Below are 52,969 nucleotides of genomic sequence, written 5' to 3' on the forward strand. Positions count from 1 at the left end.
GGTGCATCAAGCCGCCCTGCTGCTATGCGAGCGCGTCCAAATGCTGCGCGTTCAGCTTGAACTGACATTGGGCGAGTATCAGGAATTACTTACCCAGCAGATGCGCCAGCAGTACGACAAGGCCGCGAAGGATGCCGGCAAGAAGGCCCGCGCGCTGATCTTCAGCGGCATGTTGACATTGCCCGGTCCGGCGCAGAACCAGGTATTCAAAGCCACGTTTTGGATTGCGGACACAGCGGAAGGGCTAAAAGAGAAATTGACCGCGGTTTCCGAAGCCGGTGCGAACGCCATGGAAGCCGGCTGGCGCAGCGTGCTGGTAAGCGCGGGCGGACTGGAACCGAAGGCGCAGGCGATTGCCGGGCAGCTGCGCACCACGGCAGCCGATGCAAAGCTCCGAGCACATGGGGCCTTCGTGGGTATGCGCGGGATGGCGAACCTGGACGTGGCGTTGTCCATGGGCGCATTGTTCTTCCAGCAGGATGGGCTGAAAAGCAGCCTGCAAGAGCTGGAACGCGTAACGGGTGACCAATACCCGGAAGCCGTCGGGGGCGTTGCGGCAAGCGCGATGGGCACCATGGGTGTGGCCATTGAGGCGACGGGCGTGGGAATACGAAGCGTGGTGCAGGCGATGAAAAGGGCCTCTATCGCCGAAACGCGCGCTACGAACGCGTTGATGCTGGGCAAGGGCATGATTCGCTTTGGCGGCGTGACGAGTGCCCTATCGGGCGTCGTGGAAGGGTTGCAGTTCGGTTCTGCCGCTCTACGAGCGGGGCGATCCGGCGATGTCGTCGCACGCAACCGTTACTTCTTTGCCAGTGGGCTCGCCATACTTTCCGGATGGGTCGCAGCGTACGCAGCACTCGCCGGGGCGTCATCGCTTCTTGGTCCGTTGGGATGGGCGATTGTCTTGGGTCTGCTCGCCTACGCCGCTTCGGCAAATGCAAAAAGAAATAGATCCACTTCCCTCGAACAATGGGCACGCCGTTGCTATTTTGGCAACCATGACGAAAACCCGGCCGTATGGTGGAACGCTGCGAGAACCGGCGTTTCCGTTCCAGCCTACTCTGATCCACAGATTGAAATCGACAAAGGCGTGCTGGCAAACGTAGACAAAGATACTGCAATCGGCGCTCTAAACGCGGCTTTGCTGGGACTGGAAACGAGCTTTGGATTTCATCTCAAGCCAAGGCTGTCGACCGCGCTGGTGATCGGTAGCGGAATGCACTGGGGAACGACGCTTGAATACAGCATCACCCTACCTGTCTGGTCCGCAGAACGGTCTGGATATGCCATGTCGATGGCATTGAAAAGGCACACCCCTGAACAAGTCGTTATTGCAGAGCAGCACAGGGCTTCACCACTTGGAGAAGTATCACCTGTCCCCAAGCGACCGGGATACCACGTCGACGAGGCCGCCACACACCGCCCCACCGCGACGCTGCCGCTGATTGCCGGGACAATCCTACTAGACCTGGACGATGCAGACATTGAATCCGCGACGCTCAAAATCAGGTACTGGCCGGACACAGCCGATGCCAGCCTCTACGGCGAAATCACGGCCAGAGCGCAGCGCTAACGGCAAATGAATGCCCAACAAAGAAACGTCATTTCTCGCCGGAGTCGGTATTGCTAAAAAAAAACGGGATTCGTGGTGCAAACAGGCCCGCTCTTGCCCCCGCGCATCGCGGATGGGTCCATGATTTGCCCGGGCCTGATGAAGACTCATCAACACCGATCCGCGACTATGAAATTCCCGCCATTAATTCGATGGACACCACTTGCCTTGAGTTAAGCCGCAAGACGCACAAAATGCGGGGGCTGCTGTTGGCCTTGGCCCCACTGGGTATCACGTGGCTGGCCTTCTCGATATACATCCTGGCGACGTCAAAAACGATGTTTCCGCTGGAAGTCGCGGTAGGCGCCATCGCGATGCTGTGGTGGACCGTCACCATGATCCGGGTTGATATTTCCATTCCCCGTGACGAGCCCATCCGCTTCAATCGGCTGCGCCGCAAAATATACGTATACCGGTTCCATTACATCTGGTGGAACCCTTTCGCCCGCTGGTACGTCACCACAAACGCGTATCACTGGACCGACCTGCGCGCCGAAGTCTGGCGGCAACGTGGAGCCACCGGCCAAGGCGGCCTGATCATTACGTGGGGCGTGTCGATCGCGGTCGTCAAGCCGGGCACTAACCAGGTGATTGATCGGTTTCCGTTAAGCGTTGGCCAGGACGAAGGCAGTTCGTGGGATTATGTCCGCGCCTATATGCGGCACGGACCCGGCGCCCTGCCCGCTGTCGAAACATTCAACGACCCGAACAAAGTGCCGCCGTGCAATCTGGCCCTGCGCTTGGCGCCAAGAGTGCAATGGCCGGCCGACATGGACGCGGAATCTCGGACCTGAAAGCGGACGTGCCGCCGCCAGCCCTAACCCCCCACCCTTCCCCCGCAATGCCGGCACACCCTTGCGTCGCGAAGAATGCGCCCCGCGCAGCGCGGGCAATCGACATGCGTTGGCGCAACCGGTACACGCGCACGGGGTGAGCGGTCCGGCAGCGTCAGCAGAAAAGCACCCGCCAGCGGCGGGCTGATCAGGACGGCCAGCACCGTCCAGCCGATGCCGCGACGGCCACGGCCGGCGGCCATGACGCCCACCACCACCGCCAGCACGACCCAAAGAAGAATAAGCAGGAACATATCGCGATGTTAAACCGCGCTTAACGAGAGTAATCTGCTGCCAGGGAGACATCCCGATGTGAGTGGTCAGAAGTTCGTCAGGAACCTTGCAGCGCGTTGGCAAACGCGTCCGCAAACCCGTATGCAACCTAAAAAGGAAGCGCAAATGAACAAGATCTCTTCAACATGGCGTCGGACTACGCTGGCGGCGGTTACGTTGGGCGTGGCAAGCGTGCTGTTCGCAGGGTGCACGACGAATGGCCCCAAGGCGACCCCCACCTCCGCCGAAAAACGGCAGGAACTCAATACCGCCGCCAACGCCACACTGACCCAGCTGTACGCAGCGTCCCCGCAGTCCAAGCAGTTGGTACAGCGCGCCCGTGGCGTGCTGGTGTTTCCCGCCGTGCTCAGCGCCAGCTTCATCGTGGGTGCGGAACATGGCTCGGGCGTGCTGCGCGTGAATGGCCAGGACACCAACTACTACAGCATCACGGGGGGGTCGATCGGCTTTCAGGCGGGCGCGCAGTCCAAGGCCATGGTGCTGCTTTTCATGACGGATGACGCCTTGGCCAAGTTCCGCGCCAGTAGTGGCTGGACGATCGGGGCGGACGCCACCGTTGCCGTCGCGAAGCTGGCCGCCAACGGGGCGCTTGATTCGTACACCGCCCAGCAGCCCATCGTCGGCTTTGTGCTGAACAATGGCGGCCTGATGGCGGGTATGTCTATCGACGGCAGCAAGATATCGCCGTTGACGCTGTAATTGCATGACTGGCCGCCTGCCGCTGTGTTGAACGGCATGGGCGGCCAGGGTTCACTCATCTGCTGCCCTGCGATGGCGCGGCGCCTGGCTTACGCGCCCGCCGCCATCGCCTTTCCCCCTTTTCAGGCCAACATCGGCTCCATGTCGGGATCGCCTTTCTTCATGGCGTGGCGATACGCGTCGCGCGCGCCGATGCGCTGAAGGTACGCCAGGATGTTCGGATACGGCGACAAGTCGTAGGGATAGAACAGCCGCATCGTCGTCAGCGAAAACACCGCGACAATGTCGGCCGCCGTCAGCACATTACCCGCCAGGTAATGCGTGTTGCCCAATTGCTTGTCGACCAGCGCCAGCGCCTGCTGGCGGCGCGCGTCGGCAAACTGCGCCACGGGTTTGTCGGCGGGCACCTCGGCGCGGGCCAGCACCATGTTGCGCATCAGCGCCGGTTGCAGCGAGCCGTTGGCGAAGTGGAACCAATACAGGTAGTCGGCATAGGCGGGGTCGCTGGGTGGCACGCTCAGTTGGCCATCGCCATACCGGGCCAGGATGTATTCGACGATAGCCGTGGATTCGGCCAGCACGGTGTCGCCGTCGGTGATGATCGGGGCGGTGCCCAGCGGGTGCAGGGCCTTGTATTCCGGCGGCGCCAGACGCGTGTTGGCATCCCGGTCGTAGACCTTCAGGCTGTACGGGATGGCAAGTTCTTCGCACAGCCAGACAATACGTTCGGACTGCGATTTACCCAGATGGTGCACGGTCAGCATGAAAGTCCTTTAGAAAGGGGTAGCGCCGGGAAAGCAACGTTGCCACTCTACGCCGCTTTGCCCACATCGGCATCGCCGCCGTCCACGCGCCGAACCCGCTCCAAAACCCCGCGCGGCACCGGTTCGCTACACCTTTCGCGCAGCTTGTTAACGGATAGATACATAACGCGCAAGGTCAGCAATTACCAGATGCAATCAGCGTGCTAATTTAGGCGCCCGTAACCGCCCACGTCCGTGGCGGCCGTCCAAAGGCCCCTACTTTTCATGAACATGCATAAGACGCCTGCTCGCGATATGAACCCCGTCAAGCGCAATCAACGCCTATCCCGCATCCTGCCGCTGGCGTTCGGCCTGGCCCTGGCTGCGGCGTCGCCGATGATCGCGGCGCAAAGCGACCCTGTGCGCGCCCATTCGCCGGCGCAGCAAAACGGTGCGGCGGCCCAGCCCCAGACACAGATCCAGACCCCGGCGCGGGCACCGGCGCCCACGCAGCAAAACAGCGCGACGGCCCTGGCGCCGGTCACCAAGACGGACATACGCAACCAGGCCGCCTACGAGCGCCTGATGAACAATAGCGGCGTCACCGTGCAGTGGCTGTGGTCGGCCGATCGGGGCCAGCTCAGCGCCAAGGACGTCAATGACGTCGTGCGCATCGACGGCACGCAGGCCAACTTCGAAGGCACCCTGAAGATCAACGGCGAGATCGTGTCCATCGACAGCGACCGCTTTGTCTTTCGCGGCACCATCCTGATTCTGGACGCGCCCGAGAAAGGCCGCCGCTGCGAACGCACGGGCGACTATGAATTCCGCGCCACCGGCAAGCGCAAGTACTGGCGCTTGCAGCAGATGGAAAGCTGCGGCCGCCTGACCGATTACGTCGATATCTACTATTGACGCGATTGACGCGATTGACGCGACGGGCTATTGACGCTTCAGCGTGCCCCGACATTCCGGCATCTGCCGCCCCCGGCACCGCACACCAACGAGGTTTCGCATGATCGATGAACACGACAAGCAGCATCTGGCGCGTTGCGTGGCGCTGGCGCGGCAGGCGCTGGAATCGGGCGACGAGCCCTTTGGCTCGGTGCTGGTGTCCGCCCAAGGCGAAGTGCTGTTTGAAGACCACAACCACGTTGCGGGCGGCGACCACACGCAGCATCCCGAGTTCGAGATTGCGCGCTGGGCGGCCAACAACGTGCCGCCTGCCGAACGCGCCTCCTGCACCGTCTACACGTCGGGCGAACATTGCCCGATGTGTTCCGCCGCGCATGGCTGGGTGGGGCTGGGCCGCATCGTCTATGCCAGTTCGTCGCAGCAGTATCGGCAATGGATGCAGGAATCGGGCGTGGCGCCGTCGCGTGTGAAACCCTTGGCCATTCAGGACGTTATTGACGGCGTGGCCGTCGATGGCCCGGTGGCCGAATTCGCAGAACAGGTCAGGCAGCTGCATCAAGAAAAGCTGCGCCGCCGCGCGTAGTAGCGCGGCACCCTGCACTGCGTAGCGGGCACAAGCACACCCGCCCCACACCGAAACCGAAGGAATCCCGCATGCCCTCTAACAGCGTCAAATGGATCGTCAGCATTGTGTTGGGGCTGCTTATCGGCAAGGTCAGCTATGGCGTGCTGCTTCCGCTTTTGCTGGCCGGCTTGCCCGATCCTGACGCGGCGGACGGCGACACAATGATGTACGTCGGCACCGCGGTCTGGCTGCTGATCACCGTGGTGGCCGCGGTATTGCTGGCCCGCATTGCCGACCTGCGCCGCCTGATTGGCTGGGGTTTCGTGGTGCTGGGCGTGGCGTTGATGCTGACCATCCCCGCTACGATGTTGACCATGGATTTCAGTGCGCACCAGGCAGCCACGGCGGGCGCGCAAGCGGCCAACGACGCCAACACCGCGCTGTTTTTCTGGGCCCTGATATTCGGGCTGCCCTATGTCGGCGGCGGCCTGGCGCTGACCATCCTGGGCGCGGTGCTGATCCGCAAAAGCCGCGAGCCCGCCGCGCCCGCCACCCCCACCATTTAACTATCCGGCCAAGCTGCCGTTGTTAAAGACAGCGGCCCCGAAGCGCCATGCCCTCCGCGCGGCCGCGCCGGGTTCGCCGTTCCCTGAACCCACCTTGCCGTAGCGAATGACCCCATCCAACGACACGATCGACACCCTGCTCGCGCGCCGCGCGCAACTGCGCGAATGGCTTGACGCCGGCCAATACGACGACCTGGACGCCCTATTGGAAGCGGCCGCCTTGCGCTGGCTGGACAGCGACGGAGAAAGCCATGGGTATCGGTGGATGCTGGACGTCATCAGCGATCCGCAACGTGCGCCTGCCGACAACCTGGCCCGCGTGCGCGCCTGGCGCGATGCGCGCCCGGCGTCGTATCACGCCCACCTGGCCTACGGCAACCAATGGGAAAGCATTGCTGGCCTCATACGCAGCAGCAACATTGCCGACTACGTAAACGATGCCCAGTGGGCCGGCGCGATGATGGCCCGCGACCACGCCGTGGCGGCATTCCTGCACGCCATGGCCTTGCACGAACGCCCCGTGGTAGCCGTGCAGCGCACCATGCGCGTGTGCGCGTACCTGGACGAGCCCGACTGGCTGGCCGACTTGCTGGAACATGGCGTGGCCGCGTCGCACGACGGCTTGCAGGCAAGCTGGGCGCCCGACGTCTGGGAGCAGGCGCTGCGCCTGCTGGACGAACGCAGCGGCATGGGGCTGGCCGAACTACCGGCCTCGCGGCCCGACGGCCTGCCCCCGCGCACGCCCCAGGACAAGGACGACCCCAAGACCTATTGGCTGCGCACGTCGCTGGCGCTGCGCCCGAACGACCTGAGCGCGCTGATCAGCTACCTGTACTTCCTGTACCCGCGATGGAACGGCAGCCATGCCGACATGCAGGCTTTCATCGACGGCCCGGTCTGCGCCGGGCTGACCGACGCACAGCGCGAAGAGCTGCGGTTTTACAAAGAGCTGGATTATCTGGGCTACCCCGCCTTCTACCCGGAAGTGGACGACGACGAACGCAACGGGGCGTTTTGCGACGCCTTCGAGCAATGGCTGACGCTGGATGTGTCCGCCGAATTGCAATGCCGCGCGCTGTGCCACTACGCCAACTTCCAGACAGCGCGCGCCCGCCGTGAAGACGACGACGGCGACGTGCACTGGAACGCCGGGCTGTTGCAGCACGCCTACGCGTTGTTGACGCGCGCATGCGCCGTGGCGCCCGCCAACATCGATCTGGCGGACGACGCTTATCCCGGCGTGCTGTTCACCTTGCAGGCCTGCGTGTGGTTTCAGGGCATGCCGGACGCACAGCGCCTGTTCCCGCTGGTTCTGACGCGCGGCGCGCACTGGGGCGACGATGTGGAAGCCGTCTTGCTGGCAGCGGTGGGCAGCAAGTTTGGCCTGTTCGGCTTGCAGGTGGACGAGCTGGACACCCAGGCCTTGCTTGAACGCGGCTTTGCTCTGGACGGCAAGGACCGCTCTTTCAACCTGGCGCAGCTGGGCCGCAACCTGTGGGGCGACGTGTCGCCCGAGGCCGCGCTGTTCCTGTGGCAGGAAGGCGCCCGGCGCCAGCGCGCCGACGCGCTGATGTCGCTTAGCGAGCTGTATGCCGGCAAGATCGACGCCAACTATCCGGGCATCGACAAGGCCGCCGCAAGAAATTTCCTGACGCAGGCCGCCGAAGCGGGCGACCTGATTGCGCGCAACAACCTGGCCTACGCCGCCATCGACGAAGGCCGCGACATTGCGGCGCATGAATACCAGACGTACCGCGGCTGGCTGGAAAACAATTGGCGCGTGGCCGACCGGGGCTCGCGCATGGAAGCCATGGCGGCGCGCAACCTGAGCTGGCTGATGCTGATGCACAGCGGGTCGGAAGAAGACCAGCGCGCCGCGCTGGACAGCGTGCTGCCCTGGCTGTGGAACCAGGACCACGACGGCGACCGCGAAACCGCCGCCCGCAGCTACGCCATCGCCTTCATGGAAGGCCGTGGCTGCGAGGCCAACGCCTATCTGGCCCACGTATGGATTGCCCGCGCGCTGGCCTTGTCGCCCGATAACGAATACCTGCAACGCCTTAGCGCCGAGATCAACGACGCCAGCGGCTGGTTTGGCGCATGGCGCTTGCGCCGCCGCCTGGCGCGCGACCGCGCCGACATGGACGAACGCGCCCGCGAACTGACGTTTGCGGGCGATGACGGCGAGGGTGACGGTGGAAGCGGCAGCGCTGCCAACGCCGGCTAGGCGACGGGTGCGACGGTCAGCGATGGGCGCATCGTCTTACGTCCGGGTTGCTTGAGGTTGCTTGAGGTCGCTTCAGGTCGCTTCAGGTCGCTTCGGACCGATTCAGCTCGCCTCAGACCGCTTCCCTCGGCTCAGCCCGCCTGCGCACGCGCCACGTCCCACTGGCGCATCAGCTGCGTGATGGCGGCGTCGAACACCGCGTGGCGCACGCCGTCGCGCGCCGCGATGGACACGCCCAACAGAAAGCTGTTGAACACCGTGGCCAGCGCCTTGGCATCCGTGGCGGGGTCCAGCTCGCCGCTGGCGATGCCGCGTTCCACGCAGCGGATAAAACCCGCATACGTGCGCTGGCGCGACTGCGTCAACGGCTGCGTCACGGCGGTGTGCTGGGGGGCGGGCGCACTCATGACGCCCAGTGCCACCATGCACCCTTTGGGATGGTGGCGTTCGCACTGCATTTTGGTCGAGCGGCGCAACGCCAGCTCAATGGCCTGTGCCGGAGGCAGGGCGTCGTCCCACAGGCTCTCCGTGACGCGCGCGTACGTGTCCAGGTAGCGCTGAACGGCCTCTTGGTACAGCGCCTCTTTCGAGCCGAACGCCGCATAGAAGCTGGGCGCGGAAATGCCGCCGCCGATGCCCGCTTTCAGCTGGCTCAGCGACGTTGATTCATAGCCTTGTTCCCAAAATAAATGCAGCGCCTGATCCACCGCCTGTTCGCGGTCGAACGCGCGTGGCCTGCCCATTTGCGCCATGCCGGTGCCTCCGTTGAAATCAGCGACTCGAAATTCGCGACATCAATACTAATCGATACAAAAGTCGTTGACAACGCGAAAGCCCCGCCTCTACATTTATATCAATCGGTACACATGTACCGTCGAATTCGGAAACACCGTCGCCCTGACGGCCCACCAGAACAATCACCGCCCGGGCATCTCCCGAGCACCGCAACAGCCTGCCTGCCCGGGCAAGAAAAGGATTTTGTGTGACATCCCCTACCCTTACCCCCGCGCCGACCGCGCCCGACCGCCTGCCCGTCGCGGGGCTGCTGGCGCTGGCCATGACCGGCTTTATCTGCATCGTCACCGAAACCCTGCCCGCCGGGCTGCTGCCCCAGGTCAGTGCCGGGCTGGGCGTAAGCCAGGCATGGGCCGGGCAGATGGTGACCGCCTACGCATTGGGATCATTGCTGGCCGCCATCCCGCTGACGATCGCCACGCGCGGCTGGCGCCGCCGCACCGTGCTGCTGATGACCATCATCGGCTTCCTGGTCTTCAACTCCGCCACCGCGCTGTCGACGAATTATTGGCTGACGCTGGTCGCACGGTTCTTCGCCGGCGTGGCGGCCGGGCTGGCATGGAGCCTGATCGCAGGCTATGCGCGGCGCATGGTGGCGCCGTGGCAACAGGGGCGCGCACTGGCGTTGGCGATGGTGGGCACGCCCGTAGCGCTGTCGCTCGGGGTACCGCTGGGCACCTTGTTGGGGGCCACGGTGGGTTGGCGCATGGCGTTCTGGATCATGTCCGCGTTGACCTTGGTGCTGATTGCCTGGGTGCTGGCCAAGGTGCCCGACTACCCGGGCCAGTCGTCGCACGAACGCATGCCGCTGCGCCGCGTGTTCCTGACGCCGGGCGTGCGCCCGGTGTTGGCCGTGGTGATCGCATGGATGCTGGCGCACAACATCCTCTATACCTACATCGCGCCGTTTGTGGCGCCGGCCGGGCTGGGCAAGCGCGTGGACCTGGTGTTGCTGGTGTTCGGCACGGCCGCCCTGGCGGGCATCTGGGTGACCGGCAAACTGGTGGACCGCCATTTGCGCGCCACCGTGTTGGCCAGCCTGGGCGCGTTCGGCGTGACCGCGCTGGTGTTTGGCGTGGCGCCCGTTACCCCCGCTATTGTTTACCTGGGCGTGGCGGTGTGGGGCGTAAGCTTCGGCGGCGCCGCCACCCTGTTGCAAACCGCGCTGGCCGACGCGGCGGGCAACGGCGCCGATGTGGCGCTGTCCATGAACGTGGTGGCCTGGAACGGGGCAATCGCCTCGGCCGGCGTGGTGGGCGGCATGCTGCTTGGGGCCTGGGGCGTTGCCGCGTTCCCCTGGGTGCTGCTGGCCTTGGTCGGCGTCGCCTTCCTGATTGCGTGGGGCGCGCACGCCCATGCGTTCCGGCCCGGATTACGCACGTCCGGCGCGCTGGTGGCGGGCCATTAGCATCGCCGCGTACCTCACCGTGTTCCCCGCCGTATTCCCCACCCTGTGCCGCGCCGTGTCGATTGCAGTTTGATACGTTTGTTCACCCGGCGGGCGGGCCCACCTCGGGGCGTACCAGTACAATTCCCGCCACTTCTTGCTTCTGGTCCGCGCTTCGGCCGCCCTTTCCCCATGTCCAACCTTATCGTCCACGGCGGCACGCCCCTGCGCGGCCGCGTCATTCCCTCGGCCAACAAGAATGCGGTGCTGCCAATTCTGTGCGCCACGTTGTTGACCGACCAGCCGCTGACCCTGCATGGCGTGCCGGACATTACCGATGTGCGCAAGATCCTGGACATCTTCCGCACCTTGGGCAGCGAGGTACAGCTGGATGAAGCCACGCGCACGCTGGCGCTGCATCATCGGCACACCGCGTTCGACGCCACCGCGCACCGCCTGCCCGAAGAGATGCGCTCGTCGATCATGCTGGTGCCGCCGTTGCTGGCGCGCTTCGGTGTGGCGCGGCTGGAAGACAACGTCAAGGGGTGCACGCTGGGCGTGCGCGAAATCGATCCGCACGTGGACATTTTTCGTTCGTTCGGCGGGCAGGTGGAACGCGCCAGCGGGTCGTTGCTGGTGCGCAGCAGCGGACCGTTGACGGCCACGCATCACTGGCTGGACTACGCGTCGGTCACCACCACCGAAAACTTCGTGCTGTGCGCGGCCGCCGCGCAAGGCGAATCCACGCTGACCAACGCCGCGTCCGAGCCGCACGTGCAGGAGTTCTGCCGCTTCATGGTGATGATGGGCGCGGACATCGACGGCATCGGCACGTCGCGCCTGACCGTGCGCGGTGGCGCAACACTGGGCGGCGGCGAGTTCACCTTTGAAGAAGATTTCCACGAGATCACCACGTTCCTCGCGCTCGGTGCGATTACCGGCGGCGATGTCGTGGTGCGCAACCGCACGCCGGGCAACTTCCCGCTGATCGACCGCACCTTCGCCAAGTTCGGCGTCACGATCGAGCACAAGGACGGCTGGTCGCGCGCGCTGCGCACCGGCCCGCTCAAGGTGCAAACGCCCTTCACCAGCAACGTGCTGACCAAGGTGGAAGCCGCGCCGTGGCCATACTTTCCGGTGGACCTGCTGCCCATCTTCATCGCGTTGGGCGTGTGCGCCGAAGGCAACGCCATGTTCTGGAACAAGGTCTATGACGGCGCGCTGGGCTGGACGGGCGAGCTGTCCAAATTCGGCGCGCACGTGTTTTCTTCGGACCCGCACCGCGTGGTGACGTTCGGCGGCATGCCGCTGACGCCGGCCGTGGTGGAAAGCCCCTACATCATCCGCGTGGCGATCGCGCTGTTCATGGTCGCCAGCAGCATCAAGGGGCGTTCCGAAATCCGCAACGCGACGCCGATTCGCCGCGCGCATCCGCAGTTCGTGGAAAACCTGCGCAGCCTGGGCGTGCAGGTGGAATGGGCTACCGAGGAATAGTGGCCCCGGCTCCCATGGCTCACAAGCCGTCGGCCGGCGTACCCGCTGCCCGGTTCAAGAATTCCAGCACCGCCAGGTAAGACCCCTCGTTGCCCGCCGCATTCGCGGCTGGCGACCCCCCCGCGTCCAGCAGGAGGCCCGACATTGCGTGCGGCTTGCTGATCAGCGTGGCCGGCAGGTACGGGTAGTGCACGTGATGCCCCGCCCCCATGCACACGTGGTGGAACGTGGGCAGCCCATGCGCCTGGCGCTGGCGCATCACCATTTCGGAATACGCGGTGCTGGGCCAGAAGCCGTCATCGGACGCGCTGATCAGCATGACCGGGCCGGGGTAGTTCTCGACCGGAATGCGAGCGCGCTCGACCGCCGCCGCATCGCGCGTGGCGCTTAGAAAGGCGTGGGTTTGCCGATACGGCGGCTCGGACGCGTAGGCTGCTTCCCAATCGGCACTGGCGTTGTTCTGCCACAGATGCGGTAGCGGCTCGCCGTTTTTCGTCCACACCTGCGCATCGCGGCCCGTGCCGGGCGAGCCCGCGCTGACCACGCCGTGCATGACGGGCGACGGCACGTAGGCGGCCACCGCGCTGACCAAATCGGGATAGTGCGAGGCCACCAGCAGCGAGGTCTCGCCGCCCCGGCTGATGCCCGACAGTGCCACGAAGCCGTCGCGCGGCGCCAGCTCGGCATGCGCCCAACGCAGCGCGTGTTCAAAATACTCCAGCGGCATGTCGTTCAGGTACTTCGGACGGCCGTCGTAGTTGAAGATGGCCAGCGCCAGGCACTGGAAACCGCGCGCGGCAAACAACGCGGCGCGCGGCGCGTTGACGCCGCCCGACGAGCCGTTCATGTAGATGACCAGCGGATGCGGCCCCGGCCCCGCCGGCGTATACAGTTCGCCCGAAACGGTCATGCCGCCCACCTGTTCGCGCACCGCGCGATGCGTGACGCCCTCTTCCAGAAAATCCTGCACCAGTTGCGCCGACGCGTGCTGCGTCCCGTCGGTGGCGTCGATCTGGATCACCAGCGGCTCGGTGCGATCCGGCGGAAACACCACGCGGCTCATGTCTTCGCACACCATGGACCACACCAGGCCCATGGCGGACGGCTCGGCGTAGCTGCCGGACACGGGGCTGTCGCGCCCCAGGTCCAGGCTGCCGTCGTGGCCCGCCACGAACACGGCTTGCGAGCGCCACGGCGCGCCGCACATCTGCATGCTGGCCCGGACGGTGATGAAGGCATAGGCCGGAAAGCCTTCGATGCGGATGTCGCGGGCGACGTCGATCAGGGCGATTTCGGGGGTGACGGTAATGCGGGCTTGGTCGGTCACGGTGCGTCCTTACGCTTTCAGATCGGTCTTGGGCACGCCGTTGGCCTTGATGACCTCGGCCCACATGGCGGATTCGTCGGCAATGACCTTGTCCAGGTCCGCCGACGACGTGAACTCAACGGCCACGCCCTGCTCGGCGAATTGCTGGATCAGGCCGGGGTCGCGCGTGCCTTCGCGCACGGCGTTCTCAAGCACCTTCACCACGTCCGCCGGCATGGCGGCGGGGCCGGAAATCATCATGCGCGTGTACAGCTCGAAGCCATCCACGCCCGCCTCTTTCATGGTGGGCACATCGGGCAGGCTGGACAGGCGCTTGTCGGCGGTCACGGCCAGCACCTTCAGCTTGCCCGACTTGATGTTGGCCAAGGCCGACGTGGGAAAGTCGAACGTGCTTTGCACCGTGCCGGCCATCAGGTCCAGCAACGCGGGTCCGCTGCCCTTGTACGGCACGTCTTGAAACTGCGTGCCGGTCTTGGACTGGAAATGCAGCAACGCCAGGTGGTTGATAACGCCTCGCCCGGCGTGGGCGCAGGTGATGTCGCCGGGCTTTTTCTTGGCCAGCGCAATGAATTCCTGCACCGAATTCACGCCCAGGTCGGGGTGCACGATCAACAGCATGGGCGATTTGCCCATTGACCCCAGCTGCTTGAAGTCCGACTGCTGGTACGGCAGGTTGTTGTACAGCAAGGGGTTCAGGATCATGCCGTTGGTGCCGGCAAAGCCCAGCGTGTAGCCGTCGGGTTCGGCGCGCGCCACGGCCACGGTGGCGATGATGGCCTGGCCGCCCGGCCGGTTTTCCACCACCACGTTCTGCTTCAGGGTTTTACCCATGCGCTCGGCCAGCGCGCGGGCCGCAATGTCGGTCAGGCCGCCGGGCGCAAAGCCCACCAGCAGGCGCACGGGGCGCGCCGGAAATGCGGTCTGCGCCCACGCAAGGCGCGAGGTGAGCGACATCAGGGGCAGCGCGGCAAGCGCGGCCAGGGCATGGCGGCGGGACACATTCATACGACTCTCCAGCGGGGGCAAGGGCAAAGACAAGGCAATGCGGCACCGTCCGCGCGTGCCATGACAAGACGCCGCGTGGCCGGACACAGGAAATGGGGAAAGACGCACAGGCCGCACGCCGAACAGCGGCGGTCACAATGACGGTATCTTGTATGCAATACCTTTGGACCGCCATTTAGGGATATCCCCAAAAGAAAAATGCCGGCATCGCTGCCGGCATTCTGGTCCGCTACTTGAAGTCCGCCCCCGGATCGTCACCGCCATAGGTGCTGGTGCCGTAGGACGTATCGACCTCGATCTTCACCTTGCTGGAATCCACCTGCGCCTCGTCGCTCTTGTAGTGCATGACCAGGCCGGGAAACGCCATCACCGCCGCCACCATCGCCAGCTGAATCACGATGAACGGGATGGAACCGCGATAGATCTGGCCCGTGGTGACGGGTTCGATCATCCTGCCCGTGACCTTGTCCTTGTACCGGTCCTTGGGCGCCACCGATCTCAGGTAGAACAGCGCAAACCCAAACGGCGGGTGCATGAACGAGGTCTGCATGTTGACCGCCAGCAGCACGCCGAACCAGATCAGGTCGATGCCCAGCTTGTCGGCCACCGGCCCCAGCAACGGCACGATGATGAAGGCCAGTTCGAAGAAGTCCAGGAAGAAGGCCAGCACGAAGGTCAGCACGCTGACGGCAATCAAGAAGCCCAGCTCGCCGCCCGGCAGGCTGATCAGCAGGTGTTCCACCCACAAGTCGCCGTTGACGCCCCGGAAGGTCAGGCCGAACACCGTCGAGCCCACCAGGATGAACACCACGAAGGTGGACAGCTTGGTGGTGGTGTCCATGGCCTGCTTCATCAGGTTCAGCGTCAGGCGGCCACGGATCAGCGCCATGATGATGGCGCCCACCGCGCCCATGGCGCCGCCTTCGGTCGGCGTCGCCACGCCGATGAAGATGGTGCCCAGCACCAGGAAGATCAGGAACAGCGGCGGGATCATCACGAAGGTGACCCGTTCGGCCAGTGCCGACAGCAGGCCGATCTTGAAGACCTTGTTGACGCCGGCAATGATGAAGGCGGTCAGCCCCCAGATCAGCAGCGACAGCACGATCTGCTCGTCCACCGGCGCCGTATCGGCTTCGATGTATTGGCCGACAAAGTATGCGGACAGCGCCGAGATCACCATCAGCACCAGCAGCGAACGACCGCCGCGCGTGCCGTTGGCTTCGTGAAACGACCGTGCTTCTTCAGGCAGCGCGGGTGCCGAATCGGGCTTCAGGTACGACTTGATGATGACGAACAACACGTAGGTGCCGGCCAACATGAAGCCGGGCACGATGGCGCCACGGTACATATCGCCGATCGAACGGCCCAGCTGGTCGGCCAGGATGATCAGCACCAGGGACGGCGGGATGATCTGCGACAGCGTGCCCGACGCGGCGATGATGCCGCTGGCCAGCCTGCGGTCGTAGCCATAGCGCAGCATGATCGGCAGCGAGATCAGGCCCATCGAGATGACCGAGGCCGACACCACGCCGGTGGTGGCGGCCAGCATCGCGCCCACGAACACCACCGCGATGGCCAGGCCGCCGCGCACGGTGCCGAACAGCTGGCCGATGGTTTCCAGCAGGTCCTCGGCCATGCCTGATCGTTCAAGCACCAGCCCCATCAAGGTAAAGAATGGCACCGCCAGCAAGGTGTCGTTGGAGATGATGCCGAAGATGCGTTGCGGCAAGGCCTGGAACAACGCCGCGTTCAAAAGGCCCAGTTCAATGCCGATCAACGCAAAAAGAATGCCGTTGGCCGCCAGCGCGAAGGCCACGGGAAAGCCCATCAGCAAGAACACCACCAAGGTGGCGAACATGATGGGAGCCATGTTTGCAGTCAAGAATTCCATGGTCAGCGTCCGTCCTGTCCGTGTTGATCGCGGGCGCCGCCGGGCGGCTTCCCACCTTGCGCCGCCAACGCGCGTTCTTCACGCACGCGCGCTTCTTCGGCGATTTCCAGCGCCAGGGCTTCCTCGGCGGAAATCTCGGTGGCGCGCGCGCCGGGGTCCGGGCACTTGCCCATCAGGAAGCCCACGCACTTGATCAAGTGCGACAGGCCCGCCAACACCAGCAAGGCAAAGCCAATAGGAATCAGCAGCTTGACCGGCCAGCGCACCAGGCCGCCGGTATTGGACGACTGTTCATTCGTCACGAACGAATCCATGAACACCGGCCAGGACAGGTAGGTGATGAGCAGGCAGGCGGGCATCAGGAAGAAGATGACGCCGAAGATGTCGATGTAGATCTGCTTGCGCCGCGACAGGCGCGAGGACAGCACGTCCACGCGCACGTGTTCGTTGCGCAGCAGCGTGTACCCGGCGGCCAACAGAAAGATGGCGCCGAACAGGTACCACTGCATTTCAAGCCAGGCGTTGGAGCTGATCTGAAAGACCTTGCGCACGACGGCGTTGCCGGCGCTGACCAGGACGACGACCAGCGTCAACCACGTCACGCACCGGCCGACCACCGTGTTGATCGCATCGATCAAACGGGATAGGGCTAAGAGGGCATTCATGTTGGATATCCGGACCGGCGCGGGACTTACGCGCGGTCAATGTGCAACTTGAGGAGAGACAGACAGGACAGAGGCGAAAAAACAGCGGCAAAAATCCAGCAGGCGCGCGGGGATGCGGCACATCCCCGCGCGCCTTGGGCACTGGCCGGGGCTTACTTGCCGCGGTTGATCGTGCCCATGTAGCTGTCATAGCTGCCTTCGGCAACACGGAACCAGGGCAGTTCGTTGTCGCGGAAGTTCTTCATGCTTTCGTAGACCTTCTTGAACACCGGATTCTTGGCGCTCATTTCGTCGTACAGCTTGACCGATTCCGCAAAGCACGCGTCCATGACGGGCTTGGGGAACGATTGCAGCTTGGCGCCCTGGGCGATCAGGCGGCGCAGCGCGGCGGGGTTCTCGGCGTCGTACTTGGCGATCATGTCGTTGGTCGCCGCGGCCGATGCCTGCGCCAGGATGGCCTGGTAGTGCTTGGGCAGCTTGTTGTAGGCGTCCTGGTTGACGTACAGCGACACTTGCAGCGTGCCTTCCCACCAGCCCGGGTAGTAGTAGTGCGGGGCCACCTTGTTGAAGCCCAGCTTTTCATCGTCGTAGGGGCCGATCCATTCGGCCGCGTCGATGGTGCCCTTTTCCAGCGCCGGGTAGATGTCGCCGCCGGCGATCTGCTGCGGCACCACGCCCAGGCGCGACAGCACCGCGCCCGCGAACGCGCTGACGCGGAACTTCAGGCCCTTCAGGTCGTCCACCGTCTTGATTTCCTTGCGGAACCAGCCGCCCATCTGCGTGCCGGTATAGCCGCAGGGGAAGTTGACGATGTTGTAGGTCTTGAAGACGTCGCGCAGCAGCGACAGGCCGTCGCCGTGGCGCATCCACGAATTCATCTGGCGGGTGTTCAGGCCGAACGGCACGGCGGCGTCAAAGCTCAGGACCGGGTCCTTGCCGTAGTAGTAGTACGAGGCGCTGTGGCCGCATTCGATCGTGCCGTTTTGCACGCCGTCCAGCACTTGCAGCGCCGGAACGATTTCACCGGCCGGGAACACGCGGATGGAAAACTTGCCGCCCGTGGCTTCCGACACGTACTTGGCGACGCTTTCGCCGCCCGAGAAAATGGCGTCGGCACTGCGGGGGAAGCTGGAGGCCAGGCGCCAGTTCAGCGTGGGGGCTTCCTGCGCGATGGCGGGCACCGCCAGGGTGGCGCCGCCGGCAGCGGCTCCCAAGGTGGCTTTCTTCAAAAACGAACGGCGTTGCATGCAAGTCTCCCAACTTGGATAAAGTTCTTTTCCGGGTCCTGGGGCGAATTGGTGGAGCCCCGTGGGCGCGATCCCATGGGTAACAAATGGTCGCGCTTTTGATTTTGGGTGCGATGCTATGGGAAAAATAAACGCCGTACGTAGCGGGAAAACCCTTGCCGTAAGTTTCGTGAAATTTTTGTGCGTCACGGCACTGGTATGACCAGCCCCGCTTTCAGGGCCGCGTCATTGCCTTCTGCACGGGTATGGGGACCGGATCAGATGGCGCGATGCCGGATTCGACCGGCAAATAAAAACGCCGGTTTATATAACCAAAAAATATTTAGCGCGCGGCGCATTCCGACGCCCTGCCCTGGCCCTTGCCCTTGCTCTTGCGCTGCCCCTCAAGCCCCTAGCGCTTGCCAGCTTCAGGGTAGGTGCGCGGGTCCGGCCCTTGTTCGGGCCACTGCTGCGGCACGCGGCGCAGCAATGGCGGGTCGTAGCCCAGCTCGCGCACCTTGTCGACCAGGCGCGCATAGTCGGCATCCGGCAAGGTGGGCGTGCGCGCCATGATCCAGACGTAGTCGCGCTTGCTGCGGCCGATGATCGTCTGCTGATAGGCGTCGTCCACATAGGCAATGACGTATTCCGCCTGGATCGGCCAGATGAACTGCATGCCCCACACCGCGTTGCCGGTGCCCGGTTGCACCGTGCCTTCGGGCCGCATCGTTTTCACCTTGGCGTCAAAGCCGCCGTGGCGATAGCGGAACGTGGTCTGAATGCCCCCGTCGGGCAGCAAGGCGTAGGTTTCCACCGCGTTGAACGACGCGCGCTCGGGCCAGGTCGGAATGCCGGCGATGACGTACCAATCGCCCATGAAGCGCGGGATGTCCACCTGCGCCACGGGCGGCATGGGCGTGGGGCTGCCGCAGCCCGTCAAGGCGGCAAGCAACGCCAAGCCGGCAACGCGTAAGGTCTTGCGCATGGACAGTGCCCTCCTTCAGTCTGGCCGCGCAAAGCGGTAGTGGGCCACCATCCAGGCCTGCCCGTTCTGATAGCCGAACAACTCGGCGCACGCCATCCAGAACATGCGCCAGCGGTTGAACCACAGGCGGGCCAGCGGCGCGCCGTAGGCCTTTTCCAGCACCGTCAGCACCTGGGCGCGATGGGCGTCCTGGTTGGCCAGCCAGTGGTTCGCGGTGCGTTGGTAGTGGCTGCCGTCAACCAGCCAGCGCGCTTCGATGCGCAGGTCGCCCTGAAACCACAGCAAGGTATCGGCCGACGGCATGAGGCCGCCCGTGAAGAAATGCCGGCCCATCCAGTTCTCGTCGCCCTCGGTCTCGAAGGGGTACATCAGGCTGCGGTGCGCAAACAGGTGCACAAACAGCTTGCCGCCCGGACGCAGCCATGACCCGATCCGCGCCAGCAGCGCCTGGTAATTGCGCATGTGCTCGAACATTTCCACGGACACGCAGCGGTCGAAGGTCTGCGGATGCAGTTGCAGCGTGTTGACGTCGCAGGTGATGACCTCGACGTTGTCCAGCCCGCGCGCGCGGCATTGCGCCTGGATGTGCTGGCGCTGCGAGGCGGAGTTCGACACGGCGGTGATGCGCGCCGTCGGATAGCGTTCGGCCATCCACAGGGTCAACGAGCCCCAGCCGCAACCCAGTTCCAGAATGCGCTGGCCGTCCGCCAGTTCGGCGCGCACGCCATAAAGCTCCAGCATGGCGGCTTCGGCCTGGTCCAGCGTTTCCCGCCCCGTGGCGTAATAGCAGCCGGAATACTTCAATTGACGGCCCAGGCACAACGTGAAGAATTCCGCGGGCAGTTCGTAGTGCTGGGCGTTGGCGTCGTCGGTGTGTATGGCCACGGGGCTGGCGCGCAGTTCATCGATCAGATGTTGGTAGCGCCGCGCCTGGGCGGCGGGGCCACCGGCGCTTTCGTCGCGCAGGCGTTGTGCGCACAGGCGCCGGATGCCCAGGCGCAAAAGCGCGTCGGGCACCAGGCCGCGTTCAGCCAGCCCCAGCAGCCCGGGCGCGGCCCGGTCGGAAGCCAGGCGCGATTCAGTCAACGTGGCAGCGTTCATGATTAGTCCTTTGGCGTCGGGGTGCGGTGATGCGGTGATCCGGCGCAATCGCGCTTCGGAAACCACGGAAACAGCATCGGCGTGGTGCGTTGATACTGGCGATAGTCTTCGCCCCGGCTGCGCAGCGCTTGCGCCTCGGTGTAGGGAATGCCGCTGATCCAGCGCAGGAAGATGAACATGGCAATGGGGCCCACCCACGCCAGCCAGGCCAAGCCGCTGCCCGCCGCCAGCGCCACGTAGCTGAACCAGTGCAACCATTCGAAGAAATAATTGGGATGCCGCGATACGCGCCACAGGCCGGCACGGCAGGTGCGACCACGGTTGGCGGGGTCGGCCCGAAAGGCGTCCAATTGCCGGTCGGCCACGGTTTCGCCCGCCACCGACACCGCCCACACCAGCACGCCCAGCCAGGCCCAAGGCGTCATGCCGGGCACGGGGTTGGCGGCCACGGCAATGAACGGCAAGGACATGAAGACGACCAGCCCCGCCTGCGCCAGGAAGAACAGCGCGAACTTGCCCTGGCTGCCGTTCCAGTGCGCGCGCAGGGCACGGTAGCGGCCGTCTTCTTCGCCGTGGCGCACGCGCTTCCAGATGTGCAGCGCCAGCCGTCCCGCCCAGACGCCGCCCAACACGGCCAGCAGCACACGCGGGGTGGCCGCGCCCGGGCCGGTCCAGGCCAGCAGGACGGCGGCCACGGCCATGCCGGATGCCCACATCGCGTCGACGATGCCCGCGTTGTGATGGCGCCGCTGCCACAGCCAGCCGCCGGCCATCAGCAACGCGGCCACGGCGGCCACCATCAGGGCTTGCATGATGGGCGTCATGTCGGGCGTCATGTCGGGCGTCATGTCGGGCGTCATGGCGCCGCCCACCGCGCCGCTGCCGGCGTGGCCCCGGGCCGCGCCAACAACAGATGCGACACGCCGATGGCGCGTTCGCGAAAGCCGCCTTCGCAGTAGGCCAGGTAAAACTCCCACAGGCGGATGAAGCGGTCGTCAAAGCCCTGCCCGCGCACCGCGTCCAGGTTCGCCATGAAGCGCTCGCGCCACGCTGCCAGCGTGCGCGCGTAAGACAGGCCAAAGTCCTCCAGATGCACCAGGCTCAGGTCGCTGGCGCGCGTCTTGGCTTGCAGCATCGCCTGGATCGACGGCATGAAGCTGCCGGGAAAGATATGCCGCTTGATGTAGTCCACCGCCTTGAGCGCCTGCGCATAACGATGGTCTTCGATGGTGATGGCCTGGATCAGCGCCATCCCATCGGGCTTGAGCAGCTGGCCCACCTTGCCGAAATACGTGGGCAGGTAGTCGGCCCCGATCGCCTCGATCATTTCTATGGACACGAGCTTGTCGAACTGGCCGTGCAGGTCGCGATAGTCTTGCAGCAGCACGTCCACGCGGTATTGCAGGCCGGCGCGGCGGATGCGTTCGGTGGCCAGCGCGTGCTGCTCGCGCGAAATCGTCGTGGTGGTAACGCGGCAGCCGTAGTGGCGCGCCGCGTGCAGCGCAAAACCGCCCCACCCCGTGCCGATCTCGACCACATGCTGGCCGGGTTGCAGGTCCAGCTTGCGGCAGATCACATCCAGCTTGCGGGTGGACGCCTGCTCCAGCGTGTCGTCCTCGCCTGCCCACATGGCGGACGAATACATCATGTCTTGCGACAGGAACAGGCCGAAAAAATCGTTGCCCAGATCGTAGTGGGCGGCAATGTTGCGGCGGCTGCCGGCGCGCGTGTTGCGGCGGCACGCGTGCAAGGCCCGCATCGCCACGCCGCCCAAGCGCGCCACGCCACGCTCCATGCCGTCAAGCAGGTCGCGGTTGCGCACCAGCAGCCGGATCAGGCCGGTCAGATCGTCGCAGTGCCAATGGCCGTCGCCATAGGATTCGCCCCCGCCCACGCTGCCGTTGGCGGCGATGGCGCGGTAGAAGGCCGGATCGCGCACCCGCAGGCGCAACAGCCGGGCCGCTGTAGCGCCCTGTCCGCCCAGTTCAACGCTGCCCATTGCGTCGTCAATCACCAACCGTCCGCCTTGCAATTGCGCCAGTTGTCCCAGCAAGCGCCGACGCAACAGGCGCTCGGTCAGCGACAGGGGCTGCGCGGCCTGGGGCGCGCAAGCCTTGTCCAGCGCCAGGCGTTCGGAGTCAGAGGGAGATCTCATCGGTCTTCTCCTGGTTCGGAGGGTTAAGCGCAGGGGTTTCGGTGGGCGTCGGAATTCCCGGCTGCGCGTCTGGATGCCGTATATACGTACGCCCGGATGCATTGGATTCATCGGGGAAAACCCGTAGCACCGGGCCGATATGCGACCCATGCGCTACTTGAACGCGCTATGGGTCGGCCCGCAGCGGCCCGCCCGACGCATCCAAGACAAAACCCGCCAAGTCGTCCAGAACCGGCGCCCGCCAGCGCAAGGGACGCGCCAGCGCGCCGGCCAGCAGTGCGTGCCCCAGGCCGTCGTAACGCACCAACGTCACGGGCACATGGGCGGCCTGCAAGGCGGCGGCCAGGCCTTCGGTGTTGCGATGCGGGTCGACCGTGGTGTCCGCCATGCCGGCCATCAGCAAGGTGGGCGGCGCGTGGGCCGTGACGTGGGTAATCGGCTGGGAGTCGGGCGGCGTGCCCGGAAAATGGAAGACCGGCTTCAGGCTGGCCGCCACGATCGGCAGGAAGTCATAGGGGCCGGCCATGCCGATCCACCCGCGCAGCATCGACGGTGAGGCGCCCTGACGCTGTAGCCAGCGCGGGTCCAGCGCGATCATGGCGGCGTTGTAGCCCCCCGCGCTGTGGCCCGCCACGAAGACGCGCGCGGGGTCGCCGCCGTAGTCGGCCACGTGACGCAGCGTCCACGCGACGGCGCGCGCGCAATCGTCCAGGAAGTCGGGATAGGCGGCGTCGGGGTATAGGCGGTAATCGGCAATCACGGCCAGGATGCCGCGCGAGGCCAGCGCGTCGCCTACGAATTTGTAGTCGGCGCGCGAGCCATTGCGCCAACTGCCGCCATAGAAGAAAACCACCACGGGCGGGCTGCGCACCCCGGGTGGCGCGTAGATATCGACGCGCTGGCGCGGGTCGTCGCCATAGGCCACATCGGTGACGATGCGGCTGGCGTTGTCGGGCACCGCCCCGTTAAGCACCGTCAGCGGCGAGCAGGCCGCCAAGCCCAGGATCAGCAAGCCGGCCAGCAGCATCGCCAGCAAAGACGCCACGGGCACGCTACGCATCGCCGCGCGCCCGCGCGATCAGTGAAAAGTGTGGCACCGCCGTCTCCTGTCGCATCGTGGGAAGGGTCTACCCGGCGGGGGGCAGCCCGCGGGGTGTCATCCCATATACGAAGCAAACGGCGAAATGGATGCCTAGGGCCGGGTCATCAGTTTTTTCCAGCCTTCCAGGCCCAGCTTTTTCATCGTGTCGATGTTCTTTTCATAGATGTCCGAGGCGTCCGGAAACGACTCCACCGCGCGGTCGATGCTGTCTTCCCGCAGCAAGTGCAGGATTGGGTACGGCGCGCGGTTGGTGTAGTTCTCGATGTCGTCCGGCTGCGTGTCGGCAAACTGGAATTGCGGGTGGAACGTGGCCACCTGCAATTCCCCCAACAGCCGCATGCGCTTGAGCAGGCGGTCGGACAGGTCCTCGAAATCGTTGAAATCCAGGAAGTCGTCCAGCGCGTCGGGAATGATCAACAAGGTGGTGTCGATCTTCTCGGGGTCGGTCTCGGCCAGCAGGGCAAGCTCGTCCTGCAAGTCGGTCAGCACCCCTTCGGCGTCGGTGGCGTCGCTGACGGCAAAGCGGATCTGGTCCTTGACCTGAACCGCCTTGGCGAACGGGCAAAGGTTCAGGCCGATCACGGCCTGATTCAGCCAGTGGCGGGTTTCAGCCACCACGTTGGCATAAGCGTCGGAAGTCGAAATCATGCCGGCATGGCCGCCATGGTTTGCGCAACGGCGGCCGTCAGCTTCTTGCCATAGGGCACGTGCAGGAATTCATTGGGGCCGTGCGCGTTCGACTTGGGACCCAACACGCCGCACACCATGAACTGCGCTTTCGGAAAGCCCTTTTGCAGGATGCTCATCAGCGGAATCGTGCCGCCCTGGCCGATATAGCCGCAAGGCTGGCCGTAGTACTGCTGGGACGCTGCGTCCAGCGCCTGCGTCAGCCAGGGCACGGAAGCCGGTGCGTTCCAGCCGGTGGCGGCGCCTTCGTTGGCCTTGAAGATGACCTTGGCGTTGTAGGGGGCGTCGGCTTCCAGCAGTTCCTTGATTTCCTGCGAGGCGGCCACGGCGTCGATCAGCGGCGGCAGGCGCAGCGACAGCTTGAATGCGGTGCGCGGACGCAGCACGTTGCCGGCGCTGGACAGCGGCGGCAGGCCTTCGGCGCCGGTCACCGACAAGGTCGGGCGCCACGTGCGGTTCAGCAGCGCTTGTTCGGGCTCGGTCGTCATCGGCAGCACAAAGCCGCCCTCGGCGCCGCAGCTCCAGGGGAAACGGCGCCACACTTCGTCGCCCAGAATGCGCGCGGTGGCGGCCACTTGTTCAACGCGTTCGGCGGGAATTTCGCAATGCAGGCTTTGCGGCAGCAGGCGGCCGGTGGCGCTGTCTTCCAGGCGGTCCAGCAGATGGCGCAGGATGCGAAACGACGACGGCACCACGCCGCTGGAATCGCCCGAATGCACGCCTTCGTCCAGCACCTGCACTTCCAGCGTGCCCGACACCATGCCGCGCAGCGAGGTCGTCATCCAGAGCTGGTCGTAGTTGCCCGCGCCCGAATCCAGGCACACCACCAGGGCGACGTTGCCCAGGCGGTCGCGCAGCGCGTCCACGTACGGCAGCAAGTCGTAGCTGCCCGATTCTTCACAGGTTTCCACGATGCCCACGCAGCGCGGGCGCGGGATGCCCTGCTTGTCCAGCGCCATGATGGCGGTCAGCGAGGCGTACACGGCATAGCCGTCGTCCGCGCCGCCACGGCCATAGAGCTTGCCGTCTTCATACTTGGGGGTCCACGGGCCCAGGCCCGCGCGCCAGCCCGAAAATTCCGGCTGCTTGTCCAGGTGGCCGTACAGCAGCACGGTGTCGCCGTTGTCGCTACGCGTGGCGGGCGCGTCAAAGAAGATGACGGGCGTGCGGCCAGGCAGGCGCACCACTTCCAGCTTCAGGCCGGACACCTTTTGCGCTTCGACCCAGGCGGCGGCATCGCGCACCACGCGTTCGATGAACGCGTTCTTTTCCCAGTCGGCGTCAAACGCCGGGCTCTTGGCCGGGATGGCGATGTAGTCGGTCAGCGCGGGGATGATTTCGTTGTCCCACTTGTCGTCGACAAACGCCTGGAGGGCGTCGGGATCAAGGGTGGGCGGCAGGGCGTCGTCGGGGATACGGGCGTTCATGGCGCGGAATCCTGTAGGGTGCGTGGGGGGCGGGATTGGGGTAATCCGGTATTTTATGCCCGTGGCCGCCATCGCGGGGCGCGGGCGCGGCGTCGGCGGCGTCGGCTCGCCGTCATTTATGGCAGCCCCCAGTCGGCGTCGCCCCACGCAAGTGCGTCATCGAGCCGCGTACGCTTCGATACGCCCCCACACATCGCGCGCCAGGGGTTTGGCGTTGTCTACCGATTGATAAATTCGGATTTCCATATGGATGTCATTGCGGGCGCTGTCGGCGCGCACCAGGGTGCCTGCGCGCAGATCCGATTCGATCAATGTGTGCGGCAGCCAGGCCAGCCCGAACCCTTGGCGCGCCATGGCGTGTAGCGCGTCGGCCAGGTCCGACTCGTACATCGTCTGCAACTGCCCGATCAGGCACAAGCCGCGCAGCCGATCGTCCAGGATGCGCCCCAGCGACATGCTGTCGGCATAGGCCAAAAAAGGCACGGGCGGATCGGACGGCAGCTTGGGCACGGCGTAGCGCGGATGCCGCCCGCCCGCCGCCACCGGCGCGCTGACAGCCACCAGCTTGTCGGCGCCCACGCGGCGCCACCGGTAGCCGGGGTTGTCGATCTTTGCGTACAGCGGCTCGTGCGCGTGGCACAGCAGAAAGTCCACTTCGCCATCGGCCAGCATGTCCACGCCGTAGTTCAGCGTGGTGGTGACCACCTTGAGCTGAAACGGCGCCATGCCCTGCTGCACGCGCGCCATCACGCCGGGCAGCACCGAATGCGCCAGCGTCTTGCCCGACGCGATGGTGATTTTCCGATTGCGCTCCTGCTCGGGCTTTTGCAGGGCCTGGCGCGTGTCGCGCAGGATATCCAGCACATCGATCGCCGCCGCCAGCATGCTGCGCCCGGCCGCGTTCAGCGTCGACACCTGATGGCCGCGTTCCACCAGCGGCACGCCCGCCCATTCCTCCAGCGCCTTGATGCGGCGCCCGAACGCCGGGTGCGTCACGCTGCGCGCCTCGGCCGCCTGGAACAAATTGCGCGACTTCGACAGCGCGACGAAGTCCTCCAGCCATTTCGTGTCCATCGGTATTGCTCCGTCCCAGCCCTGGTTCATCTGTGCCGATTCGGCACAGGCATTGCGCATTTTGCACAAGACAGAAACATCTGGCAACTAACATCCCGGCATCGACTTCTGGAAAACCCTGATGCCCGACTCCCCCGTGTTGCTCAAGTCCATCCGCAGCCATTTCGTGGGCGGTGCCGAGGCCGTGGCCGGCGGCGTGCCCATGCAGCAAATGCAGGTCGTTGACAACGCGCCCCGCCTGATCGACATGAACGGCGGCTACCCCGTCGGGCAGTTGTACGTGCAGGAATACCGGCTGGCACAACCGCGCCACCCCTACCCCGTGCTGCTTTGGCACGGCGGCGGCATGACGGGCGCGCAATGGGAAAGCACGCCGGACGGACGCCAGGGCTGGCTGTGGCGGCTGCTGCAATCGGGCTATGACGTTTTCGTATCCGACGCGCCCGAACGGGGCCGCGCGTCCTGGGCCATGTACCCGCAGGTGTACGACAGCGCGCCCATCTTTCGCTCCAAGGAAGAGGCGTGGCGCCTGTTTCGCATCGGCTCGGAAGCCGGCTATGCACCGGCCGGCCAGCCGCGCCGCGCCTATCCCGCGCAGCAATTCCCGGTAGAGGCCTTCGACACGTTCGCCAAGCAGTTCGTGCCGCGCTGGCTGACGCATGGCGAGATGGCGCTGGACGCCTACCGCGCCCTGCTCGACCTTACCGGCCCGTGCATCGTGGTCGGACACAGCCAGGGCGGCGGCTACGCCACGCTGTTGGCCCAGGAATACGCCAGCACGGTACGCGCCGTGGTGGCGCTGGAACCCACTGGCACGCCCGCCGCCGCCGCCCCCGGCCTGCCCCCGCAATTGCTGGTGTGGGGCGACCACTTTGGCGCCGACGACACCTGGCAGCGCTACCGCGCGCAAACCGATGCGTACTGGGCGGCGCTGCGCGCGGCCGGCCAGCGCGCCGACGTGCTGGACCTGCCCGCCACCGGCATCGCCGGCAATTCCCATTTCTGCATGCTGGACCGCAATAGCGACCAGATCGCCGAATTGATCGTCGATTGGCTCGCCCGCAGCCTCGACTAACCTTCGCCTGGAGACACTGATGACTTTCAAGAAAACCACCATCGCGCTGGCACTGCTGACCGGCGCCACGCTGGCCGCCGGCGCCGCGTCTGCCCAGCAAGCCGCCTACCCCGCCAAGCCTGTGCGCCTGATCGTGCCGTTTGCACCGGGCGGCACCGCCGACATCATCGGCCGCGTGTTCGCCGCGCAGCTGGGCACCGAGCTGGGCGCCACCGTGGTCGTTGAAAACAAGGCCGGCGCGGGCGGTTCGATCGGCACGCGCTTCGTGGCGGACTCCGCGCCCGACGGCTACATCCTGCTGCTGGCTTCGTCCAGCACGCACGGCACCAACCCGGCCGTGTACAAGTCGCTGACGTATGACCCCGTGCAGGACTTCACCGCCATCACGCAGCTGGTGACGGTGCCGGGCGTGCTGAGCGTGACCAAGGACTTTCCCGCCACCGACCTGAACGCGCTGATCGCCGCGTCCAAGGCCAACCCCGACAAGTTCACCTACGCCTCGTCCGGCGCGGGCGGGCTGGGCAACCTGGCCATGGAACTGATGAAGTCGATGACGGGCGCCAAGCTGATGCACATCGCCTACCGTGGCGCGGGCCCGGCGTTCACCGACGTGATCAGCGGCCAGGTGTCGATGATCTGGGAACCGGTGCCGGCGTCGCTGCCGTACATCAAGGGCGGCCAGATCCGGCCCATCGCCATCGCGGCCGACGTGCGTTCGCCCGAACTGCCCGACACGCCCACCTTCAAGGAAGCCGGCCTGCCGCGCTACGAAGCCAATGCCTGGAACGGTTTGCTGGCGCCCAAGGGGTTGCCGGATGACGTGAAGAAGGCGCTGCACGACGCGTCGGTCAAGGCCCTGAACACGCCGGAAGTGAAGGCCAAGCTGGCCAGCCTGGGCGGCACGGTGGTGGCTGGTTCGTCGGACGCATTCCAGCAAGTGATCGCCAGCGACGTGAAGAAGTGGAAGAACGTCGCCGCCGACGCCAATATTCAGCTGGACCAGTAAGACGGAAATGAGAAAAGCGCCCCGAGGGGCGCTTTTCTTTTTGGCCGACGGCGGTGTCGCGATCGGCCCAGGGCAGGCTGGGAAAGGCTGGGTTGAGGCTCCCCGGTCGGGGGCCCGGCTAAGACACCCCGGCTCAGGCGCCCAGCAGCGCCGGTTCGCCATTGCGGCCCAAGGCAGCGGCGTCGGCATCGATCACCTGTCCGCCGGCTTGCAGCTTGAACACCGCCACCGCTTCACGCAGGCGTTGCGCCTGGGCTTCCAGTGATGCGGCGGATGCGGCCGCCTGCTCGACCAGCGCGGCGTTTTGCTGCGTCACGCTGTCCATCTGCGACACCGCCTGGTTCACCTGCTGAATGCCTTGCGACTGCTCTTCCGACGCGCTGGAGATTTCGTTGATGATGTCCGTCACGCGGCGCACCGACGTCACGATCTCCTGCATGGTGGCGCCCGCGGCTTCCACCTGGTCCGAACCGATCGACACCTTTTGCACCGACTCGTCGATCAAGCCCTTGATTTCCTTGGCCGCCTGGCCGCTGCGCTGCGCCAAGGCGCGCACTTCGCTGGCCACCACCGCAAAGCCCTTGCCCTGCTCGCCCGCGCGCGCCGCTTCCACCGCCGCGTTCAGCGCCAGGATGTTGGTCTGGAAGGCGATGCCGTCGATCACGCCCACGATATCGGCGATGCGCTTGGAACTATCCGCAATGCCGCGCATCGTGCCCACCACGTCGCCCACGGCCTTGCCGCCGCGCGTGGCCACTTCCGAGGCCGCCGACGCCAATTGCGAAGCGCTGCGCGAGCTGTCGGCGTTGTTCTTCACCGTGGATGACAGCTCGTCCATGCTGGCGGCCGTTTCTTCCAGCGACGCGGCCTGCTGCTCGGTGCGGGACGACAGGTCGATGTTGCCCGCCGCGATCTCGCGCGAGCCGGTGTGGATTTCTTCCACGCCCAGGCGCACGGCCGACACGGTGCGCGACAAGCTGTCCTGCATGCGCTTGACGGCGGCATACAGCACGCCGATTTCGTTATTGCCACGCTGCTCGATGCGGTTGCTGAGATCGCCGCCGGCAATGCGGTCAAACAAGCGGCCGGCCTCGTGCAGCGGACGGAACACCGAACGCGCAAAGATCGCGTACAGGCTGACCACCAACACCGCCACCACCACCAACAAACAGATCAGCACGACGATCGCGCCATTGATGCGCGTGGACGCCTCGCGCGCCACACGCTGGCCCACGTCGTCGGCGTAATCCACGTACTTCTGGATGGCCTGCGTGAACAGGATGCCCAGCGGCGTGACCTTTTCCAGGTTCAGGCGGCTGGCGTCCTGCGGCTTGCCCGCGCGAATGGCCGCCACCATCGGCGCAATGGCGTCGCGCACATAGACGTCGTAGGCGGCCAGCGCGCCGTCGAACAACGGCTTACCCACTTCCGTAGTTTCTGGAAGCTTGCGCGCGGCGTCGATCAAATCAGACGCCTTCTTGGTATAGCCATCCAGGCGCTGCATGCTGGCCATGTTGTCGATGGACTTGCCTTCCAGCAGCGCGCTCTGCGCGGCCAGCAGCACCAGGCGGGCGCGCAGCAGTTCAGCGCCCGCGCCATCCACCGCGTTGGCGCGGACCAGGTTGGTGTCCAGCAGCACTTCGATCGAGGTGCGGTTGGAGGTCAATTGTTGATAGACGGCCACGCCGGTCAATAGGAAAAGCGCGAAAAAGACGCCCAAGGCGGTCGTCAGGATTGCGCGAATACTTAGGTTCTTGAACATGAAAAGCCACTCCGGGTTGCATTACGCTCTACGGGTTTACGGCAGGTTGCAACGAAAAGTTAAATATCTCATTACGTTACAAAAGATTGTCAGCGGGCGATGCCTCGCAAGCCCCAATCGGCCCGCAAGCCGCGCCAGTGTTGAATCCGCATGCGCTGGACACGGCTGCGGCGCCCTGCTCTTGCTTGCTACCTTGACAGCTAATGAACTACGGTCGGTCAGCACTTTGGATGAGTAGCCGGGGACCTTTCAGCAAGCTCGACTGAGCAATAGGGGGGCATCAACATGAAGTTGCAGCAGGTATTCGATTTTCTTGCCGTCACGCAACATGGCAGCGTGCACGCGGCAGCCCGCGCCACCGGACAAACCCAACCGGCAATGACCAAGTCCCTGCGGCGTCTTGAACGCACGCTGGGCTTGTCGTTATTCGACCGGCACGCCAAGGGGATGCGGCCCAACGACTACGGCAAGCGCTTCTTGCCGCACGCGCAATACCTGGTTCACGAAACCAAGCGCGCCCGCGACACCATGGCGCAGATGCGGGGCGAACGGCTGGGTACCGTTCAATACGGCATTTCGGCGGCGGCCTCGGTGCTGCTGGCGCCCACGGCGATTCAGCGCTTTCGGCAGCGCTACCCCGAGGTTGAACTGCACTGCCGCAGCGGCCTTTACCATTCCCTGATGCCGCTGCTGCGCGATGGGCAACTGGATTTCGCCATCTGCCCCGTCAACACGGACCAAGCCGACCCGAACCTGACCGCGCGCGCCTTGCTGACCTGCCCCTTGGTGGTCGCGGCGCGCCGCAACCACCCTTTGCGGCAAGCCCAGGCGTTGCAGGAACTGCGCGACGTGGTGTTCGCGGTGGCGGGGCCGCCCGGCCAGCCCGGCGCGTCGGTGTACGACGTGTTCTTGCAGGCCGGCCTGGGCACGCCGCGCGTGGACATGCACACGGACGGGGTGATCGACACGGCGGCGCTGGTGGCCAACAGCGACCGCATGGCGTTGCTGCCGACCACGTTGATCGCCACCGGGATGCTGCGCGAACAACTGGACATCGTGCCCATCACCGACCCGCTGCCCGACTACGTGATCGGGCTGCTGCAACGCACATCGCAGCCGTTGACGCCCGCGGCGGAAGAGCTGGCCAGCCAGTTCGAACGCGAGGCGGGAACGCTGCGGGCGGCTGCCAGTTAAGCGTCACAGCGGACGCAGTGACAACAAAAAGGACGGGCCGTGGCCCGTCCTTTTTGTCATACGGCGGCGGCATTGCCGCCCCGGGGCTTACTTCAGCCAGACGCGCGCATTGCGGAAGATGCGCATCCACGGGCTGTACGTGCCACCCTGGTCGGCGCTGCCCCATTTCTCGGGCGCCCACGACATCATGACGTTGCGGGTCACGCGTTCCGGGTGCGGCATCATCACCGTGAAGCGGCCATCGGCGGTGGTGACGGAAGTCAGGCCGCCCGGGCTGCCGTTCGGGTTGAACGGGTAGGCTTCGGTGGCCAGTCCACGGTTGTCGATGTAGCGCGCGGCGGTCAGCACGCGGCCGGCATCGCCCTGCTGGGAAAAGTCGGCAAAGCCTTCGCCGTGCGCAACCGCGACCGGGATGCGGGCGCCTTCCATGCCGGCAAAGAAGATGGACGGCGACTTGGCCAGTTCCACCATCGACAGGCGTGCTTCGTACTTTTCCGACTGGTTGCGCGTGAAGCGCGGCCAGTGCTCGGCGCCCGGAATCATCGGAGCCAACGCCGCCATCATCTGGCAGCCGTTGCACACGCCCAGCGCAAACGTATCCGGACGCGCGAAGTACGCGGCGAACTGATCCGACAACTGGCTGTTGAAGCGGATGGTGCGCGCCCAGCCTTCGCCGGCGCCCAGCACGTCGCCGTAGCTGAAACCGCCTACGGCCACCAGGCCCTGCATCTGCGCCAGGTCCACGCGGCCGGCCAAGAGGTCGGTCATGTGGACGTCGATGGCTTCGAAGCCCGAGGTATCGAACGCCCAGGCCATTTCCACCTGGCTGTTGCAACCCTGCTCGCGCAGGATGGCCACGCGCGGACGCTTGCCGGTGTTGATGAACGGCGCGGCAATGTCTTCTTGCGGGTCGAACGACACGTTCGGGCTCATGCCCGGGTCGGTCGTATCGTTCCAGACGTCCAGTTCGGCTTGCGCGCAAGCCGGGTTGTCGCGGCGGGCCATGATGCGGTAGGACACTTCGCTCCAGGCGCGGCCGAGTTCAGCGCGCGGCTGGCCCCAGACCTTCTTGCCGTCGCGGTAGAACTCGACTTCGTCGGCGCCGTTCAGGCCGCCAATGACGTGCGAGTGAGCCGACAGGCCCGCGCCGCGCAGCACTTGCATGACCGCGTCGCGTTGCGCGGCGGGCACCTGGATGACGGCGCCGGCTTCTTCCGAGAACAGCGCCTTCAGCGTCAGTTCTTCGCGCTGCACCTTCACCTGGTCCGAGCGGATCTTGTAGTCGCCCCAGTCCGCCGATTGCGGATCGAACGTCAGCATGTCCAGGTTCACGGAAATACCGGTGCGGCCGGCGAAGGCCATTTCGGTCAACGTGGCGAACAGGCCGCCGTCGGAACGGTCGTGGTAGGCCAGGATGGTGCCGGCTTCGGCCAGCGTGCGGATGGTGATGAAGAACGCGCGCAGGTCTTGCGGCGCGTCGATGTCCGGCACGGTTTCGCCGATCTGGTTGTACGTCTGCGCCAGGATCGAGCCCCCCATGCGGTGACGGCCACGGCCCAGGTCGATCAGGATCAGCACGCTGTCGCCGGCGTCGGTACGCAGTTGCGGGGTCAGGCTGGCGCGCACGTCGGCCACCGGCGCAAACGCCGTCACCACCAAGGACACCGGCGCGACCACCTGGCGCTGCTCGCCGTCCTGTTCCCAGGACGTTTTCATGGACAGCGAATCCTTGCCCACGGGGATGGACAGGCCGGTGGCCTGGCACAGTTCGCTGACGGCGGACACGGTGTCATACAGCGCGGCGTCCTGGCCATCGACGCCGCAAGCGGCCATCCAGTTGGCGGACAGCTTGATGTCTTCCAGGCGCGCCACGTCGGCGGCAGCCAGGTTGGTCAACGCTTCGGCCACGGCCATGCGGCCGGACGCCGGGGCGTCCAGCATGGCGATGGGGGTACGTTCACCCATCGACATGGCTTCGCCACGGAAACCTTCGTAGTCGGCCAAGGTAACCGCGCAGTCAGCCACCGGCACTTGCCACGGGCCGACCATCTGGTCGCGGCTGGACAGCCCGCCCACGGTGCGGTCGCCGATGGTGATCAGGAAGGACTTGTTGGCAACGGTGGGGTGACGCAGCACGCGGTAGGCGGCTTCGGTCAGGTCGATGCCGGCCAAATCCAGCGGCGCGGACACGCCCGGCAGGCGGCGCACGTCGCGCGTCATGCGCGGCGGCTTGCCCAGGATGACGTCGATCGGCACGTCCACGGGGCGCACTTCGGCCTCGCCTTGCGGGCGGATCGTGTCCAGGCCGGGCAGGCCCTCGCCGTCCACCACGCGCAGCTGGCGTTCTTCAGTGGCCACGCCCACCACCGCATACGGGCAACGCTCGCGGCGGGCGATGGCGTCAAAGCGTTCCAGGTCTTTCGGCAGAATCGACAGGACGTAGCGTTCCTGCGATTCGTTGCTCCAGACTTCAGCGGGCGACAAGCCCGACTCTTCCAGCGGCACGCGCTTCAAGTCGAAGATGGCGCCACGGCCGGCGTCGTTGACCAATTCCGGGAAGGCATTGGACAAGCCGCCCGCGCCCACGTCGTGGATGGCGATGATGGGGTTGTTCTCGGCCTGCTGCCAGCAGCGGTCGATGACTTCTTGCGCGCGGCGTTCGATTTCCGGATTGCCGCGCTGGACGGAATCGAAGTCCAGTTCGGCGGAATTGCTGCCCATGCTGATGCTGGAGGCGGCGCCGCCGCCCATGCCGATACGGAAGCCCGGGCCGCCCAGTTGAATCAGCAGCGCGCCAGGGGGAATCACGTCTTTGTGGGTCAGGCCGGCGTCGATGCTGCCCAGGCCGCCCGCGATCATGATGGGCTTGTGATAGCCCCAGCGCGTGCCGCCTGCCGTCTGCTCGAACGAACGGAAGTAGCCCAAGAGGTTGGGACGGCCGAATTCGTTGTTGAACGCCGCGCCGCCGATGGGGCCGTCGATCATGATGGACAAGGGCGAGGCGATGCGCTCGGGCAGGCCGTGGTGGTCGGCTTCCCAGGGTTGCAGCGCGTCGTCGAAACGCAGGTGCGACACGGTAAAACCGGTCAGGCCGGCCTTGGGCTTGGAGCCCCTACCGGTGGCGCCTTCGTCGCGGATTTCGCCGCCCGCGCCGGTGGATGCGCCCGGGAACGGGGCAATCGCGGTCGGGTGGTTGTGCGTTTCCACCTTCATCAAGGTGTGCACGGTGGTGTCGCGGCGGATGTACCTGGCGCCGTCAGCGCCCTGCCCCGTGACGCCGGGCACGCCGGCCTGGAAGCGCTGCGCGGGGCCGCCTTCCATGATGGCGGCGTTGTCCGAATACGCCACGACCGTGCCTTCCGGCTGCGCCTTGTGCGTGGCGCGAATCATGCCGAACAGCGTGTTCGGTTGCGATTGGCCGTCGATGACCCATTCGGCGTTGAAGATCTTGTGGCGGCAGTGTTCGCTGTTGGCCTGCGCGAACATCATCAGTTCCACGTCGGTGGGGTCGCGCCCCAGGTCGGTGAAGGACTTGGCCAGGTATTCGATTTCGTCTTCTGACAGGGCCAGGCCCAAGGACACGTTGGCTTCGGCCAGCGCCTTGACGCCATCTGCCTGCACGCCAACCGTGCGCATCGGCTTGCCGGCCAGCGTCTGGAACAGCGCCTGGCCGTCGAAGTTGGCGTCGACCACGGTTTCGGTCATGCGGTCGTGCAGGCAGTCGGCCGCGCGCGCCAGCATGGCGTCGTCAAACGACTTGGTGCCAAGCAGGCCACGTTCGGGGGTGATGACATAGCGCACGCCGCGCTCGATGCGGTGCACCGACGACAGGCCGCAATTGTGGGCGATGTCGGTGGCCTTGCTGGCCCACGGGGAAATGGTGCCCAGGCGCGGAATGACCAGCAGCGACAGGCTCTTGGCCGGGGCGTCGGCTGTGCTGGGGGTGCCGTAATCCAGCAGTTGGGTCAGGTGTTGCTGCTGTTCGGCCGTCAAGGCGGCGTCGGTGCTGACGAAGTGCTCGTAGCGAGCGGAGATGTCGGCCACCGGCAGGCCGGCTTCCTTCAATTGCGCCAACAGGCGATCGCGACGAAAGGAGGACAGGACGGAGGAACCAGGCAGATGCTGAACTAGGGACACGATGCGGGCGCCGTATAAGGATGGGTGCAAAAAGTGATTTTACCTGTTTAGGGGGTTTTCCCGGAGCTGTTGTTCAAGAAGCTTGCCAAGCCGCCATTTCGGCCGATGTTACAAAAGAATTCCGGCGCCGCCGCATAAAAATGGTGCACGGCAATATCGCGGTAAAGCCTTGGTGTCATCGCGCCCTGTCGCTGGCGACACGCGCCGCGCGGCACGGAAGGCACGGCCGACTCTGACGCAACGCAGCATGTTGTTGCCGCCCCGCACCACGGGAAAACACGAAGACCGGCGCCTGCGGGCCGACGGTAGGATGCAGCGACCCCATGACTAGAACGCGCCAAGCGCCCTGCCGTCGCCGCACCCATGTCCCGCCCTGAAGCCCCCGCCGAACCCGTCGAAGCGATCATCCCCGTTGAATCCGAACCCGCCGTCAAGGTGCCGCTTGCCATCGAAGACTGGCTGGCCGTCATCCTGCTGGGGACGCTGGCGCTGATCACCTTCGCCAACGTGCTGGTGCGCTACTTCACCGACCAGTCATTCGCCTGGACCGAAGAAATCTCGGTGTTCCTGTTGATCGTGCTGACCATGGCGGGCGGCAGCGTGGCGTTCGTGCGCAACCACCACATCCGCATCGAAATCCTGGCGGACAGCGGCTCGCCCCGCCGCCAGCGCATCCTGGCCTTGATCTCCAACGGCTGCGTGCTGGCCTTTTTCGTGCTGCTGACCGTGCTGTCGGTCAAGCTGGTGTCCGACGAATTCATCTACGAAGAAACGTCGCCGGCCATTGGCGTGCCTACCTGGTGGTATTCGATCTGGCTGCCCGTGATGGCCGCGGCGATCTCGCTGCGCACGCTGGGCACCATCCGCCGCATCGCCCGGGGCGCCGACACGAAATGATCGCCACCCTGCTCTTCGTTGTCTTCATTGTGCTGATGCTGATCGGCGTGCCCGTGGGCGTGGCGCTGGGCATCGGCGGCACCGTCGCCATCGTGCTGTCCAACCTGGACACGCCCTGGTATGGCCTGCTGACCGTGCCGCAGAACTTCTACGCAGGGCTGGCCAAGTACCCGCTGCTGGCCATCCCCATGTTCGTGCTGGTGGGTTCCATCTTTGACCGTTCGGGCGTGGCCAAGCGGCTGGTGGACTTTGCGATTGCCATCGTGGGCCGGGGCCCGGGCATGCTGCCGCTGGTGTCGATTGCGGTGGCCATGTTCCTGGGCGGCATTTCGGGTTCGGGCCCGGCATGCGCGGCGGCGGTGGGCGCGGTGATGATTGCGGCCATGTCGCGCGCCGGCTACCCGGGTTCGTTCTCGGCGGCCGTCGTTGCAGCCGGCGCCGCCACCGACATCCTGATTCCGCCGTCCGTCGCCTTCATCATCTATTCCGTGCTGGTGCCCGGCGCGTCGGTGCCGGCGCTGTTCGCAGCGGGCATGATCCCCGGCATCCTGGCCGGTTTCGCGCTGATCATTCCGGCCGTCTGGCTGTCGCGCAAATACAAGATGGGCGCGCTGGAGGCGCACTTGCCGCGCCCGCCCTTCTGGGCAAGCCTGCGCGAAGCGTCATGGGGCCTGGCCGCGCCGGTGCTGATTTTGGGCGGCATGCGCCTGGGCTGGTTCACGCCCACCGAGGCGGCGGTCGTGGCGGTGTTCTACGGCTTGTTCGTGGGCGGCTTCATCCACCGCACCATCAAGCTGCGCGACCTGTACACCATCTTGCGCGAGGCGGCCGAGCTGTCCGCCGTGATCATGCTGGTGGTGACGCTGGCGGGCATCTTCGCCTGGGCCTTGTCCACGCTTAGCGTGATTGACCCGATCACCAACGCCATCGTCAATTCCGGCCTGGGCGAATGGGGCGTGCTGTCGCTGCTGATTCTGCTGCTGATGACGGTGGGCATGTTCCTGGACGGCATTTCGATCTTCCTGATCTTCGTGCCGTTGCTGATGCCCATTGCCAATGCCTACGGCTGGGACCCGGTGTGGTTCGGCGTGATCCTGACCTTGAAGGTGGCGCTGGGCCAGTTCACCCCACCCCTCGCCGTGAACCTGATGGTGTCGTGCCGCATTGCGCGCGTGCCGATGGAATCCACGGTGCGCTGGGTGGTGTGGCTATTGGGCGCCATGTTCCTGGTGCTGGTGGCGGTGCTGGTGTTTCCGCAGCTGGCGCTGTGGTTGCCGAAAAAGCTGGGCTATTGAAAGAGCAGGTTGCAGCACAACCATCAACGACCGACAACAAACAACCGACAACAACAACAGACACACTCAGAGAGAGGAGACACCCCATGAAATTCCGCAACCTGATCGGCGCCGCGCTGTGCGCCGCCGCCGTGGTCGGCATGACGCCGGCGCACGCGCAGAACTACAAGCCCGAATACAAGCTGTCCATCGTGGTGGGCACGACCTTCCCGTGGGGCCAGGGCGCCGAGATCTGGTCCAAGCTGGTGCGCGAACGCACCGATGGCCGCATCAACATCAAGGTGTACCCGGGCACGTCGCTGGTGCAGGGCGACCAGACGCGCGAATTCACCGCCATCCGCCAGGGCGTGATCGACATGGCCGTGGGGTCCACCATCAACTGGTCGCCGCAGGTCAAGCAGCTGAACCTGTTCTCGCTGCCCTTCCTGATGCCCGACTACGCCGCCATCGACGCGCTGGTGCAAGGCGACGTGGGCCGCGAAATGTTCAAGCTGATTGAAAAGGCCGGCGTCGTGCCGCTGGCCTGGGGCGAAAACGGTTACCGCCAGCTCAGCAATTCCAAGCGCGACATCAAAAAGCCCGATGACATGAAGGGCATGAAGCTGCGCGTGGTGGGATCGCCCCTGTACATCGACACGTTCACCGCGCTGGGCGCCAACCCCACGCAGATGAGCTGGGCCGATGCGCAACCGGCGCTGGCCAGCGGCGCGGTTGACGGGCAGGAAAATCCGCTGTCGATCTACACGGGTTCCAAGCTGTACACGGTGGGCCAGAAATACCTGACGCTGTGGAACTACGTGGCGGATCCGCTGATCTTCGTGGTGAACCGCGAAGTGTGGAATTCGTGGTCGGAAAAGGATCGCGACATCGTGCGCCAAGCCGCGCTGGATGCCGGCAAGCAGCAGATCGTGATTGCGCGCAAGGGCGTCACGCCCGAAGACCCGTCGCTGCTGAAGGAAATTGAAGGCCACGGCGTGACCGTGACATCCTTGTCCAAGGCCGAACACGACGCCTTCGCCAAGGTCACGCAACCCGTGTATGACAAGTGGAAGAAGCAGATCGGCGAAGACCTGGTCAACATGGCCGAAAAGTCCATCGCCGCGCGCAAGAAGTAAGGCCGGCTCGGTGAACGCCAACGCCAACGCCAACGCCAACGCCGACACCGACACCTACGCATCGATTTAAGCAGCAAGCCCCAGGGGAACGACGGCGCAAGCCGCCAAACCGAGGCAGGGACGTCAGAGCCCTCCCAACCAAACAGGCGCCAGTCAAAAGCTGGCGCCTGTTTCCTTTTTGGGCGGCGGGCAATGTTCCGGTTTGCGCGCGGACCCTGTTGCCCTTTTGCCCTTTTCCGGCTTTTGCCTTTTTCGGCCCGTCGCGCCTACGGGTAGCGCACTTCCAGAATATCCAGCTCTTCGATGCCACCCGGCGTGCGCAACACCACCGTGTCCCCTTCCCTGGCCTTGATCAGCGCGCGCGCCACCGGCGAAATCCAGCTGATCTTGCCGGCCAGCGGCTCGGCCTCGTCCACGCCCACAATGGTGACGGTGTGGTCTTCGCCGGCCTTGTCGCTATACAGCACCGTGGCGCCGAAAAAGACCTGGTCGCGGTTGGGCTGCAAGGCCGGGTCCACCACTTCGGCGATGTCCAGCCGCTTGGTCAAAAAGCGCATGCGGCGGTCGATTTCCCGCAGGCGTTTCTTGCCGTAGAGGTAGTCGCCGTTTTCCGAGCGGTCGCCGTTGGACGCCGCCCACGACACCACTTGCACCACCGACGGACGCTCGACGTTCATCAGGTGCGTCAGTTCGGCGCGCAGGCGTTCGTAGCCCTCGGGGGTCATGTAGTTCTTGGTGCCCACGGGCAAAGCCTGGGCTTGCGGCAGGTCGTCGTCGTCCTCGTTGTCGGACTCTTTAACAAAGGCTTTATTCATGGCGATGCTCAAGCACTGGCGCCGTGACGGCGCAATCACATTAGTCGGGGCTGGCAGGCGGGGCGGCGCGGGCCGCCCGCGTCAGAACCAATCGTGCCAGACCGGCTTCAGGTCGGACGGCAGCGACGGCAGGCGGCCAAGGTCGATCCGGCTTTCCTTGGGGCTGTGAAAGTCAGACCCGCGCGATGCCAGGAAGCCGTAGCGGCGCGCGACCTCGGCATACTGGCGCGCTTCTTCGACGGTGTGGCTGCCGGTGGTGACTTCGATGCCCTCGCCGCCCAATTGCAGGAATTCGTCGAACAGCGCGGCGAATTGCAGCGGCGTGTACTTATAGCGGCCCGGGTGCGCGATGACCGCGCGTCCGCCCGCGCCGCGGATCCAGCCCACGGCTTCGGCCAGCGTGGCCCATTGCATGGGCACATGGCCGGGGCGGTCGTCGCCCAGGTGTTTGGTGAAGACGGTTTGCACGTCGGGGCAGTAGCCCGCTTCGACCAGGTAGCGCGCAAAGTGCGTGCGGCTGATCAGTTCGGGGTTGCCGGCAAACGGCAGCGCGCCTTCGTAGGCGCCCGGCATGCCCATGTCGGCCAGCCGGTCGCCGATGCGCTTGGCGCGTTCGGCGCGGCCCGAGCGGGTCTGGCGCAGGCCGGCCACCAAGTCGGCGTTGTTCGGGTCGAACTGCAAGCCCACGATGTGCACCGTCAAGCCCGCCCACGTGACCGAAATTTCAACGCCGGTGGAAAACCGCATGCCCAGGTCCTGGGCCGCGCTGGCCGCTTCGGCCAGCCCGCCTACCTCGTCGTGATCCGTCAATGCCCAGACGTCGACGCCGTTGGCGTGCGCGCGCTGCGCCACGTCGCGAGGCGCCAGCGCGCCGTCGGACACAGTGGAATGGCAATGCAGATCGATGTTCAGGGTGGGCGATGTCATCGGGCTATTGTAGAGAAGGCCCGCCGCGCTGAATAGCGCCGTGCCGTCCCCGTAATCGCACGGCGGACATTCAAGCCAACAGGAACGCCGCCACGGGTTCCACCTGGCTATCCGCGATCAGGGTGGGCGCGTGCCCCACGCCCGGCACTTGCAGCGCCTGCGCGCGCGGATTGCGTTTCAGCATTTCGTCAACCGTGGCGCGGGTCAGCAGATCGGACTTTTCGCCCCGCACGATCAGGATCGGGCACGGCGTGGCGTCATACGAGCGCCACAGGATCTGTTCGCCGGCGGCCAATTCGTCCGGCGTTTGCGCGGCCAGCGCCTGGGCCAGCGCCAGGTCGTAGTGCTTGACCCATTTGCCATCGAACTCCGGGTAAAGGAACCGGGCCAGCTCGGTCCATTGCGCGTCGGTGTGCGGGCCGAAGGTTTCGGAATTGGCGCGCATCGTAGCCACCGCCTCTTCAAACGTGGCGAATTCGCCCGGCTGACCGACGTATTGGCCGATGCGCGACAAGGCGCCCGTTTCCAGGCGCGGGCCCACGTCGTTCAATACCAGCTTGTCCAGCTGGATGCCCTGACCGGGCGGCAGCATGCCCGCGTGCGGCCGCATCGCCTGCATGGCGCCGGCGAATACCGCGGCGCCCGACAGCGCCAGCCCGATCAAGCCGCCCATCGACGTGCCCACCCAGGCCAGCCGGGCCGGAGCCAGCCGCGCAAGCAGCGTGACCAAGTCGGACACGTACTGCGGCACGGTGTAGAACGCGGGGTTGGCCAGCCAGTCCGACCGGCCACGGCCCACCACGTCGGGGCACACGACGCGGTAGCGCGACGCCAGGCGGCGGGCCAGCACGTCGAAATCCCGGCCGCTACGCGTCAGGCCGTGCACGCAGAGCAGCACCTGGTCATTGGCCGGGTCGCCCCACTCCCAATACGCCATCCGGTGCAAGCCCGCCGGGCTGGCGCAGGTGACGAATTCCAAACGGGGTTGCAGGCTGGCGTCCACCATGTAAAGGCTCCACGTATCGAACGGATCGGCGCGCGCCGAAACGGCGGTTCACCAAGGCGGACTAGTGTAATCGCGCCAGCCGGACAAACGCACGACAGTTGCGCGGCCGCCCACTCTGAATTCGCCCGCGTGCCGCAGGCTGGACACTGCGCCCGCGCCTCGCTACGATCACCCCATTCTCACTGGCGCCCCCGGTTTGCACGGCAGGTAAATTGCCGTTGGCTATCAAGCCGATCCATTCATTAAATTGGAATCGGCCGTTCGTTGGGGCCAGAGTTATGAGCTTCAGGCATTGCCAGATCAGTCATCCCAAAATTGATATGGAGTCCGTATGCAGCAAAGCAGTCCTGTCTCTCCGCTGACCGCCGACCATTCTTCACCCGACGTCAGCCCCCCGCCCCCCGAACCGCCAAAAGTGCTTCAAGACGTGTTGTCTCGCGCCGACGTGCAGATCAACGGCACGCGCCCGTGGGACATCCAGGTACATGACAAACATATGTACGAACGCGTCTTCGCCAGCTGGTCGCTGGGGCTGGGCGAATCCTATATGGACGGCGAATGGGACTGCGAACGGCTCGACGAGCTGTTCACCCGACTGCTGCGCGCCGACATGGGCTCGGCCGCGCTAGGGGTCGCGCGCATCAAGCTGATTGCCGAACACCTGCGGCACAAGCTGTTCAACCTGCAATCGAAGCATCGCGCCTTTGAAGTGGGCGAACAGCATTACGACGCCGGCAACGACGTGTTCGAAGCCATGCTGGACAGTCGCATGATCTATTCCTGCGCCTACTGGGAAAACGCCCAGACGCTGGAAGAAGCGCAGTTGGCCAAGCTGGACATGATCTGCCGCAAGCTGCAACTCAAGCCCGGTGAAACGCTGCTGGATATCGGCTGCGGCTGGGGCGGGCTGGCCAAGTTCGCGGCTGAAAACTACGGCGTGTCGGTCACCGGCGTGACGGTATCGAAAGAGCAGCTGGCGCTGGCGCAGGATCGCGTCAAGGGCCTGCCGGTGCAACTGCTGCTGCAAGACTACCGCGACCTGCAAGGCAACTTCGACAAGGTCGTGTCGGTGGGCATGTTCGAACATGTGGGGCCGAAGAACTACGACACGTACTTCAGCAACGTGCAGCGTTTGATGTCGCCGGACGGCATCTTTCTGCTGCACACCATCGGCATCGCGGCCACCAGCCAAAGCACCGACCCGTGGATCGACCGCTATGTGTTCCCGAACGGCAAGCTGCCGTCCGCGCGCGAAATCGCCGGCGCCGTCGAACACCGCTTCATCATCGAAGACTGGCATAACTTCGGCACCGACTACGACCGCACGCTGATGGCCTGGTGGGACCGCTTTGAACGCGCCTGGCCGTCGCTGCAAGCGCGTTACGGCACGCGCTTCTACCGCATGTGGAAATACTATTTGATGTGTTGCGCCGGGTTCTTCCGGTCACGCGAAGGACAGCTGTGGCAAGTCATCCTGACGCACCCGCAGCGCCAGGACGTGTACCGCTCGCTGCGCTGACGCGGCGCCATTCGCCCACCTAACGCCGCATGTCGGCGTCCTCGCGGATCATGTCGGCGGCGCGCTCCGCGATCATGATGGTGGGCGAATTGGTGTTGCCCGACGTGATAAGCGGCATCACCGACGCGTCGGCGATGCGCAACCCCTCCAGCCCGAACACGCGCAGGCGCGCATCCACCACCGCGCCGCTGTCCACGCTCTTGCCCATCGCGCACGTGCCCACCGGGTGAAAGATCGTGGTGCCGATTTTGCCGGCGGCCTCGCGCAGTTGCGCGTCCGTCTGGTAGTCCGGCCCCGGCAACCATTCCTCTGGGCGATAGCGTTGCAACGCCGGCGCGGCGGCAATGCGGCGGACCAATCGGATGGAATCGGCCGCCACCTGGATGTCGGCCTCGGTGCTGAGGTAATTGGCGGCAATGACCGGCGCCGCACCAGCGGGCGTGCCCGCCGCGCCCTGCGCATGCACGCTGCCGCGCGACGTCGGCCGCAGGTTGCACACGCTGGCCGTGAAGGCGTCGAAGGCGTGCAGCGGTTCGCCAAACGCGCCCAGCGACAAGGGCTGCACATGAAACTCTACATTCGCGCGCGCCTGGCCCGGGTCGGACTTGGCAAAGGCCCCCAGCTGCGACGGCGCCATGCTCATCGGGCCGCTACGGCGCAGCAGGTATTCCAGCCCGATGCCCGCCTTGCCCAACCAAGATCCCGCGATCCGGTTCAGCGTCTTGACGCCATTGACCTTCAGGATCACGCGCAATTGCAGATGGTCTTGCAGGTTTTCGCCCACGCCCGGCAAGGCATGGCGCAGCGCGATGCCGCTTTCGCGCAAGCGCGCGGGTTCGCCGATGCCAGACTGTTCAAGCAGATGCGGCGTGTTGACCGCGCCAGCCGCCATCACCACCTCGCGTCGCACGCGCACGGTGACAAGGCGCGGCTCGCCCTTGCCCTGCCCTTTGCCCTGCCCCTGGCTTTGAACGCGCACCTGCACGCCCACGCAGCGCTTGCCTTCAAACACCAGCTGCTCGGCCTGCGCCCCCGTCATCACATGCAGGTTGGGCCGCTTTCGAATCGGGCGCAAAAACGCCTTGGCCGTATTCCAGCGCCAGCCGCTGCGCTGGTTCACTTCAAAATAGCCGCTGCCGAAGTTGTCGCCCCGGTTGAAGTCCTGCACGCGAGGGATGCCTTCCTGTTCGGCCGCTTGCGCAAAGGCTTCCAGGATGTCCCACCGCAAGCGCTGCGCCTCGACCCGCCATTCGCCCCCGGCGCCGTGAAATTCGTTGGCGCCCCGGTGGTGGTCTTCGCTGCGCTTGAACACCGGCAGCACCTGGTCCCAGCCCCAGGCCGGGTCGCCCGACAGCGCGGCCCAGTCTTCATAGTCTTCACGCTGGCCGCGCATGTAGATCATGCCGTTGATGGACGAACACCCGCCCAGCACCCGGCCGCGCGGGTAGATCAGGGAGCGGCCGCCCAGCCCCGGTTCTTTCACGGTGCGGTACATCCAGTCGGTGCGCGGGTTGCCGATGCAATACAGATAGCCCACCGGGATATGGATCCAGTGGTAGTTGTCGCGGCCGCCTGCCTCCAGCAGCAGCACCCGGATACCGGGGTCCTGGCTGAGCCGGTTGGCCAGCACGCAGCCGGCCGAGCCCGCGCCCACGATGACGAAGTCGTATGTCTCCATAAGCTCTTCTTATCTGCTTGGCGGGGTTTACACCTGCCGCCACATTGAGCCGACCCGGCTTCGGCGTTGCCACGCACGCCGGGCATCTGGCGTGACTCTGGCGCAGCAGGCCGCCGCTGTCCAATGAAATGTTGAAAATCCGTTTATAAGCATCTTTAATAATGCTCACCCCATTTCGGACGGCGCCATGGACCTCAAGCATCTACGCACCTTTGCCGCCGTGGCGCGCGAAGGCAACCTGACCCGCGCGGCCGAACACCTGCACCTGACGCAACCGGCGTTAAGCCTGCAACTGAAGAACTTTCAGGATTCGCTGGACCTGACGCTGTTTGCACGCAGCGCCCAGGGCTTGGCGCCCAATGCCGACGGACGCGCGCTGCTGCCCGCCGCGCTGCGCGTGCTGGACGCCATGGAAGACTTCCAGCGCGCCATCAGCGCCTTGCGCGACACCGTGCAGGGCGAACTGCGCATGGGCACGATCCTGGACCCGGAGTTCCTGCGGCTGGGGGCCACGCTGCAACACCTGATGGAGCACTATCCGAAAATCCGCCCCACGCTGCGCCACGGCATGTCCGGGTCGGTCGGCCGCCAGGTGCGGGCGGGCGAGCTGGATGTGGGGTTCTTCCTGGGTCCGGCCGGGGCCACGGGCGGCCCACCGCTGCTGGACGTGTTGCCGCTGGCCACGTTCACGTACTACGTGGTGGCGCCCAAGGGATGGGGCGCGCAGGTGGCCGGGCGTGGATGGCAGGACATTGCCGCGCTGCCATGGATCTGGACGCCGCCGGATTCCGTGCACCATCGGCTGCTGGCCGCCCGGTTCGATGCGCTGGGCGTCACGCCGAACGCGGTGGCGCAGGTGGATCAGGAAGCCTCGATGCTGGACTTGGTGCGGTCGGGCGTGGGGCTGTCGCTGGTGCGCGATTCCATCGCGCTGCGTGAGTCCCAGGCGAACGGGCTGCTGTTGCTGCCCGGGCTGGCTATCCAGGCGGAACTGTCGTTTATCACGCAAGCCACCCGCCGCGCCGATCCTCTGGTCGCGGCGGCCTTCACGGCAGTCAGGGCCGCGTTCGGGTAGTCGGCAGCAAAGTAGCTGCCCAGCCAACGCCGGCCGCAAGTCCCGCCGCAAGTCCCGCCGCAAGTCCCGCCGCAACTCCCGCCGCAACTCCCGGCCGCACCCCGGCCGCCGGCCGTCCACGCTAGCGCAGCCGGCCCGGTGCCATCAGGGACGGCGCAACGCCCTCGTCCACCAGCCACGTTGGCAGCGGCTGTTGGGCCAGCAACGCCGCCGCCATCGCCGACACGCCTGCCGCCGATTGAATGCCGTAGCCGCCTTGCGCCGCCAGCCAGAAAAACCCGGGCTGGGCCACGTCATAGCCCACCACCATGTCGCCGTCCGGCACGAACGAACGCAGCCCGGCCCACACGTGGGACGGCCGCCGGATGGTCAGCGTGGTGGCGGATTCGATGTGATAGATGCCGGTGGCCACGTCCAGTTCTTCGGCCACCACATCGTGCGGGGCAACCGGGTCCGCGTTGGCGGGCGAGCCCAGCAACTGACCCGCGTCCGGCTTGAAGTAGAAGCTTTCGTCGATGCCGACCACGGCAGGCCAGGCGCTGCAATCCACGCCGTCCGGCGGCGCAAAAATGAAGGCGCTGCGCCGGCAGGGCTGCAAGCCCACGGGCGCCACGCCGCAGCGCCCGGCCAGGTCGTCGGCCCACGCGCCCGCCGCGTTGACCACCACGCCTGCGTGCAGTGTGGCGCCGTCCGTCAACCGCAACGTCCACACGCCGTCGTCCGACAATTGGCCGGATTCCACCTCGGCATTGCAATGCACGACCGCCCCCTGCCGCCGCGCTGCCGCCAGAAAGCCCTGGTGCAACGCATGCACGTCCAGGTCGCGCGCGTCTGCTTCAAACAAGGCGCCGCCCGCCACCGCTTCGGGGCGGATACACGGCACGCGTGCCATGGCCTGGGCGGCGTCCAGCAATTGGACGTTGCCCGCCTGTGCCGTCGCCGCCTCATAGCCTTGCATCAGCTGGTCGCGCTGCTCGGCACTGGCGATATACAGGCACCCGCGTTCCTGCAGCAAAGGGTGTTCGGTGAAACCGGCCGGCGGGTTCTCATAGAAAGCGCGGCTGGCGCGCGTCAGCGCCTGGATCTGCGCCGTGCCATAGGTTTCCATGAACATCGCGGCCGAGCGGCCGGTGGAGTGGTAGCCAGGCTGCGACTCGCGTTCCAGCAAGATGACCCGCGTCTGTCCCGGTTTTTCGGCGGTCAGGCGATACGCCAACGACGCGCCAGCAATGCCCGCGCCTACAATCACCACGTCAAATTGCTGCGCTTTCGATGCGTGTTCCACTTGCAGTCCCAACGTACGTGTGAACGTACGAGCCAGATATTTCTCGGATTTGAGAATTCTCGGATATGACAAAATATCCGTCAACGAAAAAAACCGGCCAGCCTAGCGCTTGCCCCTGACGCCTAGGGAAAGCACCGACATGCCCATCATCCGACCGCCCGCCTCTACGCCCCCCGCCGCCTCGCCCGCCAGCAACATCCTGGCCGACCGGACCAGCCTGGGCGTCCGATTGCGGGGCCTGCGCCGGGCGCGCTCAATGACATTAAAGGAACTGTCGGCCTTGACCGGCGTGGCGCTGTCCACGCTATCGAAGATGGAACTGGGCCAGGTGTCGATCAGCTACGCCAAGTTCGCCGCCGTGGCGCGTGCGCTTGACGTTGATATTGCCCACCTGTTCGGCTCCGTCACCCCCGCGGAAAGCGGCCGCCCTGCCCCGGCCGCCCTGCGCTGCACCCTGGCCGAATCGCCCGGCTACATGACCGGCGCCTACGACTACAAACTGTTAGCCGGCCAGTATCCCCAGCGCAGCATGACGCCCATGTACGGCCGCATCCTGGCGCGCGACGCGTCGGAATTCGATGACTACATGCGCCACGCCGGCCAGGAATTCCTGGTGGTGCTGGAAGGCGAAATCGAAATTCGCTTTGAAAACGGGGAATCGCTGGTGCTGGTCAAGCACGAGACGGCCTATTTCGACAGCGGCGTGGGGCACATCTATTTAACGCGCAGCGCCCGGCCAGCCGAGATCATGGTGGTGATGACGGGCGGCAACTGACGGGCACGCGGCTTGCTGCTTGCGATGCGTCACTGTTCGCAGGCAGAGCTTCATGACCGCACCCAAGCCCGATGTGCGCACCGGCCAATATTCCGGACCACTTTCGCGCGACACCTTCAGGCTGCGCTTCATGCGCCGCTTCTATGACCCCGTCTTCCAGGCCGAACAAGCCGCGCTGGACCGGCTGGAAGCCATTGCGTGGGACGCCTACCAGGGCGGCCGCAAAGCGCCCATCACCGTCAAGGCCGGCGCGGCCTACGCCGATCCCGACTACGACTTGTCGGTGGAATGGAAAGACGCCCACGACCGCCTGGCGCAAGCCGCACAGAAGCAGCGCCGCCCGGATACGCCGTCGCGCGTGCTGGTCGTGGTGGGCGCATCGCGCAACGACGGCACCTGTCCGGGCGAGGTATCCAAAACGTGGCGTCTGGCGCAGATCGTGTGCGCCGAGCTGGAAGCCGCCCACGTCCAGGCCGACCTGCTGGACTTAAGCCGGCTCACGTCCGAATACCAATATCAGATCCATCCGTGCAAAGGCTGCGTGTCCACCGCCATGCCGCTTTGCCACTGGCCGTGCAGCTGCTATCCCAACCATTCGCTAGGCCAGGACAACGACGCCATGAACGACATCTACGAGCAGTGGGTGGCGGCGCACGGCGTGATCCTGCTGGCGCCCACCTATTGGTATCAGTCGCCCAGCCCGCTCAAGCTGATGATCGACCGGCTGGTGTGCGCCGACGGCGGCAACCCGGACCCGACCACCACGTCCGGCAAGGACGCGGCCAAGGCCAAGGCCATTGAACTGGACGGCTGGCCCTATCCGAAACACCTGGCGGGCCGGGCTTACGGCCTAGTGGTGCACGGCGACGTGGCCGGTATCGAGGGCCAACGGCGCGCGCTGAGCGATTGGCTGGACTGGATGGGCCTGATTGATGCCGGGTCGATGGCCCGGCTGGAGCGGTACATCGGCTACTACAAGCCCTACGCCACCAGCCACGCCGACCTGGACCTGGACACGGCGGTGCAGGAAGAGGTGCGCAACGTTGCGCGCGCCGTGGCGAACTGCCTGCCGCGCCTGCGCGCCGGTGAATTGACCGCGCCCGATGCGGGGCTGCACGACCCGCGGCCCAAGTAGCCGGGACGGTAGCTTTGTAGATGCAATGCAATCAGACGATGAGGATTAGCAGGTGATGCTCATGAAGAACGATGTGGAAGCGAAGAAGACGGCGCAACAGCACGGCGACAAGCCGGGCGATAAGCAAAACGACAAGCCGGGCGACACGCCGGCCGACAAGCAAGGCAAGCAGCCGCAACCCGTGCCGAAGTCGAATGCCTTCACAAAATTCTTCGACCATTTTGCCGCGCGCGTCACGCATTGGGCGGGCTCGCCCATCGCGTTCGGCTCTGCCTTGTGCGCCGTGATCGTGTGGGCCGTCACCGGCCCCTTCTTCGGTTATTCGGAAACCTGGCAGCTGGTCATCAACACCGGCACCACCATCGTCACGTTCCTGATGGTGTTCTTGATTCAGCAAAGTCAGAACAAGGACGGCCGGGCGCTGCACCTGAAGCTGGACGAACTGCTGATCGCCTTGAAAGGCGCGGACGAACAACTGGTGGACGCCGAACAACTGGACGAAGACAAACTGCTGGCGCTGGCCGCGGCGTGCACGGCACGCGCTCGCGCCAAGGCACGCAGCGACCGCTCCAAGGGGACCAAGTCACGCCGATCGAAGTCGGTCAGGGGCAGCAAGACCACCGTCCGTAGCAGCCTGCGGGTACGACGCGGCGCGTTCCGCGCGGGCAAAGGCGCCCACCCCTGACGGCAACCCTGCCGCGCCGCGCCAAAGCAGTGCGCGGCGCACAACAACTTGCACCGCTTTGACGCACCGCGCGGCCCGCCTGGAGGCCGCGTGTGTCGCCTGATGTCCCCACGCTTTCCGCCCTTTTCCCTATGACGCCGCGCGCAATCCCGCCCCGCGCGGCCGTCCTTTTCCAACCTGGCATGGTCTTTGCTTAAGTGTTCATGCAGGCCCCAACAGGCCCGCGGCACAATTTAAGCAGTACCGGCAAAGGCGCCCCGACCGACAGGTCCAGGGCGCTTTTTGTCTTTTGAAACCCAAACCACAAGCCTGGGGAAATTCATGAAAGCAACGGCCACTCCCGCCTCCTTGCAGACCTTGGTTGTCATCGGCAACGGCATGGTGGGCCACCATTGCGTCGAACAGTTGATTGCACGCGGCGCGCTGGAGCGCTATCGCATCCACGTCTATGGCGAGGAAACGCGCCGCGCTTACGACCGCGTGCATCTGTCCGAATACCTGAATGGCCGCGACGCCGAATCGATGTCGATGAGCGAGGCCGCCTTTTATGACCGCGACGGCCTGACCCTGCATCTTGGCGAACCGGTGCTGGACATCGACCGCCAGGCGCGCGAAGTGGTCACGGCCAACGGCCGCGTCGGCTACGACAAGCTGGTGCTGGCCACGGGCTCTTACCCGTTCGTGCCGCCCATCGCCGGCGCCGAGGGCGCGTCGCGCCTGGTGTATCGCAGCATCGACGACCTGGACCTGATCCGCGCCGCCGCCCAAGGCGCGCGCCGTGGCGTCGTGGTGGGCGGCGGCCTGCTGGGGCTGGAGGCGGCCAACGCCTTGAAGTCGCTGAACCTGGAAGCGCACGTGGTGGAATTCGCGCCGCGCCTGATGCCGGTGCAGTTGGACGAGGAAGGCGGCGCCGCGCTCAAGGCGCGCATCGAGGCGCTGGGCGTGGGCGTGCACCTGTCGCGCGCCACACAAGACATCAAGCCCGGCACGCAGTACCGCTATCGCATGCGCTTTGCGGAAGGCGCACCGCTGGAAACCGATCTGATTGTGTTTTCGGCCGGCATCCGCCCGCAGGTGTCGCTGGCACGCCGCGCCGGGCTGGCGCTGGCCGAACGCGGCGGCGTGGCCATCGACGACCATTGCCGCAGCAGCGATGAAAACATCTACGCCATTGGCGAATGCGCTGCCTGGAACGGCAGCGTGTTCGGCCTGGTGGCGCCGGGCTACCAGATGGCGCGCATCGCCGCCGCCGAGCTGTGCGGCGTGCCGGAACAGCCCTTTACCGGCGCCGACATGTCCACCAAGCTCAAGCTGCTGGGCGTGGACGTCGGTTCCATCGGCGACGCCCATGGCACGACGCCCGGCGCGCGCAGCTACCGCTACATCGACGAAGCCGGCGCCAGCTATCGCCGCCTGGTCGTGTCGGCAGACGGCAAGCGCGTGTTGGGCGCGGTGCTGGTGGGCGACAACCGCTACTACGACACCTTGCTGCAATACGCGCAGAACGGCATCGCGCCGCCTGCCGACCCCGCCAGCCTGATCCTGCCCGCCAGCAGCGCCGCGCCCGCGCTGGGCGTCGATGCGTTGCCCGCCACCGCCACGATCTGCTCCTGTCACAACGTCAGCAAAGGCGCCGTCAGCGCCGCCATCGACGGCGGCTGCACCGACCTGGCCGGCGTAAAAAGCTGCACCAAGGCGGCCTCGGGCTGCGGCGGTTGCGCCGCGCTGCTCAAGCAGGTGGTGGAACACGAACTGGCCAGTCGCGGCGTCGCCGTCGACAAAAGCCTGTGCGAACACTTTGCCTATACCCGCCAGGAGCTCTACGCCATCGTGCGCGTCGGCGGCATCGAAACGTTTGAAGAACTGTTGGCCAGCCATGGCAAGGGCCACGTCGGGTGCGACATCTGCAAGCCCGCCGTGGGGTCGATTCTGGCGTCGTGCTGGAACCGCCCCATTCAGGAACCGCGCCTGGTGCCGCTGCAAGACACCAACGACACCTTCATGGCGAACATGCAAAAGAACGGCACCTATTCGGTGGTGCCGCGCATACCGGCCGGCGAGATCACGCCCGACGGCCTGATCGCCATCGGCGCCGTCGCCAAGAAATACAAGCTGTACACCAAGATCACGGGCGGCCAGCGCATCGACCTGTTCGGCGCGCAGCTGCACGAACTGCCCGACATCTGGAGCGAGCTGATCGCCGCCGGCTTTGAAACCGGCCATGCCTACGGCAAGTCCACCCGCACGGTGAAGTCCTGCGTGGGCAGCACGTGGTGCCGCTACGGCGTGCAGGACAGCGTGCGCATGGCGCTGGACATCGAACACCGCTACAAGGGCCTGCGGTCGCCGCACAAGCTGAAGTTCGCGGTGTCCGGCTGCACCCGTGAATGCGCCGAGGCGCAAAGCAAGGACATCGGCGTCATCGCCACCGAAAACGGCTGGAACCTGTACGTGTGCGGCAACGGCGGCATGCGCCCACGCCACGCCGAACTGTTCGCCACCGACCTGGATGACGCCACGCTGATCCGCATGATCGACCGCGTGCTGATGTTCTACATCCGCACCGCCGACAAGCTGCAACGCACATCCGTCTGGCGCGAGTCGCTGGAAGGGGGGCTGGACTATCTGAAGGACGTGGTGCTGAACGACAGCCTGGGCCTGGGCGCCGAGCTGGAAGCGCAAATGCAGTTGGTGGTGGACCGCTATGAATGCGAATGGGCCAACACCGTCAGCAGCCCGGAAAAGCTCAAGCGCTTCCGCACTTTCGTCAACGAGCGTGGCGGCGACCCGGACATTCAGTTCGTTCAAGA

The 52,969-nt window shown here is 65.5% G+C and carries 44 protein-coding genes; 21 read left to right on the forward strand and 23 right to left on the reverse strand.

Annotated elements, in window-relative coordinates:
* Positions 1–1,576: hypothetical protein (locus YH64_RS30275; protein ID WP_185975421.1), on the forward strand; the 1,576-nt coding region annotated here is incomplete at its 5' end.
* A gap of 50 nt (positions 1,577–1,626) precedes the next feature.
* Positions 1,627–2,409 (forward strand): DUF6708 domain-containing protein, encoded by a 783-nt coding sequence (locus tag YH64_RS30650; RefSeq protein WP_255444738.1) that lies wholly within the window; start codon positions 1,627–1,629, stop codon positions 2,407–2,409.
* A 23-nt stretch (positions 2,410–2,432) separates the two neighbouring features.
* Here YH64_RS30650 and YH64_RS25105 read toward each other — a convergent pair whose 3' ends face one another.
* Entirely contained in the window at positions 2,433–2,702 is a 270-nt protein-coding gene (locus YH64_RS25105; RefSeq protein WP_104145101.1) for a hypothetical protein, read from the reverse strand.
* A 145-nt stretch (positions 2,703–2,847) separates the two neighbouring features.
* Here YH64_RS25105 and YH64_RS25110 point away from each other — a divergent pair, with 145 nt between their 5' ends.
* Complete coding sequence (locus tag YH64_RS25110) at positions 2,848–3,441, forward strand: YSC84-related protein (protein WP_046806922.1); 594 nt, start codon at positions 2,848–2,850, stop codon at positions 3,439–3,441.
* Between the two features lie 122 nt (positions 3,442–3,563).
* On the opposite strand, the gene YH64_RS25115 is transcribed toward YH64_RS25110, so the two are convergent.
* On the reverse strand, positions 3,564–4,205 hold the full coding sequence (locus tag YH64_RS25115) for a glutathione S-transferase family protein (protein ID WP_143215529.1): 642 nt from the start codon (positions 4,203–4,205) through the stop codon (positions 3,564–3,566).
* 264 nt (positions 4,206–4,469) lie between these two features.
* Here YH64_RS25115 and YH64_RS25120 point away from each other — a divergent pair, with 264 nt between their 5' ends.
* From YH64_RS25120 to YH64_RS25135, 4 genes are all read left to right on the forward strand, one after another.
* Entirely contained in the window at positions 4,470–5,099 is a 630-nt protein-coding gene (locus YH64_RS25120) for a hypothetical protein (RefSeq protein ID WP_185975422.1), read from the forward strand.
* 100 nt (positions 5,100–5,199) lie between these two features.
* Positions 5,200–5,682, forward strand: coding sequence for a nucleoside deaminase (locus tag YH64_RS25125; protein ID WP_046806924.1), 483 nt, complete (start codon positions 5,200–5,202; stop codon positions 5,680–5,682).
* A gap of 71 nt (positions 5,683–5,753) precedes the next feature.
* Positions 5,754–6,230 (forward strand): hypothetical protein, encoded by a 477-nt coding sequence (locus tag YH64_RS25130; protein ID WP_046806925.1) that lies wholly within the window; start codon positions 5,754–5,756, stop codon positions 6,228–6,230.
* A gap of 106 nt (positions 6,231–6,336) precedes the next feature.
* On the forward strand, positions 6,337–8,457 hold the full coding sequence (locus YH64_RS25135) for a DUF4034 domain-containing protein (protein ID WP_046806926.1): 2,121 nt from the start codon (positions 6,337–6,339) through the stop codon (positions 8,455–8,457).
* A gap of 131 nt (positions 8,458–8,588) precedes the next feature.
* Here YH64_RS25135 and YH64_RS25140 read toward each other — a convergent pair whose 3' ends face one another.
* On the reverse strand, positions 8,589–9,209 hold the full coding sequence (locus tag YH64_RS25140; RefSeq protein WP_046806927.1) for a TetR/AcrR family transcriptional regulator: 621 nt from the start codon (positions 9,207–9,209) through the stop codon (positions 8,589–8,591).
* A gap of 305 nt (positions 9,210–9,514) precedes the next feature.
* On the opposite strand from YH64_RS25140, the gene YH64_RS25145 reads away from it, so the two are divergent.
* Positions 9,515–10,660: an MFS transporter gene (locus tag YH64_RS25145; protein ID WP_143215532.1), complete on the forward strand. Its 1,146-nt coding sequence runs from the start codon at positions 9,515–9,517 to the stop codon at positions 10,658–10,660.
* 171 nt (positions 10,661–10,831) lie between these two features.
* Positions 10,832–12,133, forward strand: coding sequence for a UDP-N-acetylglucosamine 1-carboxyvinyltransferase (locus YH64_RS25150; RefSeq protein WP_046806929.1), 1,302 nt, complete (start codon positions 10,832–10,834; stop codon positions 12,131–12,133).
* A gap of 19 nt (positions 12,134–12,152) precedes the next feature.
* On the opposite strand, the gene YH64_RS25155 is transcribed toward YH64_RS25150, so the two are convergent.
* From YH64_RS25155 to YH64_RS25215, 13 genes are all read right to left on the reverse strand, one after another.
* A complete protein-coding gene (locus tag YH64_RS25155; protein ID WP_046806930.1) occupies positions 12,153–13,460 on the reverse strand; it encodes an acyl-CoA thioester hydrolase/BAAT C-terminal domain-containing protein in 1,308 nt (435 codons plus the stop codon).
* 9 nt (positions 13,461–13,469) lie between these two features.
* Positions 13,470–14,465, reverse strand: a complete 996-nt coding sequence (locus YH64_RS25160; protein WP_046806931.1) for a tripartite tricarboxylate transporter substrate binding protein — start codon at positions 14,463–14,465, stop codon at positions 13,470–13,472.
* Positions 14,466–14,694: 229 nt separating this feature from the next.
* Positions 14,695–16,356, reverse strand: a complete 1,662-nt coding sequence (locus YH64_RS25165) for a TRAP transporter large permease subunit (RefSeq protein ID WP_046806932.1) — start codon at positions 16,354–16,356, stop codon at positions 14,695–14,697.
* 2 nt (positions 16,357–16,358) lie between these two features.
* Complete coding sequence (locus YH64_RS25170; RefSeq protein WP_046806933.1) at positions 16,359–17,021, reverse strand: TRAP transporter small permease subunit; 663 nt, start codon at positions 17,019–17,021, stop codon at positions 16,359–16,361.
* A gap of 152 nt (positions 17,022–17,173) precedes the next feature.
* Positions 17,174–18,268 carry a TRAP transporter substrate-binding protein gene (locus tag YH64_RS25175; RefSeq protein ID WP_046806934.1) on the reverse strand — a complete coding sequence of 365 codons (1,095 nt, stop codon included), beginning with the start codon at positions 18,266–18,268 and terminating at the stop codon, positions 17,174–17,176.
* Between the two features lie 391 nt (positions 18,269–18,659).
* The gene (locus YH64_RS25180) at positions 18,660–19,232 is read right to left on the reverse strand and encodes a lipocalin family protein (RefSeq protein ID WP_046806935.1); all 573 of its coding nucleotides are present in this window, start codon (positions 19,230–19,232) and stop codon (positions 18,660–18,662) included.
* 15 nt (positions 19,233–19,247) lie between these two features.
* On the reverse strand, positions 19,248–20,333 hold the full coding sequence (locus YH64_RS25185; RefSeq protein ID WP_046806936.1) for a cyclopropane-fatty-acyl-phospholipid synthase family protein: 1,086 nt from the start codon (positions 20,331–20,333) through the stop codon (positions 19,248–19,250).
* Between the two features lie 2 nt (positions 20,334–20,335).
* Positions 20,336–21,193, reverse strand: coding sequence for a DUF1295 domain-containing protein (locus tag YH64_RS25190; RefSeq protein WP_255444741.1), 858 nt, complete (start codon positions 21,191–21,193; stop codon positions 20,336–20,338).
* On the reverse strand, positions 21,190–22,488 hold the full coding sequence (locus YH64_RS25195; RefSeq protein ID WP_082134621.1) for a cyclopropane-fatty-acyl-phospholipid synthase family protein: 1,299 nt from the start codon (positions 22,486–22,488) through the stop codon (positions 21,190–21,192). The genes YH64_RS25190 and YH64_RS25195 overlap by 4 nt, the downstream gene beginning before the upstream one ends.
* Positions 22,489–22,654: 166 nt before the next feature.
* Entirely contained in the window at positions 22,655–23,548 is an 894-nt protein-coding gene (locus YH64_RS25200) for an alpha/beta hydrolase (protein ID WP_082134622.1), read from the reverse strand.
* Positions 23,549–23,680: 132 nt separating this feature from the next.
* Positions 23,681–24,238: a DUF1415 domain-containing protein gene (locus YH64_RS25205; protein WP_143215530.1), complete on the reverse strand. Its 558-nt coding sequence runs from the start codon at positions 24,236–24,238 to the stop codon at positions 23,681–23,683.
* Positions 24,235–25,704 (reverse strand): M20 family metallopeptidase, encoded by a 1,470-nt coding sequence (locus tag YH64_RS25210; RefSeq protein WP_046806938.1) that lies wholly within the window; start codon positions 25,702–25,704, stop codon positions 24,235–24,237. The genes YH64_RS25205 and YH64_RS25210 overlap by 4 nt, the downstream gene beginning before the upstream one ends.
* A gap of 156 nt (positions 25,705–25,860) precedes the next feature.
* Positions 25,861–26,778, reverse strand: coding sequence for a LysR family transcriptional regulator (locus tag YH64_RS25215; protein ID WP_046806939.1), 918 nt, complete (start codon positions 26,776–26,778; stop codon positions 25,861–25,863).
* A gap of 121 nt (positions 26,779–26,899) precedes the next feature.
* On the opposite strand from YH64_RS25215, the gene YH64_RS25220 reads away from it, so the two are divergent.
* Positions 26,900–27,853 (forward strand): alpha/beta fold hydrolase, encoded by a 954-nt coding sequence (locus YH64_RS25220; protein WP_046806940.1) that lies wholly within the window; start codon positions 26,900–26,902, stop codon positions 27,851–27,853.
* A gap of 19 nt (positions 27,854–27,872) precedes the next feature.
* Complete coding sequence (locus YH64_RS25225) at positions 27,873–28,859, forward strand: tripartite tricarboxylate transporter substrate binding protein (RefSeq protein WP_046806941.1); 987 nt, start codon at positions 27,873–27,875, stop codon at positions 28,857–28,859.
* Positions 28,860–28,992: 133 nt separating this feature from the next.
* Here YH64_RS25225 and YH64_RS25230 read toward each other — a convergent pair whose 3' ends face one another.
* Positions 28,993–30,621 (reverse strand): methyl-accepting chemotaxis protein, encoded by a 1,629-nt coding sequence (locus YH64_RS25230; RefSeq protein ID WP_046806942.1) that lies wholly within the window; start codon positions 30,619–30,621, stop codon positions 28,993–28,995.
* A gap of 285 nt (positions 30,622–30,906) precedes the next feature.
* On the opposite strand from YH64_RS25230, the gene YH64_RS25235 reads away from it, so the two are divergent.
* On the forward strand, positions 30,907–31,815 hold the full coding sequence (locus tag YH64_RS25235; RefSeq protein ID WP_046806943.1) for a LysR substrate-binding domain-containing protein: 909 nt from the start codon (positions 30,907–30,909) through the stop codon (positions 31,813–31,815).
* 87 nt (positions 31,816–31,902) lie between these two features.
* On the opposite strand, the gene purL is transcribed toward YH64_RS25235, so the two are convergent.
* On the reverse strand, positions 31,903–35,952 hold the full coding sequence (gene purL, locus YH64_RS25240; RefSeq protein ID WP_046806959.1) for a phosphoribosylformylglycinamidine synthase: 4,050 nt from the start codon (positions 35,950–35,952) through the stop codon (positions 31,903–31,905).
* Positions 35,953–36,315: 363 nt separating this feature from the next.
* Between purL and YH64_RS25245 the strand changes: the two genes are divergently transcribed.
* From YH64_RS25245 to YH64_RS25255, 3 genes are all read left to right on the forward strand, one after another.
* Entirely contained in the window at positions 36,316–36,849 is a 534-nt protein-coding gene (locus tag YH64_RS25245; protein ID WP_046806944.1) for a TRAP transporter small permease, read from the forward strand.
* The gene (locus YH64_RS25250) at positions 36,846–38,144 is read left to right on the forward strand and encodes a TRAP transporter large permease (RefSeq protein ID WP_046806945.1); all 1,299 of its coding nucleotides are present in this window, start codon (positions 36,846–36,848) and stop codon (positions 38,142–38,144) included. Before YH64_RS25245 ends, YH64_RS25250 begins: the two co-directional genes overlap by 4 nt.
* A gap of 86 nt (positions 38,145–38,230) precedes the next feature.
* Positions 38,231–39,259 (forward strand): DctP family TRAP transporter solute-binding subunit, encoded by a 1,029-nt coding sequence (locus YH64_RS25255; protein WP_046806946.1) that lies wholly within the window; start codon positions 38,231–38,233, stop codon positions 39,257–39,259.
* Between the two features lie 266 nt (positions 39,260–39,525).
* On the opposite strand, the gene greB is transcribed toward YH64_RS25255, so the two are convergent.
* From greB to YH64_RS25270, 3 genes are all read right to left on the reverse strand, one after another.
* The gene (gene greB / locus YH64_RS25260) at positions 39,526–40,074 is read right to left on the reverse strand and encodes a transcription elongation factor GreB (RefSeq protein ID WP_046806947.1); all 549 of its coding nucleotides are present in this window, start codon (positions 40,072–40,074) and stop codon (positions 39,526–39,528) included.
* Positions 40,075–40,155: 81 nt separating this feature from the next.
* Positions 40,156–41,001, reverse strand: coding sequence for a 3',5'-nucleoside bisphosphate phosphatase (locus YH64_RS25265; protein WP_046806948.1), 846 nt, complete (start codon positions 40,999–41,001; stop codon positions 40,156–40,158).
* A 70-nt stretch (positions 41,002–41,071) separates the two neighbouring features.
* The gene (locus tag YH64_RS25270; protein WP_046806949.1) at positions 41,072–42,007 is read right to left on the reverse strand and encodes an alpha/beta fold hydrolase; all 936 of its coding nucleotides are present in this window, start codon (positions 42,005–42,007) and stop codon (positions 41,072–41,074) included.
* Between the two features lie 331 nt (positions 42,008–42,338).
* Here YH64_RS25270 and cfa point away from each other — a divergent pair, with 331 nt between their 5' ends.
* Positions 42,339–43,526 carry a cyclopropane fatty acyl phospholipid synthase gene (cfa, locus tag YH64_RS25275; RefSeq protein ID WP_104145080.1) on the forward strand — a complete coding sequence of 396 codons (1,188 nt, stop codon included), beginning with the start codon at positions 42,339–42,341 and terminating at the stop codon, positions 43,524–43,526.
* A 19-nt stretch (positions 43,527–43,545) separates the two neighbouring features.
* Here the strand turns inward: cfa and YH64_RS25280 are convergent, their stop codons facing one another.
* Positions 43,546–45,204: a GMC family oxidoreductase gene (locus tag YH64_RS25280; RefSeq protein ID WP_046806950.1), complete on the reverse strand. Its 1,659-nt coding sequence runs from the start codon at positions 45,202–45,204 to the stop codon at positions 43,546–43,548.
* A gap of 187 nt (positions 45,205–45,391) precedes the next feature.
* On the opposite strand from YH64_RS25280, the gene YH64_RS25285 reads away from it, so the two are divergent.
* Complete coding sequence (locus tag YH64_RS25285) at positions 45,392–46,279, forward strand: LysR family transcriptional regulator (protein WP_046806951.1); 888 nt, start codon at positions 45,392–45,394, stop codon at positions 46,277–46,279.
* Positions 46,280–46,400: 121 nt separating this feature from the next.
* Here YH64_RS25285 and YH64_RS25290 read toward each other — a convergent pair whose 3' ends face one another.
* Positions 46,401–47,564, reverse strand: a complete 1,164-nt coding sequence (locus tag YH64_RS25290) for an FAD-binding oxidoreductase (protein WP_046806961.1) — start codon at positions 47,562–47,564, stop codon at positions 46,401–46,403.
* 139 nt (positions 47,565–47,703) lie between these two features.
* Between YH64_RS25290 and YH64_RS25295 the strand changes: the two genes are divergently transcribed.
* The 4 genes from YH64_RS25295 to nirB form a co-directional block, all read left to right on the forward strand.
* Positions 47,704–48,339: a helix-turn-helix domain-containing protein gene (locus YH64_RS25295; RefSeq protein WP_046806952.1), complete on the forward strand. Its 636-nt coding sequence runs from the start codon at positions 47,704–47,706 to the stop codon at positions 48,337–48,339.
* A 52-nt stretch (positions 48,340–48,391) separates the two neighbouring features.
* On the forward strand, positions 48,392–49,474 hold the full coding sequence (locus YH64_RS25300) for a flavodoxin family protein (RefSeq protein WP_046806953.1): 1,083 nt from the start codon (positions 48,392–48,394) through the stop codon (positions 49,472–49,474).
* Positions 49,475–49,535: 61 nt separating this feature from the next.
* Complete coding sequence (locus YH64_RS25305; protein ID WP_082134623.1) at positions 49,536–50,159, forward strand: low affinity iron permease family protein; 624 nt, start codon at positions 49,536–49,538, stop codon at positions 50,157–50,159.
* Between the two features lie 321 nt (positions 50,160–50,480).
* Positions 50,481–52,969: nitrite reductase large subunit NirB (gene nirB, locus YH64_RS25310; protein ID WP_143215531.1), on the forward strand; the 2,489-nt coding region annotated here is incomplete at its 3' end.

The sequence above is a fragment of the Achromobacter sp. LC458 genome, from assembly GCF_001005835.2.
GTDB lineage: Bacteria > Pseudomonadota > Gammaproteobacteria > Burkholderiales > Burkholderiaceae_B > Achromobacter > Achromobacter spanius_B.

What these genes read in the sequence shown, in the direction of transcription:
- YH64_RS25105 (WP_104145101.1), bottom strand. Translation starts at nt 2,702, where the DNA reads ATGTTCCTGCTTATTCTTCTTTGGGTCGTGCTGGCGGTGGTGGTGGGC.
- YH64_RS25110 (WP_046806922.1), top strand. Translation starts at nt 2,848, where the DNA reads ATGAACAAGATCTCTTCAACATGGCGTCGGACTACGCTGGCGGCGGTT.
- YH64_RS25115 (WP_143215529.1), bottom strand. Translation starts at nt 4,205, where the DNA reads ATGCTGACCGTGCACCATCTGGGTAAATCGCAGTCCGAACGTATTGTC.
- YH64_RS25120 (WP_185975422.1), top strand. Translation starts at nt 4,470, where the DNA reads ATGAACATGCATAAGACGCCTGCTCGCGATATGAACCCCGTCAAGCGC.
- YH64_RS25125 (WP_046806924.1), top strand. Translation starts at nt 5,200, where the DNA reads ATGATCGATGAACACGACAAGCAGCATCTGGCGCGTTGCGTGGCGCTG.
- YH64_RS25130 (WP_046806925.1), top strand. Translation starts at nt 5,754, where the DNA reads ATGCCCTCTAACAGCGTCAAATGGATCGTCAGCATTGTGTTGGGGCTG.
- YH64_RS25135 (WP_046806926.1), top strand. Translation starts at nt 6,337, where the DNA reads ATGACCCCATCCAACGACACGATCGACACCCTGCTCGCGCGCCGCGCG.
- YH64_RS25140 (WP_046806927.1), bottom strand. Translation starts at nt 9,209, where the DNA reads ATGGCGCAAATGGGCAGGCCACGCGCGTTCGACCGCGAACAGGCGGTG.
- YH64_RS25145 (WP_143215532.1), top strand. Translation starts at nt 9,515, where the DNA reads ATGACCGGCTTTATCTGCATCGTCACCGAAACCCTGCCCGCCGGGCTG.
- YH64_RS25150 (WP_046806929.1), top strand. Translation starts at nt 10,832, where the DNA reads ATGTCCAACCTTATCGTCCACGGCGGCACGCCCCTGCGCGGCCGCGTC.
- YH64_RS25160 (WP_046806931.1), bottom strand. Translation starts at nt 14,465, where the DNA reads ATGAATGTGTCCCGCCGCCATGCCCTGGCCGCGCTTGCCGCGCTGCCC.
- YH64_RS25165 (WP_046806932.1), bottom strand. Translation starts at nt 16,356, where the DNA reads ATGGAATTCTTGACTGCAAACATGGCTCCCATCATGTTCGCCACCTTG.
- YH64_RS25170 (WP_046806933.1), bottom strand. Translation starts at nt 17,021, where the DNA reads ATGAATGCCCTCTTAGCCCTATCCCGTTTGATCGATGCGATCAACACG.
- YH64_RS25175 (WP_046806934.1), bottom strand. Translation starts at nt 18,268, where the DNA reads ATGCAACGCCGTTCGTTTTTGAAGAAAGCCACCTTGGGAGCCGCTGCC.
- YH64_RS25180 (WP_046806935.1), bottom strand. Translation starts at nt 19,232, where the DNA reads ATGCGCAAGACCTTACGCGTTGCCGGCTTGGCGTTGCTTGCCGCCTTG.
- YH64_RS25185 (WP_046806936.1), bottom strand. Translation starts at nt 20,333, where the DNA reads ATGAACGCTGCCACGTTGACTGAATCGCGCCTGGCTTCCGACCGGGCC.
- YH64_RS25190 (WP_255444741.1), bottom strand. Translation starts at nt 21,193, where the DNA reads ATGACGCCCGACATGACGCCCGACATGACGCCCGACATGACGCCCATC.
- YH64_RS25195 (WP_082134621.1), bottom strand. Translation starts at nt 22,488, where the DNA reads ATGAGATCTCCCTCTGACTCCGAACGCCTGGCGCTGGACAAGGCTTGC.
- YH64_RS25200 (WP_082134622.1), bottom strand. Translation starts at nt 23,548, where the DNA reads ATGCGTAGCGTGCCCGTGGCGTCTTTGCTGGCGATGCTGCTGGCCGGC.
- YH64_RS25205 (WP_143215530.1), bottom strand. Translation starts at nt 24,238, where the DNA reads ATGATTTCGACTTCCGACGCTTATGCCAACGTGGTGGCTGAAACCCGC.
- YH64_RS25210 (WP_046806938.1), bottom strand. Translation starts at nt 25,704, where the DNA reads ATGAACGCCCGTATCCCCGACGACGCCCTGCCGCCCACCCTTGATCCC.
- YH64_RS25215 (WP_046806939.1), bottom strand. Translation starts at nt 26,778, where the DNA reads ATGGACACGAAATGGCTGGAGGACTTCGTCGCGCTGTCGAAGTCGCGC.
- YH64_RS25220 (WP_046806940.1), top strand. Translation starts at nt 26,900, where the DNA reads ATGCCCGACTCCCCCGTGTTGCTCAAGTCCATCCGCAGCCATTTCGTG.
- YH64_RS25225 (WP_046806941.1), top strand. Translation starts at nt 27,873, where the DNA reads ATGACTTTCAAGAAAACCACCATCGCGCTGGCACTGCTGACCGGCGCC.
- YH64_RS25230 (WP_046806942.1), bottom strand. Translation starts at nt 30,621, where the DNA reads ATGTTCAAGAACCTAAGTATTCGCGCAATCCTGACGACCGCCTTGGGC.
- YH64_RS25235 (WP_046806943.1), top strand. Translation starts at nt 30,907, where the DNA reads ATGAAGTTGCAGCAGGTATTCGATTTTCTTGCCGTCACGCAACATGGC.
- YH64_RS25245 (WP_046806944.1), top strand. Translation starts at nt 36,316, where the DNA reads ATGTCCCGCCCTGAAGCCCCCGCCGAACCCGTCGAAGCGATCATCCCC.
- YH64_RS25250 (WP_046806945.1), top strand. Translation starts at nt 36,846, where the DNA reads ATGATCGCCACCCTGCTCTTCGTTGTCTTCATTGTGCTGATGCTGATC.
- YH64_RS25255 (WP_046806946.1), top strand. Translation starts at nt 38,231, where the DNA reads ATGAAATTCCGCAACCTGATCGGCGCCGCGCTGTGCGCCGCCGCCGTG.
- greB (WP_046806947.1), bottom strand. Translation starts at nt 40,074, where the DNA reads ATGAATAAAGCCTTTGTTAAAGAGTCCGACAACGAGGACGACGACGAC.
- YH64_RS25265 (WP_046806948.1), bottom strand. Translation starts at nt 41,001, where the DNA reads ATGACATCGCCCACCCTGAACATCGATCTGCATTGCCATTCCACTGTG.
- YH64_RS25270 (WP_046806949.1), bottom strand. Translation starts at nt 42,007, where the DNA reads ATGGTGGACGCCAGCCTGCAACCCCGTTTGGAATTCGTCACCTGCGCC.
- cfa (WP_104145080.1), top strand. Translation starts at nt 42,339, where the DNA reads ATGCAGCAAAGCAGTCCTGTCTCTCCGCTGACCGCCGACCATTCTTCA.
- YH64_RS25280 (WP_046806950.1), bottom strand. Translation starts at nt 45,204, where the DNA reads ATGGAGACATACGACTTCGTCATCGTGGGCGCGGGCTCGGCCGGCTGC.
- YH64_RS25285 (WP_046806951.1), top strand. Translation starts at nt 45,392, where the DNA reads ATGGACCTCAAGCATCTACGCACCTTTGCCGCCGTGGCGCGCGAAGGC.
- YH64_RS25295 (WP_046806952.1), top strand. Translation starts at nt 47,704, where the DNA reads ATGCCCATCATCCGACCGCCCGCCTCTACGCCCCCCGCCGCCTCGCCC.
- YH64_RS25300 (WP_046806953.1), top strand. Translation starts at nt 48,392, where the DNA reads ATGACCGCACCCAAGCCCGATGTGCGCACCGGCCAATATTCCGGACCA.
- YH64_RS25305 (WP_082134623.1), top strand. Translation starts at nt 49,536, where the DNA reads ATGAAGAACGATGTGGAAGCGAAGAAGACGGCGCAACAGCACGGCGAC.